The following is a 57,671-nucleotide window of genomic DNA, read 5'->3' on the forward strand; positions in this document are numbered from 1 at the left end:
GGCGGGGCGGGCGGGCAAGTGCGCCCACCGGCACGGCCCGGCCCCCGGCACGGGCACCGTCATGCCCGTGACCATGGGCATGGGCATGGGCTGGGCATGGGCAGGTGAGCACGGGTGGGGGCTCGATCGCTGCGGGGGCCGCCGTCCGCGGGGCTGCCCGGCTACGGCCGGTGCGGCGAGTCGGCCTGCCGACGACATCGGTCAGGATTGAAGAAGCATCGGCCGCCGCGGACACCTAGCGTGAAGACATGACCTCCATCGACTTCATCACTCTGGAAGTGGCCGACCCCGCGGCCGCCGAGCGCTTCTACGCGGAGGGCTTCGGCCTGGGCAAAGAGGTACGTCTGCGGGCCTCGGACGAGCCGACCTCCGGCTTTCGCGGGTTCACCGTCTCGCTCGTGGTGTCCCAGCCGTCGATCGTCGACAACCTCTTCGGCACCGCGCTCGACGCCGGCGCCACGGCGCTGAAGCCCGCCAAGAAGTCGTTGTGGGGCTACGGCGGCGTCGTCCAGGCCCCGGACGGGACCGTCTGGCAGATCGCGAGCTCCTCGAAGAAGGACTCCGGCCCCGACAGCCGGCAGATCGACGAGATCGTCGTACTGCTGGGAGTGGCGGACATGGCCGCGAGCAAGCAGTTCTACGTCGAGCGCGGCCTCAAGGTGGCGAAGAGCTTCGGCAGCAAGTACGTCGAGTTCGACGCCTCGTCCAGCCCCGTCAAGCTGTCGCTGTACGGGCGCAAGGGCCTGGCCAAGGTCGCCGGCGTGCCGCCGGAGGGAGCGGGATCGTCCCGGCTCGCGATCGGCAGCGACGCCGGGCCGTTCACCGACCCGGACGGATTCGTCTGGGAGCCCGCGGCCTGAGACCGCGAGCCCGAACGCCGCCGGAGTGAGTCCAGGGCCGCCTCCGAGGCCGCCTCCACACTCCGCCGCCCCGAGCCCCCACGTGCGGCACGCTGCGCTGTCCCGCGTCAGCTGAGGCCGAGTGCGGACAGTGCGGTGGTCCAGTCGGTGACGATCGCTTGTTGTGCCTGTGCGAGGGTGATCTTGCCGGCGCAGACCGCGGTGTGCAGCTTCGTCTCGACCGGGTCCTTCTTGTTGTTGACCCCGCTGCCCTTCTTGTGACCGGGGTCTGCGGGTTCGACCCACAGGTTGCGGTAGTCGTTGGGGTCGCCGCCGAGCTGCAGGCTGATCAGGTGGTCGTACTCGGCGTCGGACATGCTGCCGGCATAGCCGTAGGAGGCGGCGTTGAGCTTCTTCTCCTTGCCGGTCACGTACGCGGAGGGGCGCACGCCGGCGGTGTAGCCGCCCTTGCGGCAGATCGTGGACTTCAGATTGGCCTGCGTGACGGCCGGGGAGATCGCGCCCGGCGTGCACTTCGGGTCCTCCAGCGGCTCCCCCTTCTCATACCGGTAGCGGCAGCTGCCCGCCGCGGGCTGCCGCTGCACCGTGTAGTGCTTCTGCGGACCGGCCCCGACCGCGAGCGACCGGCCCCCGCCCGCGGCGCCCGACGCAGACGCATCCGGCGCCGCAGTGCCGGACGACGGCGCGTCCGGCACTCCGAGCGGATCAGACGAACAGCCCGCCAGAAACAGACAGGCGAGCAGGGCAGGCCCAGCGACACGGCTGATGGAGCGCATGACGACCCCTCACGGGCAGGCGATATCCCAGCAGATGCTGCCCTACCGGCAATCTCGCACACCAGGCGGGGTGCCCGGGAGACTCCGGGGAACCGTCTGTAAGCAGCGACGCCGACGCCATCACCATGAGGAATGCCTGTTCCTGATCCTCGTGGGGGTCCGCGAGCGCCCCAAAATCCGTCGACAGGCATGTGCACGATGGAGACAATCCGGGGCCATGGCCTCTGTCATCGAACCCGCGCTTCCGGAGCTCACGGCGCACCGCCCGGGTCTGGCGGCAAGCCGGTGAGGGGCGCTGTGTTCCCCGTGCTGTGGCTCTGCGGTCCGCCGGGAGTCGGTAAGACCACGGTCGCCTGGGAGATGCACTCCCACCTCACGCGGGCCGGGATCGAGAGCGGCTTCGTTGACATCGACCAGTTGGGGATCTGCTACCCCGAGCCTGCGGGTGATCGAGGGCGGCACCGTATGAAGGCACGCAACGTTGACGCGGTAGTGGCCGGATTCCGGGCGGCCGGCGCCCGGTGTCTCATCGTTTCGGGAGTCGTCGATCCCGCCTGCGGGGTGCACGTAGACCTGATTCCGCAGGCCGCGGTGACGGTGTGCCGCTTGCGTGCCGACCGGGAGGTGCTTCGGCAGCGGTTCACCGGTCGCGGAGGTCCCGCCGAGTCAGTCGACGAGGTGCTGCGGGAAGCCGACGCCCTGGACGCAAGCACCTTCGCGGATGCCTGCGTCGACACCAGCGGATTGCCGGTGCACGAGGTGACGCGGCATGTCGGTGAGCTGACCGACGGATGGCCGGCCTCGGCTCCTGGCCGTTCGTCTGACGCGTCCGAGCCGTCGACGGTCATCGCTGCGGGCCAAAGCGTAGCCATGGCGCAAGCGGAGCCTTCCGCTGATGTGCCGGTTCTGTGGCTGTGCGGCGCGACCGGCGTCGGCAAATCAACGGTCGGCTTCGAGGTCTACCGAAGAGTCCTGGGCGCTGGTGTCACCGCCGCGTATCTCGATCTCGACCAGCTCGGCTTCTGCCTCCCGGTTCAGGAGGATCCCGCCAACCACCGGGTCAAGGCCCGCAACCTGGCCGCCGTGTGGCGGACTTACCGTGCGGCCGGGGCCCAGTGCTTGATCATGTCCGGCCCGGTCGAGGACGAGGCCACGGTCAAGGCGTACTCCGACGCGATCCCTGCGACCGAGCTCACGCTGTGCCGACTGCACGCCGGACGGCAGCACCTGACGGAACGCATCATGTCCCGTGGACAAGGCGGCAGTTGGTCGCAACCAGGCGACCCCATGCGAGGGCAGTCCGTCGCAGGCCTGCTCCACGCCGCTGACCAGGCGGTGGCATCGGCCGCCGGCCTGGAAGAAGCCGGGATCGGTCATCTGCGCATCGACACCGACGGACACACCGTCGAACAGGCAGCCGATGCGATCAGCGCCCATGCCGTCTGGTCAGAGCTGTGCCCTTAGCCTGCGCGTTTCACTTGTTGCCGTGTCCGGATCTTGAGCAGAAACACAAGTGCCTGGTGAGCTGGGACGATGAGGCTTGCCTAGGGCTTCTGTCACCACAGCCGGAAGGCACTTTCTGCGTGCACGCTACCCGCGTCCCATGCTCGTCGTCTCGGCCGACGGTCACGGAGCGGTCAGCCACGAGGGATCACGCCTACGTCACCGGTCTGACCGGCTCCTTCGCCAATGCGCTGCACAGATTGCGGCCGTGCGGCGCCTGCTCGCCGACAGCGGCGAGGCAATAGCCGACCTGCCCCTCCTGCGCGACCAGCGCGACCAGCGCGACCAGCGCGACCAGCGCGAGGTATACGGTCCGGTCGCCTCCACCCTCACCGCACGGCGCCGGATCTTCGGCGAACCCTGCGGGCCCGGGCCGCCCGTAGAGCTCCACGAAGCCCTGGACCCGCTGGCGCCCCCACCTGGCCTCCCGGCCGGCCGGGAGGCCATCCTCCTCCAGGGCGCCCGTATCGCTCTCGCCGACGGGCCGTACACGCCTGCCGAACGGGAGACCCTCGCTGCAGTAGGCGCTGCGCTGACGATCTGTGCGGATGATGTGACGCGATTGCTCACGGCGGCGCGGCGCCGTCGTGGGCCCCGGGTGAGCCCGGGCCCCTCGCACCTTCCCGGCGGGGGACTGATTCTGCTGCAGGTCCGTGAGGGCTGGTCGCTCCCCCACTCTCGGCTTCGCTCGAGCGGGGGACCCCCATCGCGGCGGTAGCCGAAGATCGAAACAGCCCCGCGTCCCTCCCGCGGCCGCGTGCCGTCCGCCGCTTACTCCCCAGGGAGTAATCCGCAGCCGCCGTCGCCCCCGGCAGTACGCGTCACCTCGCCCTCCCGCCCGACGAAAGCCGTGGTTCTGACCGGAAGTCTGGGGACCGAAGCAGACGTCACCCGGAGGGAGATCGGTCGATGAGGGCCGGAGAGACAACCACGACGAGGACGGGGCGCTGGCGAGCCGTCCCATGGGCGGTGCTCGGGCTGTGGATTGCGGTGATCGCGCTCGTCGGGCCGTTCGCGGCGAAGCTCGCCGACGTGCAGCACGACAAGGTCACCGACTACCTGCCGGCGAGCGCGGACTCGACGCAAGCGGCGAAGATCGAGGAGAAGTTGCCCGGTGGCGAGACCACCGAGATGGTACTCGTCTACCACCGGGACGGCGGGCTCAGCGCCGCCGACCGGAAGACCGCGGCCGGGCAGGTCGCGGAGATCGCCCGGCAGCACAAGCTGATCGACGGTGTTCCCGACGGAATTCCGTCCAAGGACGGCACGACCCTGATGTACCCGGTCGCCAGCAACGAGCCCGGGGCGGATGAGGAGAAGCAGGACAAGCTCGTCACCGACGTCCGCGAAGTCGCCCAGGGCGAAGGCGGGTTGAGCGTCGATGTGGGCGGCACCGGCGCGCTGGGCACCGACTCCGGCGCGGTCTACGACTCGCTCGGCGGACCGCTGCTCTACACCACCGTCGCCGTCGTCGCCGTACTGCTGATCCTCATCTACCGCAGCCCCGTGCTGTGGCTCGTGCCCCTCGTCGTCGCCGGGATCGCCGACTACATGTCGATGGGCGTCGCCTACGGCCTCAACCAGGCCTTCGGCACGGCCGTCTCGGGGCAGAGCTCAGGTGTGATGACGATCCTCGTGTTCGGGGCGGGCACGGACTACGCGCTGCTGCTCGTCTCGCGCTACCGGGAGGAGCTGCGGCGCATCGAGCGACCGTACCAGGCCATGCTCGCCGCCCTGCGCGGCTGCGGGCCCGCCGTGCTCGCCTCCTCCGGCACCGTCGCCGCCGGACTGCTGTGCCTGCTCGCCGCCGACCTCAACAGCAGCCGGGGCATGGGCCCGCTCGGCACCGTCGGTGTGCTGTGCGCACTGATCGCGATGCTCACCCTGCTCCCCGCCATCCTCGTACTGGTCGGACGGCGGGTGTTCTGGCCGCTCGTGCCCGCCTTCGGGAGCACCCCCAAGCAGCGGCGGAGCCTGTTCTCGGCGATGGGCAGCTCTGCCGGACGCAGGCCGCTGACCGTACTCGCGAGCGGTGCCGTCCTGCTCGGCGCCCTGGCCCTCGGCTCACTCAACCTGCCGGGAGCGCTCAAGCAGGAGGACTCCTTCGTCAAGAAGCCGGAGTCCGTAGTCGCGATGGAGACCGCTGCCAAGGCCTATCCCGGGCAGGGCAGCCAGCCCATCGACGTGATCACCCCACAGGACCGCGCCGACGAGACCCTCGCGACCGTCCGCGGCACACCGGGCGTCGGCAGCGCGGAGAAGGGCCGTACCGGAGACGGCTGGACCGAGATCTCCGTCTTCGCGAAGAGCGCACCCCAGTCGGCGGGGGAGACCGCCACCATCAAGTCCCTGCGGAACGAACTGAAGGGCTCCTACGTCGGCGGGGACAGCGCCCAGCAGATCGACCTGGAGGACACCAACGCACGGGACACGAAGATCGTCGTACCGCTCGTCCTCGTCTCCGTGCTGCTCATCCTGATCGGGCTGCTGCGGAGTCTGGTCGCACCGCTGCTCCTGGTGGTCGCGGTCGTCGCGGTGTGGGGCGCCTCTCTCGGAATCGGCGGACTGGTCTTCGAACCGCTTCTCGGCCTCAAGGGCACCGATCCGGGGCTCGGACTGCTGTCCTTCGTGTTCCTGGTCGCCCTCGGCGTCGACTACGGCATCTTCCTCATGCACCGGATGAGGGAGGAGTCCCTGGCGGGTGCGGAACCGGCCACGGCGGCACTCACCGCATTGCGCACCACTGGCGGCGTCATCGCCTCCGCCGGACTCGTCCTCGCCGCGACCTTCGCCGTGCTGACGAACATGGGCCTGGTGCAGCTGGTCCAGCTCGGCTTCGTGATCGCCGTCGGCGTCCTGCTCGACACCTTCCTCGTACGGACGTATCTGGTGACCAGTGCCAGCGTCGCCCTGGGCCGGAAGGTGTGGTGGCCGGGCGTGCTCTCACGGCAGCCCGGGCCGGCCGAACCGGCCCGGTCGAGCGGAAGGGGCGGACCGACCGAGCCGCCCCGGCAGCCGGAAACCGTCAGTGCACCCTGAGCACGCTGTCCGAAGGCCTCGATCGAACGCTCTGATCGAGCACCCTGATCGTGCACCCTGATCCTGCGGGGCCACCCAGGCGCCTCCCCTTCCGTAGAGGCGCCCGGGTTCCCGTACGAGTACCGGAAGATGGAGCCGTGGAAGATCGGGGAACGACCACAGGGGTACGCGACCGGTCGGCGGCGGAGACGGCGGCCGGTGGCGGCGGGCGGTCCCGGCACGCCGAGCGCATCATGTCCGCCATCCACCGCGAACCGCTGACCGCACCGCACCGCACCCGCAACGACGCGGTCCTCGCCCTGTGCGTCGCCGTGCTCGCCGTGGTCCTCGCCCGTATGGGCGGTGAAGGGACCCGGCCCGACCATCTCAGCTGGACGCTGCTGCTCGCCGGGCACGTGCCCCTCGTATGGCGGCGGCGCCGTCCGGTGGTGGCCCTGCTCGGGATGGCGGCCTGCGTGGCTCCGTACCAGGCCCTCGACTACAACCCCGCCCCACCCATCCCCGCGACCGTCCTGGCGCTCTACACCGTCGCGGCGACGGGCGCCGTACGGCGCACGCTGCTCACCGGTGTCGCCGTCCTCGGCCTGACAGCGATCGGCAACGACCTCGTCAACCCGATGGAGGCGCTGGAGTCCCTGGAGATCTCCGGCTGGATCATCGCGGTCCTGCTCACCGGTATCGCCGTCCGCTACTACCGCTTGTACGTCGCCTCCATCGTCGAGCGGGCCGAACGGGCCGAACACACCCGGGAGGAGGAGGCCAGGCGCCGCGTCGCCGAGGAACGGCTGCGGATCGCCCGTGACCTGCACGACCTGCTCGCCCACAGCATCACGCTCATCGGCGTGCAGACGTCCGTGGCGGCCCACGTCCTCACCGCCGACCCCGAGCGCCTCGACCGCAAGGCCGTCGCCCAGGCACTGGACGACATCGCGGGGACCTGCCGGATCACCCGGGAGGAACTGCGTACGACGCTGGAGGTGCTGCGGGCGCATGACACGGTCGTGGGAGTGGGCGCGGATCCGGGGCCCGGTTCCGTGCCCGGTTCTGTTTCCGGGGCCGAGGACATGCGGGGGCCGCTGCCCGGCATCGACGGACTGGCCGATCTCGCGGAGACCGGCCGGGTGGCCGGGGCCAAGGTCGAACTGTCCGTCCACGCGGACGACATCCCGCCCTCCGTGGGCGCCGCCGCGTACCGGATCGTGCAGGAGGCGCTCACCAACGCCGTACGTCACGGCGGCCGCGAGGACCTCACCGTGCGGGTGGGTCTGTGGACCGCGGACGGCGCACTGCGGGTGAGTGTCAGGGACGACGGGACGGGCGGGGACGACGGCACGGGCGGCGAAGTGGGCCCGTCCGACGGCACGCCGGGGTTCGGGCTCATCGGAATGCGGGAGCGGGCCCGTAGCGTGGGCGGCACACTGGACGCCGGCCCAGGGCCCGCCGAGGGCTTCGAGGTGACCGCCACACTCCCGCTGTCCCGGGAGGACAAGGTTCGATGACCATCCGCGTACTGCCGGCCGACGACCAGAACCTCGTACGGGCCTCCGCTCCGACCGCCTGGCGCCTGCTGGCCGGCATCATTCGGCTGCACTCGCGCGCCTGCGCTCGGCCAGAGCCACCGCCTGGGTCACCTCCCACTCCGAGAAGGAGCAGGCAGCGGCGACCTACAAGCGCGGCTTCGGCTACCCCCTGGGCGATCCGAGAGGGAGGGCAGGCAGTCGAAAGTGTTCGGTCCGCGTTCGTCCCGGCTCACTCAACCTGCGCAAGCGCTGGGCAGTCCTACCGGATGCCGAGATCGGTACAACGGTCTTGCCGATGTGCGGGCGCACGGGCGGAAAACAGGCATCCGAGCGCTTGACCGAGGAGAGGGATGGCGAATCAGAACACCCAGACGACCTGGATTGACGCACGTGAAAGACTGCCGCGGGACGGTGTACCGGTGGCAGCGGCGATCACGGGCCGGTACCCAGCCGACAGCGCTGAGTCCGAGAACGCGGTGGAGGAGGCATTCTGGCTGGTAAGGCCGATGTACTTCACGACTCGGCACTTCAGTGAGGACGGAACGGAACACAGGGACTGCTTCGTCGACTCTGACGGATATGTCCGTCTGCCCTACGGTCTTGCCGACGATGACACGGTGACTCACTGGGCTGAGCTGCCCACCCTGCCGGGCAGGACGACACACCTCGTCCTCGGGGAAGACGTGCAGCCGGCGCTCCAGGATGCGTGGCGTGCTCGCCCTGGCGCCTGACACACGTCCCGTTTCGGGCACTTACTGCGTGGCCAGACGCCGGCCTCGGCTCAGTCCCGCAGCCGGCGGTCTCGGCCGGCACGTCGCGCCAGGCAATGCCGGTCCGCAACACGTACACGATTCCGGCGAGGACTGCTCTGTCCGGAACGCGCAGTCGTCCGGGACAGCGATGGCGTCGTCGGGGAGTGGGTGGCAGCAGCGGCGCCACCCGCTCCCACAGGTCGTCCGGAACAAGATCAGCACGCACCCGGCGACTCAACTCATTCTGAAACGATCAGTCAGGCCCGGCAACGCCGGTGCCGGCACCGCCGCCGTTCGCGCGATGGTCGCCTCGCCTTCGAAGCGGGCGCGGGTGTGCGGGTCCGTGCGCTCGGGCCGGATCACCTTCACGGCGACCGGTTCCCCCGCGACCTCCCCCATCCCGCCCGCAGCGAATCTTCGTCCGCTCGGGCAGCCGTTGGTGATCTTGAGGCTCATGGTTGTTCGCGAGAAACAGCAACAGCATGGCTGGCGGCCTGCGCTTGTGAGGGCGGGGACGTGGCGCTGACACGTGGGGATCAGTCGGTCGTGTCAGCGAGCCGGTGGGGTGAGGGTGGTGCGGTCGAACGGACCGCCATGCGAGGCGGCGTACATGACGGCCTCGTTGACGGCGCTGAGGCCGAACGACCGGACCCGTTCGGTGGCGAGGTCCATGGCGCCCGAGGCGAGGATCCGGATGATGCCGACGTTCGCTGTACGCGGGTACATCCACTGGCCGCGCACGGTGATCGAGTTGCGCATGATCCATGGGTACGGGAGGGCGAGGTCGTCGCCGCCGAGCATGCCGACGCCGCCCATGAGAACGACGCGGCCGTATTCGCGCACGGTCACGGCTGCCGTGCGCGCTGCCGAGGCGGGTGTGCTCGGGGGTAGCAGGTCGATCACCATGTCGATCGGGCCGTCGGCCGCCGCGGACATCGCCGCGCGGTCGCCGGTCTCGTCCCCGGTGAGCGGAACCGGGCGCACGAGCGGACCGAACCGGTCGGTGAGGAGGTCGAGCGCGGCATGGTTGCGGCCTGGGGCGACCACGCGGCCCGCCCCCATGGCAAGCGCCACCGCGACCGCACTGCTGCCGAGGTTGCCCGTGGCCCCGCTGACGAGCAGCGTCTCACCGGCTGCGAGCCCGCCGGCCAGCAGCCCGCCGTAAGGGATGACGTGCACGCCGAGCGCGGCCCAGCGGGCCGGGTCGTCCCCCGCCGCTGCGGGGAGCGGGAAGACGTTCTCCGTCGGGACCCGCATGAGCTCGGCGAACGACCCGTCGTGCAGGTACCGGGCGAGGCGCGCACCGCCCTCGCCGCGGGAACTCCAGCCCTGGAGCGCGATGTCGGGCGTCAGGGCGTCATCCCGCGAGCGCACCGTCGAGTCGCACCACACCAGGTCGCCGGGGCGCAGCCGGGTGGCGTCGGGGCCCACGTGGACGATCCGCCCCACGCCGCCGACCCCAGGCACGACGGGAGGGACCAGAGGGTAGTTCCGCTCGCCGCTGAAGACCTCCACCGCGTAAGGCGCCACGCAGGCGGCGAGGACCTCGACCACCACCTCGCCGCCGCCGACCTCGGGATCGGGGACCTCCCGCACCGTGAGCGGGGCACCGAACTGCGTCAGAACTGCTGCTCGCACGTGATGACCTCCGTGTTCGTCCGTGTTCGTCGGGATCGACACTAGGAACCCGGCGGGCATGCAGGAAGCGACGATCAGGCATCTGTGGTATGCGTAGCTCGCATGGACATCTCCAGCACAGGCCTACGAGTCCTGCGGCAGATCGCCGAGTCCGGCAGCTTCACCGCAGCAGCCACCCGGCTCGGCTACACACAGTCGGCGGTCTCACGCCAGGCCGCCGCCCTCGAACGAAGCGCGGGCACCGCCCTGTTCGAACGCCGCCCTGACGGAGTGCGGCTCACCCCCGCGGGTCTGACTCTGCTGCGCCACGCTCGCACGATCCTGGACTGTCTGACGGCGGCCGAGCGCGACCTCACCGGCACCGTCCCGCGTACCGAACTGGTGCGGCTAGGACTGTTCCTGAGCGCGGGCGCGGCCATCCTGCCTCTCTCACTCACCCGCCTCGCGGCAACCGACCCGCAGATCACGGTGACGACTACCGAGGGCACCACGCCCTCCCTGGTCCGGGCACTGCGCGCGGGCTCGATCGACCTTGCCGTGCTGACGTCCCGCCCGCCCCACCGGCCTCTGGACGGCGAGTCGCCGCGCCTGCACGTCGAGACCGTGATGGACACCGAGCTCGTCGTGGCGGTGCCTTCGACCGGAGAGTTCGCCGACCGCACCGAGGTGCACGTCGACGAATTGATCGACGCCCCGTGGATTGCCGCCCCGACGTCGAACGCCGAGCCACTGCTCGGCGTCTGGCCTGGCCTGCCCGGACGGCCGGACGTCGTCCACTGCGCGCGCGACTGGCTGACGAAGCTTCAGCTGGTCGCCGGTGGCTTCGGGGTGACAACGGTGCCCTCGCGGCTCTCGCCGGTGCTGCCGCCCGGGGTGAGCCTGCTGCACGTCGAAGGCGCGCCTCCCGAGATCCGCCGGGTTCTCGTGGCGCGGCTCCCCGGCCGCCCCACCCCGGCGATCACGGCCGTCACCCGAGCAGTTGCCTCGACCACCTGATACGTGCCGCCGGCCGTCAGATTCGGTGCCGTAGCCGGCCGAGGGCGCGCACCATCACGTGTGCCTCGGCGTTGGAGGATGTCTCAGGTAGGGGTTTCGCGAGCTTCTTGTAGCGGGTGCGGGCGGCTGCGAGGCCGAGAAAGGCGAGGAAGTGAGATCGCTTTCGCTCGTACCGGGCGGTGAGCCGGCGGAAGCCGAACAGCCAGGCGATCGACCGCTCGGTCTTCCAGCGGTGCCGGCCGCCGCTCGCTCGATTCCATCCCGGGACGCGCGATGCGCGGGACGAGCCCTCGCTCACGCAGCCGGGTGAGATGTTCGGCGGAGAAATACGCCTTGTCCGCGCGGAGTTCGACGGGCCGACGCCGTCGCGTTCGTCTCAGGTTCACTCGGTAGGAAGTAGGCATGCGGATAAGCGATGCAACCCGTATGTAGAAGGCTAGTGATAGCAGTCGACGCAGCACCATCGGGGAAAGCGCAGCCCGGCCCATCTCTGTACTTCGGGGCCCAGTTGCGACGGGTCTTGATTCTCGTGTGGGTGTCCAACGGCGATCCGGAGCGTACTCCCGTCGGAGTAACGTCGTACCGCCTGTCTCCCGAGGGATGACGACCGCAGTATGACGAAACAGAACGGAATCGGGCCTAGCGTTGGGGCTATGCCGGAACTTGATAGTCCACTGCGGAGGTTCGGGGGAGCCACCAGGGCGCTGGCGACACCGTTCCCTGTCGCCGCATGCGGGGTCACACGCCGACAACAGTGCGGGGCCCGCCACGGAAGGCCCGAACAGCGCGCACGCGGGCGGTCGTCAGCTCCACCACAGCCGCTGCGCACCGGCGAGCGGTTCCCCGACCTGAGCGCTGCCGCGGTGCGCGAGCAGGACGCGAAGACCCCCTGAAGCATCTCGCAGACGGATGCCGTACGGATACCCCACCACACAAACGCCTGAAGAGAGGGACTGACATGAAGCCCATGGGACGCCGCGGCTTTCTCACCGCCAGCACGGCACTTGGCATTGGCGCCGGCTTGTCCACGCACGCCATTCTCTCGGAAGCAAGCGAGAACGAGACTTCGGACATTTCACGGCGGGACCAGGACCTGCCCTTCATCGGCGCGGAGGAGACCTTTTCGACCCCCACGTTGTTGAAGTTGAACTCCATCAATCAGGATCACATAGCGTTCCTTGAGGAAATTGGTCTTTCGGATCTGGGCCAACGCCGCCTCGGCGATATGGATGCGGGGGGACTCAACGTTCAAATCCTCTCTGCCCATACACCCTCCGTGCAAAATGTCCCTGGGCAGAGGGGCATCGACCTTGCCTATCATCTTAACCGGCAACTTGCAGACGGGCCGATCGGCAAATATCCGGACCGCTTCAAGGCTTTCGCCACTTTGCCCTTACAGAGCCCGGAGGCGGCTGCGGACGAATTGGAACGCTCGGTTCGGGAAGATGGCTTCTTGGGCGCACTGACCAACGGACACATTGCGAAGAAGTATCTCGATCATCCCGATTTCGAGCCTGTGCTGGCACGTGCCGTGGCTCTCGATGTGCCGATCTACCTGCATCCCGGCTATCCAGCTGACGAGGTCTTCAAGATCTACTACAGCACCACACGGTCTAAATACACGGAAGAGTACCAAGACCACATTTTCAGTGGGTCTGGATATGGCTGGCACCAGGAGGTGCTGACCCAATGCATTCGGATGATCACGTACGGGGTTTTCGACAGATACCCCAAACTGAAAATCATCATCGGCCACATGGGCGAAGGTCTTCCCTTCTACTACGAGCGGATCGTCAATGACATGGGCGAGCCGACCAAAGACTCACTCGAGAAGCCCATCGGGCAATACTTCCAGGACAACTTCTGGGTCACAACCAGCGCATTCCCGCAGACCGAACTGCTCGATCTCCTGCTGAAGTACATAAGCGTGGATCGAGTGATGTTCGCAACCGACTACCCGTTCGCGGACATAAAGGAGCAGACCGACTGGTTCCGCGGAGTCGATTTGCCACGCGAAGACAAGGAAAAGATTGCATTCCGAAATGCAGAGAAATTGTTCAGAATGAAAGTGCCCGTGAAGTGATACGCCAGCGTCGGCCGGAGTGAAAGAATGCTTTAGCCTACGCGTCAAGCTTGTCGTGTCGGCCGACGGCCGCGGGGTGGTCAGCCATGTTGGGTCCCGCTTGCTGGCCGATCTCGCCGACAGCATCCGCCTGACCGGAGCGTTCACGAACGGGCTGCGCAGGCTGCGACCGCGCGATACCGGGCACGACCCCGGGCGGATCGCGGTCGATCTGGCGGCGATGCTCGCCGACGGTGGCGAAGCAATAGCGGACTTGGCCCTGCTGCCTCCACTGCGACCGCCTGGCGCCTACTCGCGGACATCGGTCCGGCCGCACTCACTCGCCTGCGCTCGGCGAGAGCCGTCGCCCGGGAGATCGCCTGGCTCCACGCCGCCGAGACCACCGGCGGCATACCCGCAGCCCGCGCCGGTGGCCGCGACCTGCCGAGCCTGGTCGCGGACCTCGACGCCACCCTCGTCACCTGCCACTCGGAGAAGGAGCAGGCAGCGGCAACCTACAAGCGCGGCTTCGGCTATCACCGCTGCCGTGCTTCCTGGACAACACCGGCGAAGCCCTGGCCGGGGTACTGCGGCCGGGCAATGCCGGCGCCAACACCGCCGCCGACCACATCGCAGTCCTGGACGCTGCCTTGGCCCAGATCCCCGACGCCCACCGCCACGGCACCGACATCCTCATCCGCACCGACAGCGCCGGAGGCGCGAAAGTCTTCCTCGCCCACGTCCGAGCACTGCGCGAGCGGGGACTCCATACCTTCTTCTCCGTCGGATACGCCGTCACCGAACCGGTCCGCCGCGCAATCCGTGCCCTGCCCGACCACCTGTGGCACCCCGCGCTGGAGCAGGACGGCACCCTGCGCACCGGCGCCGAAGTGGCAGAACTGACCGGAACGATGGACCTGGCCGACCACTCGGACGGCACCCGGATCATCGTCCGGCGCGAGCGCCCACATCCCGGCGCCCAGTTGTCCTTGTTCGATCTCAACGAGCGCATGCGCCACCAGGTCTTCCTCACCGACACCCCCCACGGCGAAGGCTCCCTGCAGCATCTGGAGGTCCGCCACCGTGTGCACGCCCGCCTCGAGGACCGCATCCGCTGCGGCAAGAACACCGGTCTCGGCCGCTTCCCCCTCCCGCCACTTCGCCATCAACGCTGCCTGGCTGGAGCTGGCTCTGACCGCAGTCGACTTACTCGCCTGGACCCAAGTTCTGCTACTGGATGACGAATTGGCCTCCGCCGAGCCGAAGAAGCTCCGCTACCGGCTGCTGCACGCAGCCGCTCGCATCACCCGCGGCGGCCGCCGCCTTCACCTGGGATCCCCGCTACCTGGCCCTGGCGAGACGAGCTCGTCAGAGCGTTCGCCCGCCTCGCCACCCTGCCACGGCCAGCGACCTGACCGGCGCACCGTCCCCGCCCACCCACGACCCGAGGAACTGGAGCACCCGACCCGAGCGTCGGGCTTCAGCTATGCCCGCCCGACGGCAAGCGGCAAACAACCACGGTTCGCCGCGATCAACCCGGCTGATCACTCCCAACCGAAAAGCGGAGGTCAGCAGTGCTTCGTAAGGCTCCGCCTCCAACTCTGCTGGTGGTGAGGGCTCGACCCCAGGTGGTGCAAGCGCCGGTCGAGCACCTCAGGTCTCTCGCAGGCCGCCCGCGTCAAAGCGGCGGGTGGCCGTTTCTCGGCTTCATGCCGGTTCGAGGGGCCAACCTGAACGCTCGTGCAGGGTTTCGAGTGCGGTAGGGTCCACGGCCGCGACGCGGAGAGTTTCGGTGAGGTAGGAATAGCTGGCCACAATGCGCATCGATGGGTCGATGAAGCTCAGCCAGTGACCGCCCTTTTGCATATCGCGAGAGCCCAGGTAACCGAGCACTGACTCAATGATCCCCAGTTGCCGCTCACGGATACGGCACGTCGCCTGATGCGGAAGCGACTCAACGGCCTGCATGCCGGCGACATTGATCAGGAAGGACGACAGTCTCCGGGATTCGCTGTACCACGTCCCGCCCGGCTCTCTCCGGCCACGGACCCTGGGGTCGGGCCAACCGAAATCGTCCGGGCGCACGCTCAGTTGGGCGGTCCCTCGGTGATACCCGCTGAAGACCAGATGTCCGTCCTCGACGTTCAGGTCCTCTGGACCGCTCACCCAGAAGGTGTGCTGTTGGCTGCTCATGCCCATCAGCTGCGGGTGCCGACCGGCGGCAGCGTAGTAGTCGTGCAAGGCGTCCGGCAGGCTGATGCCCAAGCGATCCACGGCAGTCGTGACTTCGGCGTCAGTGCATCCGTCTTTCGGAGTCCAAGCACCGAACGCGGTCGACATGAGCTCCTGAAGCGACTCTTTGATCATGGCAGGCCCCAAGCCGGTGGGATCATCGCTCACTAGGAGTGAGCGTTCCGTCCGCAATGATCTTAAGTGACCTGCCCACAGCTCTGCTGCGACGACAGATTTTGCAGTAACGACGCGGCCTTGAGTCTGCTGCCGGGCTGATCAGGCACCTGATAGCGCCTGGCAGCGTCAGCCGGCCAGCGGCGGCTTGCTCGGCCAGCTGGTGGTGGCTCCCTTGCGGGCGAGGCGTCGGACCAGGGGGGGGCGGCGGCCCTGGCGATGAGGGATTCGGAGTGCAGTCAGCCTCCCTGGTCCGGGTCAGCGGGGGCCAGCCCCTCATTCGGATCGCGTTCCCTCGTACAGCTTTGCCAGTTCGACTGCGACGGCGGTGAGTTCGGCGTGGGCCTCGGGCGGGTCGTAGACCTCGACGCTGGCGCCGAGGGAGAGCAGCGCGCGTATGTCGGGCAGTTCGCGGAAGGCGAGCTCGGCGTGGGCCCAGTCGTCGTCCACGGGTTGAGGCGGGGCTGCCAGGTGGGAGGAGAAGAGCCGCTGGAAGATCTCCAGCTGGGCGCGGCGCACCCGGCAGCGGACCCGGATGCCGTCCGGCAGGTTTTCGAAGCGTTCGCGCAGCAGAGTCCAGACGGTGGCGAGGTCCTGGCCGGGGCGGCGGCGGACGGGCTCGTCGGTGACCTCGGCGGACTGGATGCGGTCGGTGCGGAACAGCCGGGGTTCCTGCTCCCGGTCGGCTACCAAGTACCAGATGCCGGCCTTGCTGACCAGCCCAGCCCGTACGGGTCGACGGTGTGACTGCGCGGGGTGCGGGCGTTGCCGCTGCGCTAGATCAGCGTCAGCCGCCGGTCGGCGAAGACGGCGTGCTGCAGCTGGGCGAGGTCCGTGTCGAGGGCCGTCTCGGTGCCGTGCATCCAGCGGGCCGGGTCGACGAGGATGCGCTGGCTGGTGCGCTCGGCGTCGTCGCGATGCGGGGCGGGCAGCGCGGCCATCACCTTGCGCAGGGCGGAGCCGATCGCCTCGCCCAGCCCCAGGGCGTCGTGGGTGCCCTCTGCCGCGAGCACGAACAGGGCGCGTGCCTCGTCATGGGTCAGACCGGTGACGTCGGTGCGGTAGTCGGGCAGGAGCCGCACCCCGCCGCTGCGTCCGCGCTCCGTCCACACCGGGACGCCGGCCGCGGAGAGCGCCTCGACGTCGCGGTGGACGGTGCGGACGGAGACCCCCAGCAGCTCGGCGAGCTCGACGTGGGAGACGCGCCCCCGGGTCTGCAGGAGCAGCAGGTCGGTGCCGTGGTCGTCTCGGTGGACTACCGGCTCGCCCCGGAACACCCCTTTCCGGCCGGGCTGGAGGACTCCTACGCCGTACTGGTGTGGACGGCCGCGCATGCGGCGGAGCTGGGCATCGACCCGGCCCGTCTCGCCGTCGGCGGGGACAGCGCGGGCGCCGGGCTCGCCACGGCCGTCACCTTGCTGGCCCGTGACCGCCGTGGCCCGGCTCTCTGCTTCCAGTACCTCGGCGTCCCCAAGCTGGACGACCGGCTGGCGACGCCCTCGATGCGGGCCTTCACCGACACCCCGGTGTGAAGCCGTCCCATCGCGGAGATCTGCTGGAATCACTGCCTCGGCGGCGAGGAGCACCGCGGCGGCCGCGACGTCTCGCCGTACGCGGCCCCGGCTCGCGCAGGGGACGTCTCCGGGCTGCCCCGGGCGTTCGTCTAAGTCTGCGAGTTCGATCCCCTGCGCGACGAAGGGCTGCACTACGCGCAGCGGCTGACGCAGGCCGGAGTCCCGACCGAGCTGCACCTCTACCCGGGGACGTTCCACGGCTCCACGGGGTTCACCATGACAGCCATCGGCCGAAAGACGGTCGGGGACGTTCTGGACGGACTTCGGCGAGGGCTGGCGCGCCGGGAACAGTGAGGCCCGCACCCGCCGTCCTCGACACCGTGCGGTGAGGACCGTGATGCCGGACCGGCCGGCGGGCGAGCGAGCGAGCGGGGGCAGGGCACTCTCCGGGCAGGAACAGTGGTTCCTGTGTGGCGAGTTCACCGAGGCCGATGACTCGTTGTGGCCGGAGCCGAGGAAGAGGCTTGCGCCGAGCCCGACTGCCGTGGGCGTACGAACTCGCACGGCCGAGCGACTTTGCGCGGTAAGGCGTGGCATGTGCGACCCGGGGGTGAAGCCGGTCGGTCTCGGGTCTGAGACGGGCCTGCGGTGAGATACGGATCGCGGCGGATGGCCCGGGCGGGGACGGGCGCGAGGATGGGTCTGCCCGATCAACGGGCCCTCATCACCAGGAGACCGCGATGACTTCCCTGCCCCGCCCCAGGACGTCAGCCCTCCCCGCCGTACTCACCACCGTACTCGCCGCCCTCCTCGTCGGCCTGCCCCTGAGCTCCGCCCCCGTCGCCTCCTCCGAGCAGCGTGCGGACAAGACCGCGTACGCGAGCGTCACGGGGCGCGCAGAGTTCGTCCTTCCCTACTACCAGGACCACGACGTCCGCACGTTCAGCTTCGACGCGCACGCGGCCCCGTACAGCCGGCCTCTGCCCGGGATCCCCACGGGGCTTCCGACCGATGCCCGGGGCACAGTCACGGTGTCCCACTACTCTGCCGAGCGCAACACGACGTACACGTCCGAAGCCGTCGTGGACTGCCTGGTCACCGGCCCCCGCACAGCGACGCTGACAGCGGTCGTCACCAAGGTGGGCCCGGGCGGCCCGGACGAACTCGGCAAGCGGGTCGGGTTCAGCGTCTACGACGGCGGAGGGGACAAGGGCCGCTCCGACGACCGCGTGGGCTTCTCCTGGAACGGTGCGAACCTGCTGCCGGGCGGCGACACCGAACCTGCGGAAGCCCCTGTCGGCACCTGTATGGCCCCCGCGCCGTACGCCCCGGTGACCAAGGGCGGCTACACGGTCACGCACGCCGAACTGCCTCCCATGCCGAAGCGCTGACACCCCCTGCCGGACGCTTCTCCGACCTTGCGGATCTCCGTGCGCGGCGGTGCAGGCGGTTGTCACAATCATGGGCCCGGCGGTGTCTTCATGCCTGACAAGCCAACGTCCAAGGAGGACACCATGGCACTGCGCGTTCCGAAAGCCGAGCTCCCCACCGAGCTCAGCGAAAACATGATCAAGCAGCTAGGTGCTGTTGCCGAGCCCGTCGAAGTGGTGTGGCACAGCCCCAAGGTCGCCACGTCCAACCTGGAGTTCTCAGCCAAGCTGGCCGAGTGGCACGAGGCCGACGCGAGCCTCAAGTCGTTCGCGCACATGGCGGTCGCGGCGCAGGTCGGCTGCAGCTGGTGCCTCGACGTCGGCTACTTCCAGGCGCAGAACCAGAACCTCGACCTGGCCAAGGCGAGCCAGGTGCCGAGGTGGCGGGAGTCAGAGGCGTTCACCCCGCTGGAGCGGGACGTCCTCGAGTACGCCGAGGCCATGACGCACACGCCGCCGACCGTCACCGACGAAATGTACGCGAGCCTGCTCGACCGGCTCGGCCCGGCGGCGATGGTCGAGCTCACTGCCTACGTCGCCTTCGTCAACATGGCGACCAGGAACAACAACGCGAACGGGATCAGCTCGCAGGGCTTCTCCGACGCGTGCGAGATTCCGCTGGCCACGCGTCCCGAGACCCGCGTGGCGTCGTCGGCATGACCGAGAACGCCTTCGTCGCCCATCGCAGCCTGCTGTTCACGGTCGCCTACGAGATGCTCGGGTCGGCGGCCGACGCGGAGGACGTGGTGCAGGAGTCCTGGCTGCGGTGGGTCGACGCCGACCACTCGCAGGTGCGTGACCCACGGGCGTACCTTGTTCGGGTCGTCACACGGCAAGCGCTCAACCGCCTGCGTTCGTTGTCGCGCAGCCGCGAGGAATACGTTGGCGAGTGGCTGCCGGAGCCTGTGCTGACCAGCCCTGATGTCGCCGAGGACGTCGAACTCGCGGAGAGCGTCTCGATCGCGATGCTCACCGTGCTGGAAACGCTCGGACCGACGGAGCGGGCGGTGTTCGTGCTCCGCGAGGTCTTCGAGATGCCGTACGGCGAGATCGCCGGGGCCGTCGGGAAGTCCGCGACCGCGGTCCGGCAGATCGCGCGGCGGGCCCGCGAGCACGTGGCGGCTCGGCGGCCGCGGGTGCAGGTGAGCCGGTCGGAGCAACAGGTCGTGGTGGATGCCCGAAGGTGCCCGACACCTGGATGGCCACCGTCGCCTCGGGAAGGTCGATCGAGAAGTTCGCGACCTTCGACACGACCAGCACGCTGATCTCGCCCTCCCGGAAGGCGTCGAAGAGCTTCTCGCGCTGCGCGTTCGACGTCTCGCCCTTGATCACCGGCGCGTTCAGGTGCTCGCCGAGCTCGTCGAGCTGGTCGATGTACTGCCCGATGACGAGGATCTGCTGCCCGGCGAACCGCCGCACCAGCGCCTCCGTCACCTTCCGCTTCGTCGCCGTCGTCGCGCAGAAGCGGTACTTCTCCTCCGCCTCGGCGGTCGCGTACGCGAGGCGCTCCGAGTCGGTGAGATTGACCCGGACCTCCACACAGTCGGCGGGCGCGATGTAGCCCTGCGCCTCGATCTCCTTCCACGGCGCGTCGAACCGCTTCGGCCCGATGAGCGAGAACACGTCCGACTCGCGGCCGTCCTCGCGGACCAGCGTCGCCGTCAGACCGAGCCGCCGCCGCGCCTGGAGGTCGGCGGTGAACTTGAAGACCGGCGCCGGCAGCAGATGCACCTCGTCGTAGACGATCAGACCCCAGTCACGGGAGTCGAACAGCTCCAGGTGCGGGTAGACGCCCTTCCGCCGGGTCGTCAGCACCTGGTAGGTGGCGATGGTGACCGGGCGGATCTCCTTGCGCGTCCCGCTGTACTCGCCGATCTCGTCCTCGGTCAGCGAGGTCCGCTTCACCAGCTCGTGCTTCCACTGCCGCGCCGAAACCGTGTTCGTGACGAGGATCAGCGTCGTGGACTTCGCCTGCGCCATCGACCCGGCCCCGACCAGCGTCTTGCCCGCACCGCAGGGCAGCACCACGACGCCGCTGCCGCCGTGCCAGAAGTTCTCCACCGCCTGCTTCTGGTACGGGCGCAACGCCCACCCGTCCTCGGCGAGCTCGATGGGATGCGCCTCGCCGTCGACGTACCCGGCGAGGTCCTCGGCCGGCCAGCCCAGCTTCAGCAGCGTCTGCTTGATCTGCCCGCGCTCGGAGGGGTGCACGACGACGGTGTCCGGATCGAGCCGGGCCCCGACCAGCGGCGCGACCCGCTTCGAGCGCAGGATCTCCTCCAGCACCGGCCGGTCGGTGGTGGTCAGCACCAGCCCGTGCGCCGGATGCTTGCTCAGCGTCAGCCGCCCGTAGCGGTCCATCGTCTCCGCGACGTCGACGAGCAGCGCGTGCGGCACGGGGTAACGGCTGTACTGCACGAGCGCGTCCACGACCTGCTCGGCGTCGTGCCCTGCCGCTCGCGCGTTCCACAGGCCCAGCGGCGTCACCCGGTAGGTGTGGATGTGCTCCGGCGCCCGCTCCAGCTCGGCGAAGGGCGCGATGGCGCGACGGCAGTCGTCCGCCTGCTCGTGGTCGACCTCCAGGAGCAGAGTCTTGTCCGACTGGACGATCAGCGGTCCGTTCACGTACGCCATCCCTTCCGCACCGGCCAAACCTCCAGTGTGCCGTACGACGTGCCGGGACGGCGGTCCGCTGCGTGGGCGGACTCCGGTCCGCCTCGGGGCAGCGGGCAACCCTGGGCGTCCTCCGTGGGTCTGACCGGGCGAGCAGGCGCGATGGGCGCGACGCGGTGAGGAGCATCACGGTATGTCGGTCCTGTCGTTCCGCAGAGGGGCGGTCGGCGTCGGAGCCGCGGCGGTGCTGGCCGCCACCGGCACCTGGGTGATGTGGCCCGCCGAGGTCGACGAGGCGCTGTGGGCCGAGGTGCGGCCGGTGATCGAGGCCCGCGTCGCGGCGGACTCGCGGGGGAGCGACGACGGCGAGATCGCGCCCGCGTGGAAGGCGCGCTGGTTCTGCCATGCGGAGGCCCTGGTGCTGGAGGAACACGCGGGGGAGATACGAGCGGGCGTCAACACGCTGTGCGTCGAGTACGGGGTGCACGACCAGAGCCTCGTGGAGTGCGCCGCCGGACAGTACCCGCAGGTCGTACGGCTCCAGCGGGACGCCGCGGCCGACGGCGGCTATCGGGTCGTCTCCCGCGAGGAGCCGCCGGACGGCGAGGGGTACGGCCGGTGGACGAGGGCCCACTTCGGAGTCCTCGTCCGGTCCTCACTCCGCGAGCCGATGCCGTCGGCCGCCCTGGAGTCCGCGGCCCGCGCGCACTTCGGCCTCCCGGCGGACGCCTCCGTCGGGGGCTGCTGAGCCGCCAGAGCCACCGACGCCGACGCGCCGCCGACGACACGACGGCGGCCGACGCCGTCGCGCCGCCACCGACGCCGACGTGCCTCGGCCGACGCCGTCGCGCCTCCACCGGCGCCGACGTGCCTCGGACGACGCCGTCGCGCCTCCACCGGCGCCGACGTGACGGCGGGGGACGCTGACGCGCTGCCACCGACGCCGTCGGCTCAGTCGTCCGCCAGTTCCGCCACTCCGGTGATCCGGTGCAGCGGGTACGTGCGGACCTCGTCCGCCGTGTGGTCGTACCCCGTCACGAAGCCGCCCTCCACCCGCACCGGCGCGATGACGCGCTGACTGGCCGAGCCCTCCGCGTTGACGTAGCCGATCCACAGCGCCCCGCCCGTGAGGACGGCGGCCTGCATGGTGGCCAGCGTCTCGGCGGAACTGGTGCGGGGCAGCTCGCCCGGGGCGAGCCGGGCGGCGTCCTCCGTCGCCCTGAGCGGTGCCGTCGCGGCCGCGTCACCCGCCCTGACGGCGCGGATCGCCGCGGTGAGCAGCGTGCCGTCGGGAACCGGCGGCCCGTCCGGCACCGGCTCGGGGGCCGTACGCGGCGGCGTGCGGTGGGCGAGCGCGCGGGTGATCAGGACGTCCCCCTCGGCGGACTCGGCGGCGGGCGCGAAGCCCATCCCCCGCAGGCCGTCCAGCAGCGCCGCCGGGTCGGCCTGCGCCGCGAGCACCGTCGGAGCCAGACGGCGCAGCCGCAGTCCGGCGGCCCGCTTGTCGGCGAGGATCTCGTTGAGGATCGTCTCGTCGTCGCAGCGGACGTACGCGGAGGCCGCGCCCACCCGCAGATGCCCGTGCCGGCGCGCCACGTCGTCGATCAGATAGGTCAGCGGCTGCGGCACCGGCGTACGGGAGTGCTCGGCGAGGAAGGCGTGCAGGTCGGAGGCGCTGCGCCCGGCGTCCAGGGCGCGCCGCACGGAACCGGGGGTGAACCGGTAGACGGTCGCGCCGCCCTTGGACTCGACGTCCGCGAGGACGCTCAGCACGTCGGCCAGCGGCCGCCGCAGCGGACCCGGGGCGACCGCGGTCAGGTCCGCCTGGAGCAGCACGTGGTCCAGCGGCTCCGGCAGCAGCGGTGCGAGCAGCCGTGCGGCGGCCGCGACGGCGGCGGCCTGCTCGGGGGGCGAAAGGGGGGCCGCGACGGCGGTGGCGGCCCGGTGGTGGGCGGGCAGTTTGTCGCCCGGGCCGGCCGGAGCGGCGGCCGCGGCGGCCCGCGCGGCCCGGGCGGCGGGAGGCACGCCGAGCAGCGCGCGACCGTGCGCCGACAGCGCGCCCCGGCCGGTCACGCCCAGCAGTTCGGCCTCCGTCAGAGTCCAGCGCGCGAGCCGGGAGCGGAGGTCCTCGTCCCCCTGCGCGGCGGTCTGCGCGGTCCCGGAATGCCCTGGCGCGCCGTGCGCTCCCGGTGTACCGGGGCCCGCCGCCTGCGTGCCGTGCGCCCCCGGCGCTCCCGGCGCGCCGCCCTGGGCGCCGCGCAGCGGACGCTCCCAGCGCAGCCGGGCCAGCACCGCCTGCGGGTCCGGCGCGCCGCCCTCGGGCAGGCCCGCCAGCAGCGTCAGCACCCGATGGCGCACCTCGGGCGCGGCCGAGCGGTCAAGGCCGGGGCCGAGCGCGGACAGCGCCCGCTCCTTGAGGTCGCGGCCGCCGACCACCCCCGAGGTCCGGGTCGCCGCCAGCCACGCCTCGGCGAGCTGCGCCCACCGCTCGGCCGGCGGCCGCTCCAGCCACTCGTCGTACTCGGGGGTCGCCGCGTACCGTTCGTCGGCCTCGCCGTCCGAGGCGAGCAGCCCCGCCGCGTACGCCAGCTCCACCCAGAAGGCGGCCACCGGCTCGGCCACGTCCAGGGCGACGGCCGTCCGCTTGAGGTCGCGGACGCTGATCCCGCCGGCCCGCAGCACCGCGGGGCCGCCCTCGTCCCAGTCCTTCAGCAGCTCCTCGACGGTCGCCAGCGCCGTGTACGCCTGGCCGGCCGCCGTCGCGTCCACCACCTGGGGCGCGTGCGCCGCGAGCGGCTCCACGGCCGGCGGGGCCGGTTCGGGTGCGCGGTGCGCGCGGCCCTTGCGCAGATGGAGGGCGACCTCGCGGGGCAGTACGACGGTGCCGGGCGCCGTCGGCAGCAGCAGGGCGCGGTCGAGCAGCCAGCGCAGCCGCGCCGCCGGATCGGCCGTGACCTGACCGTACGGCGGTCCCCACACCAGGCGCTCCAGCACCTCGAGGGACTCGGCGGGGGCTCCCGCCAGCAGTGCGGCCATCTTCCGGCGATGGGTGAACAGAGCGGTGAGCGCGCCCACGGCCGAGACCGAGTCGTGCGTCGAGGGCAGCCCCACCGTCGCCACGATCTCCTGGATCCGGCCCGGCGACATGCCCGCCGTGGTCTCCCGCACGCTCGGTCCGAGCCCCGTGGGCGACGGGTGCTGCGGGGACGGCGCCAGCAGCTCGCGGGCGGTGCGCACCAACCGGAGGCGGTCGTCCGCGCCCCACACGAGCGCCTGCTCGCGCAAGGCGGCGAGCGCGCCCGGGAGGGCCGCGACCACGGCCTGGTCGCGGGCGTCCCCCGCCATCAGGCCGAACAGCTCCTCGCGGGTCGCCGGATCGCCGGCCACGGCCAGCGCCTCCGCCGTCTGCAGCACGAACCGGTCGAGCCGCTCCAGCGCGCGGACGACGGAGGCACGGGTGCCGGCGCGGGTGGCGAGCTGCGTGAGGTCGGTGGGGACCGGGGTGATGAGGTCGGGGCGGGCGCGCAGCAGTGCGGCCAGGGAAGCGTCGTCCCGGGCGCGGAGCGCTTCCGCGAGGGACCGGGGGGCCGACTGGTCCTCTGGGCTCATTCTGCCCACGGTAGCCGGTTGACGTCTCCGGGGGCCGTCGTCCCGGGACCCGCGGGCCCCGATGCACTAGCGTCTTCGGCGTGGGGATCGAGAGCGACCAAGTCGTCTACGAGTATCTGAGCCGCGTCGGCGACGTCGCCCAGCAGCGGCAGTTGTCGTCGGCCACCCGGATGCGGCTCGTCTCCGAGCTGCGCAACGAGATCGAGCGGCGCCGGGCGAAGTCGCCCGTCGACTCGCCCGCCGCCGTCCGCCGCATCATCGACCGCCTCGGCAGCCCCGACGACCTCGTGGCGGCCGCGGCCGAGGGCGGCGGCACGCCGTCGACGCCGACGCCCTCCGTGCCCGTCCAGCGGGACCGCGACGCGCAGCCGAAACCACCGAGGCAACAGAGGCAGCCGAGGCTGCAGAAACAGCCGAAGCAAGAGAAACAGCCGGAAACGACGGGACACCCGGAGCAGCCCAAGCAGACGCGCCGGCCGGAACCGCCGGAACCGCAGGAGCGGACCGAGCGGCCGAAGGGGATCCGGCGGCTCGTGCCGCGCCCGCGCACCGGCGCGTCGCCGCCCGCCGGCATCCCCTCCGACGCGGCGTCCCCGCCGCACCGCGCGCCCGCGCACGAACTGGGCGACGGGGGAGCCGCTCCCGACTGGTGGCTGCACGAGCCGACCCCGTTCGGCCCCGGCGAGGACATTCCAGGGTTCGTCGGCGGGGTCGAGATCCCCGACCTGCTCAAGCCGCCGCCGAGCCGAAAGCCCGAGGGAGCCGACGACGACGCCGACGGCGAGTCCGATGCCGTCGAGGAGAGCGCCGCACCGGACGACGGCGTTCCCGCCGCCCCCGCCCGCCGCCGTCGGCTGCGTCTCCCGCGGGCCGCCGGCGCACCGGCCCGCCGCTGGACCAACCCCCTCCTCCTGATCGCCGCGGGCTGCCTGGTCGCGGGCGCGGCGCTCGGGAACTGGCTCGTCCTGATCCTGGGGTGGCTCATCGCCTACGCCTCGCGCCGGCTGTCCGAGCGGGAGACCAAGGCGGCGGTCTTCTGGCTGCCCGGCCTCGCGCTCACCGCCGGCCTGGTCTGGCTGTGGGGCCGCTCCGAGGGCCGCTGGGGCGCTCCGGTCGCGGAGGGCCACATGAGCGACGCGATCGCCGACACCTGGCCCTGGGTCATCAGGGGCGCCGCCGTCGCCTCCGCCCTGTTCCTGGCCTGGCGCTCACAGCGGCAGCGATAGCGACAGCGGGCGAGGGCGTGGGCGCGGGGGAGGCCGGAGAGGCGCGGCGGCCGGGGGCACGCGACGGCCGGGCGGTCCGGGCCCCCGGGCAGAATGGCCGCCATGACCGTCTCTCCCGTCCTCACCGTCGGCTTCGACCTCGACATGACCCTGATCGACTCCCGGCCGGGCATCCGGGCCGCCTATCTGGCGCTCGCCGAGCGGACGGGGACGTACATCGACGCGGACCTGGTCGTCACCCGCCTCGGGCCGCCGCCCGAGACCGAGCTGGCCCACTGGTATCCCGCGGACCGGGTGGCCGCGATGGCCGACCTGTACCGCTCGCTGTATCCCGAGCACGGCGTCCCCGGCGCGAGCGCGCTGCCGGGCGCCCGGGAGGCCATCGCCGCCGTGCGGGCGGCCGGCGGGCGGGCGATCGTCGTCACCGCGAAGCACGAGCCCAACGCCCGGCTCCAGGTCGACCACCTGGGCCTGCGGCCGGACGCGGTGGTCGGCGACCTGTGGGCGGAGCAGAAGGCGCGGGCGCTGCGCGAGCACGGGGCGAGCGTCTACGTCGGCGACCACATCGGGGACGTCCTCGGCGCGCGGGCGGCGGGGGCCCTGTCCGTGACCGTGCCGACGGGCCCGATCAGCGCGGAGGACCTGCGGACGGCCGGCGCGGACGTCGTGCTCACCGACCTCACCGAGTTCCCCGCGTGGCTGACCGGGCACCTCGAGAAGGCGGACTCCTAACGGGCCGCGGCCCGTGCCTGACGCCGGCCCGCGGCGACGGACCGCAGAACGCCCGCGCCCGCGATCAGGAATCCGACGCCCATGAGCATGCTCAGTCCGAACATGTACGTCGGAAAAGGCGTCGAGCCGAGGAACAGGGGGGCGACCGTGACCAGTGTGGCCACGGCGCCGACGAAGAAGACGACGGCCCCGGCACGGATCAGTCGGTCACCGGGGGCGGCGGAATTCGCTTGGGTTTCGTCACGCACCCGACCAGGGTAGTTCCGCCCGGCCACCGGCCGCTTCGTGCCCCTGCGCGCAGGCGGCCCTCGGCTCCGGACGCGCACGGACATGGACTAGACTGCCGAAAAGGTAATTATCGGCCCATCTGGACAGTGTGATCGCGGTGCCGAGTCGTCCGCCGATGAGCACCGGAAGTGTTGAGCGCCGGGAGGTGCGGACCATCGGCGCCCGCCGACATGCGGCCGGCTGTGCGGAGCCGAGGGGAGACGGCTGGATGACCGTCGTGACCTCGCAGAATGCGAGTCTGCCCGCACCTCTCACCTCCTTCGTGGGCAGAGGGCGCGAACTGGTGAGGATCCGCCGCCTGCTGGGAGAGGTGCGTCTGGTGACGCTCACCGGAACCGGCGGCGTGGGCAAGACCCGGCTCGCGCTGGAAGCGGCCGCCGCGTCGGTGAGAGCTTTCCCGGGCGGGGTGTGGCTGGTGGATCTGGCCCCGGTGCGGGAGCCCGCGGCGGCCCCCGGAGCGGTGGCAGCCGCGCTGGGGGCGCCGGACCGGGGCAGCCTGTCGGTTCCGGTGCAGCTCGCGGGCCGTCTGGCCGGGCGCCGGGGGCTGATCGTGCTGGACAACTGCGAGCACCTGGTGCACGCCTGCGCCGAGCTGGCAGGGACACTGCTGTCCGTGGTTCCGGAGCTGCACATCCTGGCGACCAGCCGGGAGACGCTGGGCGTCACCGGCGAGCACATCTTCGACGTCGCCCCCCTGCCGCCGCAGGACGCGATCGAGCTGTTGCGGGAGCGGGCCGTCGCGGTGCGCTCGGACTTCCAGGTCACCGACGCCAACCGGGCCGCGGTCAGCCGGCTGTGCGCCGACCTGGACGGGGTTCCGCTGGCGATCGAACTGGCCGCGTCCCGGCTGCGGACCCTCACCGTCGGACAGGTGACGGGCCGGCTCGAGGACCGCTTCGCCCTGCTCACCGGGGGCTGCCGGGCCGCCCGCCCGCACCAGCGCACGCTGCGCGCGGCGATCGACTGGAGCTGGGACCTGTGCACCGAGACCGAGCGGCTGTTGTGGAGCCGGCTGTCGGTCTTCGCCGGCGGCTTCACTCTGGAGGCCGCCGAAGGCGTGTGCACGGGCGACGACATCGCCCCCGGCGAGGTACTGGACCTGCTGCACCGGCTCATCACCCAGTCCGTCGTCCTGATCACCGACACGGAGGGCCTGCCGCGCTATCGGCTGCTGGAGACCATCCGGCAGTACGGGTGGGAGCGGCTCACGGCGTCCGGCGACGAGGGACGGCTGGTGCTGCGCCACCGTGACTTCTGCCTCGCCCTCGCGCAGGACGTCAACGACCGCTGGTTCGGCCCGGGCCAGGCGGAGGCCCTGGCCAGGCTGCGCAACGACCACGCCAACCTGCTGGCGGCCCTGGACCGCGAGAGCGATCCCCGGACGAGGCTCACGCTGGCCTTGGAGCTCCGCTACCACTGGTGTGCGGGCGGCTTCCTCGGCGAGGGCCGCCGCCAGTTCGACCGGGCGCTGGCCGCGGCGCCGGAGCGCACCCCGGTGCGTGCCTGGGCGTTGACCTCCGCCGCATGGGTGGCGCAGGCGCAGGGCGATCCGACGACGGCCGCACGGTGGCTGGACGAGGCCGACGCACTGGGCGAGCAGTTGGACGAGCCGGCGGTGCGTGCCTGGGTGCTGGGCCTTCGCGGCCTGACGGCGCAGTACCAAGGGCGGATCGAGGAGGCCGTGTCCGGTTACGAGGGGGCCGTGGCCGCTTTCACGGCGCTGGGCGGCGAGGGCGAAGCGGGTTCCTGGCTGTCCGCGGTGGCCCAGGCCGAGGCCTATGCCGGACACGCCCGCGCGGTGGAGACGGGCCGCAAGGCCGTCGCCGTCGCGGAGGTGCACGGGGAGCGCTGGGGCCGCGCGCACGTGCTCAGGGCGCTGGGCTACCGGGCCTGGGTCTGCGGTGATGTGCAAACGGCCGCTGCGCTGACCCGGGACGCGCTGGAGTGCATGCGGGGCTTCGACGACTACGCGGCGCTCGGGCTGACGCTGGAGCATCTCGCCTGGGTGAGCGCCTCCGCCGGTGAACACCTGCGTGCGGGACGGCTGCTGGGCGCGGCGGGAACTCTGTGGCGGCACATCGGCACCTCCGTGTCCGCCTTCTTCCCTCAGGTGATCGGCCATCACCAGCGGTGTGAGGAGACGGTCGTCGGCGCCGTGGGCCGGGCGGCGTACGCCAGGGCGCTCGCCGAAGGCGGCCGCCACGCCACTCCGGCCCAGGCGCTCGACCTCGCCTTGAGCGTCGCCGGTGAACCGGCGACCCCGGCCGCGCCCTCCGGCCGGCTGACCGGGCGGGAGAGGGAGGTCGCCGAGTTGGTGGCCAAGGGCCTGAGCAACAAGCAGATCGCCGCGACCTTCGGCCGGTCCCCGCGCACGGTCGACAACCACGTGCAGAACATCCTGGCCAAGCTCGGCTTCGCCGGCCGCTCCCAGATCGCCACCTGGTGGACGGCGAACCAGCCCCCGACGAGCGGCACGGAGTAGGTCCCCACGGTCGATCGAGCCTCTGCCTTCACCGGTAGGGGCTCAGTCTCGTTTACAGGCGTGATTAAGCCCGTGTTGTGCTGGGGAGAGCCCCGGTAGGCTGTCTCAACGGCAGTTCAAAGGGGTCCGGTGTCAGTCCGGCGGCTATCGAGGGAGCGTGTGCTTTGCCGACTGGCAAGGTCAAGTGGTTCAACAGTGAGAAGGGCTTCGGCTTTCTCTCCCGCGACGACGGCGGCGACGTCTTCGTGCATTCCTCGGTCCTCCCCGCCGGTGTCGAGGCACTGAAGCCGGGCCAGCGTGTGGAGTTCGGCGTCGTCGCAGGTCAGCGTGGCGACCAGGCGCTTTCCGTCGTCATCCTCGATCCGACCCCCTCGGTCGCCGCGGCGCAGCGCAAGAAGCCCGACGAACTGGCCTCCATCGTCCAGGACCTGACGACCCTCCTCGAGAACATCACCCCGATGCTCGAGAAGGGCCGCTATCCGGAGAAGACCTCCGGCAAGAAGATCGCCGGTCTGCTGCGCGCCGTCGCCGACCAGTTGGACGTCTGAGCAGGCAACCGCCGCTCCCTCAGGGGAAGTCGAGCGCGCCCGGGCCGAGGGGCGGCAGCAGTCCCTCGGCCGCCGCGCGGGTCAGCAGTCCGCGTACCGCCGCGTAGCCGTCCTCGCCCAGCTCGGCCGTGAACTCGTTGACGTACAGACCGATGTGCTGGTCGGCGACGGACGGATCCATTTCCTGGGCGTGCTCCATGACGTACGGCCGGGAGACCTCCGGGTCGTCCCAGGCGGCGCGCACGGAGGCGCGGATCGCGCCGGCGAGCCGGTCGAGGGTCTGTGCGCCCAGGGACCGCTTGGCGATGATCGCGCCCAGTGGGATCGGCAGACCGGTCGCGGCCTCCCAGTGCTCGCCCATGTCCGCGAGCTTGTGCAGCCCGTAGTCCCGGTACGTGAAGCGGGCCTCGTGGATCACCAGGCCCGCATCGACCTTCCCGTCGCGCACGGCCGGCATGATCTCGTGGAACGGCATGACGACGATCTCGCCGACGCCTCCCGGGACCTGCTCCGCCGCCCACAGCCGGAACAGCAGATACGCCGTCGACCGCTCGCTGGGCACGGCGACCGTGCGGCCGCTGAGTCCGGCGCCGGCCAAGGGCCGCACGGCGTCCCCCGCCCCCGTGCCGGCCTCCTCGCGGGTCAGCACCAGCGGCCCGCAGCCCCGGCCCAGCGCGCCCCCGCACGGCAGCAGCGCATAGGCGTCGAGGACGTACGGCAGCACCGCGTACGACACCTTCAGCACGTCCGACTCGCCGCGCTCGGCCATGCCGTTGGTGACGTCGATGTCGGCGAAGGTCACGTCGAGCGCGGGCGCGTCCGGGACCCGGCCGTGCGCCAGGGCGTCGAAGACGAAGGTGTCGTTGGGGCAGGGGGAGTACGCGATCCGCAGGGGCCGCTCACTGGTCGTCATGCCGGTTCCAACTCTCGAGGACGGGCGCCAGCTTCCCGAACGCCGTGGTCAGCGCGGTCAGCGCGGCGCCGATGCGCCAGGCGTCCCGGTCACGGGGGCCGACGGCGTTGGACACCGCGCGGATCTCCGCGACGGCGACGCCGTGCGCGGCGGCCGCCTCGGCGACCCCGAAGCCCTCCATGGCCTCGGCCAGGGCGTGGGGGTGGCGGGCGCGCAGCGCCGCGGCGCGGGCGGCGGTGCCGGTGACCGTGGAGACGGTCAGGATCGTGCCGACGCCGGCCCCGGTGGCGTGCGCGGCCGCCCGGACGAGTGACGGGGGCGGCACGTGGGTGACCCTGCCGAAGCCGAGCTCGGTGACCGGCAGGAAGCCGTCCGCGGTCTCCGCGCCCAGGTCGGCGGCGGTGATGCGGTCCGCGACGACGAGGGACGAGACGGGCGCCGCGGGCAGGAAGCCGCCCGCGATGCCGGCCGAGACGACCAGGCCGTACGGGGCGCCCTCGTAGCGGGCGGCGGTCAGCGCGGCGGAGACGGACGCGGCGGCGAGCGCGGGGCCCACCCCGGCGGCGAGCAGGTCACAGGTCCCGCCCGGACCGTGCAGCCGGTGCAGGAGTATGCCGGGCAGGTCCACCTCCCGGCCGGGCTCGGGGAACGCCCGGGCCACCGCGTCCCGCTCGGCGGGGACCGCGGTGGCCACGAGGACGCGTGCCGGGGGCGTGACTAGTCGTCCTTCTTGAGCTTGAAGGACCACAGTCCGGTCGCCGCCTGGCTCTGCTTCTTGCCGTCGCCCGCCTTGATGGTGACCAGCGTGGAGTCGCCCTGGGCGCCGTACTGGGCGTTGAAGAACACGCTGCCCGGGATCGTGCGGTAGGTCTTGTCGCTGTCCTCGGTGAGCGGCTGACCGTTCATCAGGATCGTCCAGCGCTTGTCGGCCACGTCGGGGTCGACGCCGAAGCGGACGGTCTCGTCCGGGTCGACGCTGATGGACTTGATGTCCTTGTCCGCGAGGCACTTGGCCAGATCGGCGGCCTTGAGGGCCTTGCCCTCCCCTCCGCAGGTGGCCTCGGAGCTGACCGAGTCACGGCCGACGGTGATCGTGGACAGCGGCGTCGGCTTGTCGCAGGCCGACAGGACGAGCAGTCCGGCACAAACGGCGCCGGCGGCGGCGACGACGCGGCGGCGTCGCACAGCGCCAGGTACATCAGCGGCTCCGCCGCGGGTCATCGTGGTCATGGCGGAAGGCTATCGGGCGGGCCCGGCGGTCCCTTTACGTGGGGTGCGGCGTGGCTGTGTGTCACGCCGCGCGGTTACGCCACGCGGGGTTTGACGCCGCCGCCGTGCCGCGCCGAGGACAGCAGGCCGCGGACGGTGGTCGCCCAGCCCAGCGCAAGGACCGCGGCGGCCACCGACAGGCCCAGCGCGCCGTTCAGCGGCATGACGATGCCGACCGCGCCGCCGAACACCCAGCACACCTGCAGCATCGTCTCGGAGCGGGCGAACGCCGAGGTGCGCACCAGCTCCGGGACGTCCCGCTGGATCAGCGCGTCCAGGGACAGCTTGGCGAGGGCCTGGGAGAAGCCGGCGACCGCCGCCAGACAGGCCACCAGGAACGCGCCGAAGAACGCGGCCGCCGTGATCGTCGCGCCGAGCACGACGGCGACGACGGCGACGATGATCACTTCCGGCGCCCTGGACCGCAGCCACGCCCCGACGGCCGTGCCGAGCGCGTTGCCGAGGCCGGCCGAGACGGCCACCATGCCCAGCGACACGGCCGCGCTCTGCCCGGTCAGCGGGTGCTCGCGCAGCAGGAACGCCAGGAAGAAGGTCAGGAACCCGGACAGCCACCGCAGGGCCGCGTTGGCGCCGAGGGCGTGCGTGACGGCGATGCCGACGGTCCGCAGGCCGGGCCGCTTCTGCTGCTGCCGGTGGGGGCCGTGCAGGTGCTGCTCGTCGGCGGCGAGCAGGGCCACGTCCTCGCCCTTCGCGGAGTCGACCTTGCGCGGCAGCGAGAAGGACAGGAAGGTCCCCGCCACGAAGATCAGGAACGCGCCGTAGAGCGGGTAGCGCGGGCCGAGCGCCTGCAGCCCCGCTCCGACGGGCGCGGCGACGCCGGTGGCGAGGAGACCGCCGAGAGTGACCCGCGAATTGGCTTTGACCAGGGAGAACCCAGGGGGCAGCAGCCGGGGCACGACGGCGCTGCGGACGACTCCGTACGCCTTGGAGGAGACCAGCACGCCGAGCGCGGCCGGGTACATCTCGATGCTGCCGGTGGCGACGGCGCCGGACAGGACGAGCGCGAGGAGCGCCCGGGCCAGCATCGCCCCGGCCATGGCGGCGCGCCGCCCGTGCGGGAGCCGGTCCAGCAGCGGGCCGATCACCGGGGCGAGGACCGTGAAGGGGGCCATGGTGATGGCGAGGTAGAGGGCGACGCGGCCGCGCGCCTCGTCGGTGGGCACGGAGAAGAACACGGTGGAGGCGAGCGCGACGGTGATCATGACGTCGCCGGCGCCGTTCACCCCGTGCAGTTCGATCAGCTTGCCGAGGCCGGACTCGCCGGCGCCGTGCGCGTGGGTCGCCTTCCTGATCCCGCGGGCGGCGCCGGTGAACGGGAAGTGCAGGGCACGGCCGATCGCGCGGACGGACCCGCTCCTTCGGCCCGAACCGCTCACTCTGCTCCTCCCCTTGGTCCCCTTCGTCGCACCGATCCCGGTGGCGCCCTGGGGTGTTCTCGCGGCTGCCACCCCGTCATAGTGCCCCGAGAAAGCCGTGCATAGTGCGGTTACCGCGCGTATGGCCGTGTGGCCGTCGGCGCGCCGGGCCGTCCGGGAGGCGCTCCGGGCCCTGTCGGCCCGCCCCGGAAATCGTCTCCGGCAAGGCTTTCGGAAGGGCCCGGGGGCGCCTGGGAGGGGCCCGGGGGGCGCCTGGGGAGGGTTCGGGGAGCGCTTCGGGGGCGCTTCAGGGGCTTCCGGTGGGTGGGAAACGTCCCGTCGGTGTAGGCCGAGCGTCCGCGAGAAGGTAGCGTGCGTAGCGCGCCGTGGCGATTGTTCTCGGCCGCGCGCCTCCCGGCCATCCCGCAGAATGGATGACAGCAGGCGCGCCCGAGCGCGATCGGGCGCGGACGTCGACGCGGCGCTCCCCCAGTGCCTCAGGCCTGGGAGGTACCCCCAGCCGCTCCGTCCGCACCCGCCGCCTTGAGGGGCGCACCGAGAGACGGCGTAGGAGAGAAGCGATACCTGTGAGCGCAGCGACCACGCGAAGCCGCACCCCCGACCGCCTGTGCGCCGAGGCCGTCGACCTCGCCCGCGCCGCAGCCGAGGAGGCAGCGGCGCCCGGCGTGGTCGGCGAACACGCGGGAGTCGTCTCGGAGGGCGACCGCGTGGTCACCCACTACTTCGAGTGCAAGGAGCCGGGCTACCGGGGCTGGCGCTGGGCGGCGACGGTGGCGCGGGCGTCCCGCGCCAAGATCGTCACCCTGGACGAGGTCGTGCTCCTGCCCGGTCCCGACGCGGTCCTGGCGCCCGAGTGGGTGCCGTGGAGCGAGCGGCTGCGTCCCGGCGACATGGGGCCCGGCGACCTGCTGCCCACGGACGCCGAGGATCTGCGTCTGGAGCCGGGCTACAGCGGGGAGGACGAGCCGCCGCCGAACTCGCCCGTCTCCGAGGAGATGGCGCAGCTGGCCGAGGCGGAGGACGCGGACGTGACGCCGGCCGCGCCGGCGAAGCTGTCGACGATCCCGGTGCGGGGCACGATCGCCGCGGTGGCCGAGGAGCTGGGCCTGCGGCGGGCCAGGGTGCTGTCCCGCTACGGCCTGCACACCGCCGCCGACCGCTGGGAGGACGGCTTCGGCCCGAAGACGCCCATGGCGCAGGCCGCCCCCGCGTCCTGTGTGAGCTGCGGTTTCCTCGCCCGCATCGGCGGCTCGCTGGGGCAGGCCTTCGGCGTCTGCGCCAACGAGTTCTCCCCGGCCGACGGCCGGGTGGTCTCCCTGGCGTACGGCTGCGGCGGCCACTCGGAGGCGGCGGTGATGCCCACGCCGCCCCGGCCCGCCCCGCCGGTGATCGACGAGAACCGCGTCGACCCGTTCCCGCTGCGCCCGGCCGCCGACTCGGGCTCGGTCCCGACCGCCGCCGACGAGGACGCGGCGGAACTCGGCCACTCGTAGCGCCCGGGGGCCCGGGCCCGCCCTCGTCGTCCTCGCTCGGGCGGGCAGCGCCGGAGCGGGGGACGCGGTCGCTTCCGTGAGCGGTACCTTCGTCCTCACGCCGAGGAGAAGAGTGAACGTGAGCAAGTTCGTGCGGCCGGCGCCCGAGGGCGCGGATCCGTTCGGCACGGCACGCCTGCGCCGTGGTGTGCTGGACGCCTGGGCCACCAGTCCCGCCCGCTTCCGGGAGGACGCCAACGCCGAGGAGGATCTCGTCCTCGGCGGGTACCGGGACCGGCTCGTGGTGGAGCTGGCGCAGAACGCCGCCGACGCGGCGGCCCGGGGCGGGGTGCCGGGGCGGCTGCGCCTCACCCTGCGGGACGGCGTTCTCGTCGCGGCCAACACCGGCGCGCCCCTGGACGCCGCCGGTGTGGAGTCCCTCGCCACGCTGCGCGCCTCCGCCAAGCGGGAGGAGCGGCAGTCCGCCGTCGCCGTCGGACGGTTCGGCGTCGGTTTCGCCGCCGTCCTCGCGGTCACCGACGAGCCGGCCGTGGTGGGCCGGCACGGCGGTGTCCGCTGGGACCTGGGCGAGGCCCGCTCGCTCGCCTCCGAGACCGCGCGGCACAGTCCGGGCCTCGGTGACGAGGTGCGGCGGCGCGACGGACACGTGCCGCTGCTGAGGCTGCCCTTCGCCGCTCAGGGCACGGCCCCCGACCCGTACGACACGGCCGTCATCCTCCCGCTGCGCGACGCCGCGGCGGCCGATCTCGCCGAGCGTCTGCTCGCCGCGGTCGACGACGCCCTTCTGCTGGCCCTGCCGGGGCTGGAGGAGGTCGTCGTCGAGATCGGGGACGGCGCCGAGCGCACGCTGCGCCGATCCGCCGACGGCGACCTCACCGTCGTCACCGACACCGAGCGGGGCGTCACCCGGTGGCGGACCGCCGCCGCGCACGGCCCCCTCGGCCCCGAGCTGCTGGCCGACCGGCCGGTGGAAGAGCGGCTGCGGCCCCACTGGTCGGTCACCTGGGCGGTGCCCGTCGACGACGAGGGCGCGCCGGTCGCGCCCCGGACCACGCCGGTCGTCCACGCGCCGACTCCCAGCGACGAGCCGTTGGGGCTGCCCGCCCTGCTCATCGCGTCGTTCCCGCTCGACACCACCCGCCGGCACGCGGCCCCCGGTCCGCTGACCGACCATCTGGTGCGGCGGGCGGCCCAGGCGTACGCCGAACTCCTCGCCGGCTGGCGGCCGGTGGGCCCGGGGATCATCGACCTCGTGCCCGGTCCGCTGGGCAAGGGCGCGTTGGACGGGGCGTTGCGCCAGGCCGTCCTGGAGCTGCTGCCGCGCACCGCGTTCCTGCCGCCCGCCTTCGTGCCCGTACCGCAGGACGGCGTGGACGAGGGCGAGGACGCGGTCGGGCTGCCCGAGGCCCTGCGCCCCCGGGACGCCGAGGTCGTCGAGGGCGCCGGCGCCGACACCGTGCGGGTGCTGGCCGAGGTGCTGCCGACGCTGCTGCCCGCGGGCCTGGAGCGGCGCGTGGAGCTGCGCACGCTCGGCGTCGCCCGGCTCCCGCTCGCTGACGTCGTCGACCGGCTGGCCGGCCTGGACAAGGAGCCGGGCTGGTGGCGCCGGCTCTACGACAGCCTGGCCGGCGTCGACCCGGACCGGCTCACCGGGCTCCCGGTGCCGCTCGCCGGAGGAGGCGCAGAGGGCTTCGGCGCCGGCGGGGGGCGACGGACCGCCATCGGCCCGCGCCAGGTGCTGCTGCCCACCCCGGACTCGGCCGGCCTCGACGCGGACGTCCTCGGCCGGCTCGGTCTCAAGGTCGCCCACGAGGACGCCGCGCACCCGCTGCTGGAGAAGCTGGGCGCCCTGCCCGCCACCCCGCGCGCCGTCCTCACCACCCCGCAGGTGCGGGCCGCCGTCGCCGCGTCCCTGGACGACGACGGCGGCGCCTGGGACGACGAGGGCGCCCCGGACGCGGAGGAGCTCGCCGACGCGGTCCTCGCGCTCGTGCGGGACGCGGGTCTGGAGCCCGGCGACGAGCCGTGGCTCGGTGCGCTCGCCCTGCCCGACGAGGAGGGCGAACTGGCGCCCGCCGGTGAGCTCGTGCTGCCCGGCAGCGCGTTCGCCTCCGTCATCCGTGAGGGCGAAGTCGCCTTCGTGGACGCGGAGTTGGCAGAGAAGTGGGGTGAGCAGCCGCTCGCGGCCTGTGGCGTCCTCGCCGACTTCGCGCTCGTCCGCGCCACCGACGTCGTCCTCGACCCGGACGAACTGGAGCCCCGGGACGGCGACTTCGCCGAGCCGGACGACGCGGGCCTGCTGGACGCCGTCGACGTGTGGTGCGAGGACGTCCTCGACCGCTTCCCCGACAGCCCGGTGCCCCCGGTCGCCACCGAGCTGGTCGCCGTGCGGGATCTCGACCTCGTCGACGAGGACCGCTGGCCGCAGGCGCTCGCCCTGCTCGCGCAGCCGCCGCTGCGGGACGCCCTCGTGCAGCCGCTGCGCGTCCTGCTGCCCGACGGCACCCATGAGACGGTACGGCCGTACACGGCCTGGTGGCTGCGCGGGAACCCGGTCCTCGACGGCCGCCGCCCGGCCGGACTGCTGGCCTCCGGCGGCGACCCGCTGCTGCGCGGCCTGTACGACGAGGCCGACGCCACGGGCTTCGACGACGAACAGGTGCTGCGGGCGCTGGGCGTGCGCACCTCGGTGGCCGCCCTCCTCGACGAGCCCGGCGGCGCCGCCGAGCTCCTGGACCGTCTCTGCGACCCCGAACGTTCCGTCACCGCCGCCCAGCTGCACGGTCTGTACGGGGCGTTGGCGGAGCTGGATCCCGCGCAGGTCACTCTGCCGGACGAGCTGAGGGCCGTGGTGGACGGCCGGGTCGAGGTGGTGGACGCGGCCGACGCCGTGGTCGTCGACTCACCCGACCTGCTCCCCTTCACCGAGGGCGTCCCGCTGCTGCCCGTGCGGCCGTCGCGGGCGGCCGAACTGGCCGAGCTGTTCCAGGTGCGGCGGCTGAGCGAGTCCGTCACCGGCGAGGTCGACTCCGAGGGCGTCGAGCACGACGTGCCGGAGCCGGTGCGGGTGCTCCTCGGTCCGCGCACGCCCGCTGTCTACGTCGAGCACGAGGAACTGGTCGTCGACGGCGTCGAGATCGACTGGCGGCTGACGGACGGCGGCGTCCTGCACGCCGCCACCCTGGAGGGCGTCGCCGCCGGCCTCGCCTGGGCGGCCGGGCAGTGGCCGCGCCGGTTCGAGGTGGCGGCCCTGCTGGAGGACCCGACACGCACTCAGGAACTGGCCCGCGACCGCTGGTTCGACTGACGTCCGCACGGACACGACGGCGAGCGCCTCCGCGGACGTCTGCGGGGGCGCTCACATTTCCCCCGCGATTTCTCCATCGAACGTGCAACCGTCGGACTGGGGTGCGAGTCTTCTCGGGTGGGCGATGTTCTCAACGGGGGGAAGACACATGGGCATCCGGGCCACCGCGGCGGTCACGGCCGCCGGTGACTTCGCCGACGTCGAGTGAGCACGGCCGCCGCCCGCGGCGACGCACACCGCGACGGCCGGCGACCGTACAACCATTCGCCGGTTTCAGGTATCTGATCAAGCGAGCCGAGCAGGCTCGCCGACCGTTCCGGGCTCACCGGAGGCACCCGCCCGCAGAGCCCCTCGATCCTCTTGGGACATACATGCGCATACGCGCCACCGTGGTCGCCGTCACCGGCGCCGTGGCCCTCTCCGCCTTCGTCGTGCCGGCCGCACAGGCCGTCGGCGGCGACGCGCACCACTCCGTCGACACCCTGAAGGCGCTGCACGCCGCCGCCTCCGGCCGGAGCACGTTCACCGGTGCGACCGGCGAGTCGGGCACGCCGTACGCCCTGGACGCCAAGTTCACCGGCGTCAGCGTCAACAACGGCAAGCCGATCGTGGCGGGAACGTCCGGCAGGGTCAGCGTCCCCGTCGTCTTCAAGGTGACGCACGGCGCGGGCGTCGACGTCACCGCGGGCGACACCGAGCTCGACGTGATGCTCTACCGCGGTCCGTACAGCGAGCCGGTCAACTTCCTCATCGGCGACGACTACCCGACCTGCACCAACACCTCGGCCACGGTCGCCGCCTGCAGGGGCACGATCGACATCCTGCCGGGCGAGGAGCTGGAGAACGCCGACGCCACCGGCTGGAAGGCCGCCGGCTTCATCGTCGACTGGAACGACGTCGACCCCTTCGCGGACGACGTCGACTTCAGCAAGGTCGGTTTCACCGAGAACTCGGCCCTGACGACCGCCAAGCTCCAGCGTCTGTCGAAGCTGACCGTCAACGCCGCGCCGGAGCCGGTGAAGAAGGGCAAGACCCTCACCGTCACCGGCAAGCTGTCCCGCGCCAACTGGGACTCCGGCACGTACGCGGGCTACTCCACCCAGCCCGTGAAGCTGCAGTTCCGCAAGAAGGGCAGCAGCGCCTACACCACCGTCAAGACCATCAAGACCAGCACCACGGGCAGCCTGAAGACCACGGTCAAGGCGACCGTGGACGGCTACTACCGCTACGTCTTCGCGGGCACCTCGACGACCCCGGCGGCCACCGCCGCAGGCGACTTCGTCGACGTGAAGTGACACCGGGCGCGTGACGGCGACCGGCTCCGGATCTCCGGGGCTCGGCCGCCGTCCGGCGCGCTCCCGTCCCTCACGCTCACGCCCCTCCCACCCACTGTTCACTCCGCCATCTGGAGAACACCCATGCGCGTACGCGCCCTCGTGGTCGCCGCCTCCGGCGCCCTCGCCCTGTCCGCCCTCGCCGTCCCGGCCGCGCAGGCCGCTCCGGTCGGTCCCGCCGTCACCTTCTCCCAGCTGAAGGTCAACGGCGGCAAGGCCATCGTGGTCGGACCGACCACGAAGGTCACGGTCGCGGCCAGCTACACCGTCACCAAGCCCGCCGGCCTGAACGCGAACTCCTTCATCACCTTCCCGGTCCTCTACCGGGGCGGCGTCCTCACCGAGTCCACGCCCGACAAGGACGTCTGGGGCGGCGACGAGCCCGGCGCCTGCACGGTCTCCTCCGCGACCGTCCTGAAGTGCACCGCCAAGATCCAGTTCCGTCCGCTGGGGAACACCGACTTCGGCGACCTGAACAACACCCTCGCGGGCGCGTGGAAGCTCGGCGCCGCCGCCGTCAACGGCAGCGGGCTCACCACGGGCAGCAACCTCGGCACCGCGAAGCTGCAGCGCGCGGCCACCCTCACCACCGACGCCGCGCCGGAGCCGGTGAAGAAGGGCAAGACCCTCACCGTCACGGGCAAGCTGGCCCGCGCCAACTGGGACACCGGCAAGTGGGCCGGTTACTCCGCCCAGGCGGTGAAGCTGCAGTTCCGCAAGAAGGGCAGCAGCGCCTACACCACGGTGAAGACCGTCAAGACGAGCTCCACCGGCACCCTCAAGACGACGGTCACGGCGTCCGTGGACGGCTACTACCGCTACGTCTTCGCGGGCACCTCGACGACCCCGGCGGCCACCGCCGCGGGCGACTTCGTCGACGTGAAGTAGGCCCTGCTGCATCTTGCGCGGTGAATGACGACGCTGGTCCCGGAAGCCTTTCGGGACCAGCGTCTGACGTTTCCTCAACTGTGGGGGAAGTGTGGAAAGTTTGAGGTGGACCTGAGCTTTTCGATCTTCTTCTGGTGCTTGGATGAAGTGCACACGACAGGTGATCAGGCACAGCACCATCATTCGAAGAGGCCTCGTGGCCGCGCTCGCTGCGGTTGCGATCGGTGCGGGATCCGTCACGGCGTCCGCCGCCACGACTGCGGAGCGCTCGGGGAAGACCGCTTCGCCCAGCATCTACATCAAGTACCTCAGCACTCAGATCAACCTGGCCATCGGTAGGGGCCAAGACACCACCGTGGAGCGGGCGGGACTGGGCGCCTTCAAGGCGCTCACCCCGGAGAACCAGGAGAAGTACCTGGATTACCTGAACGAGTCCTCTGTGATGGACGCTCTCCTCGCTGAAGCTGCGGAACCGGGGGGAGGCAGCACGAGAACCACGTTCACGTCGATGAACGGAGGGGACGTCGTGATCGAAACCGTCGAGGAGGCGTCCTTCACCCCGGATCCCGCCGACGGAGGCATTGAGCCGCTGGCGACGAGGCTCAGGAAGGGGACATGGGAGACTACGTACACCGTCAAGCAGAAGGTCCTCGGGGTCACCGTCACGAAGCTTTCGCTGTGGGTGGACTACTACACGAACGGAAGCAAGGTCACGCAGTCACTGAACGCCGGTGCCGGAAAGAGGAATATCAACCCCGGAGTCTCCATATCCAACAGCCCCCCGAAGCATTGGCTGTCTGGCGGAGTTTCTACCGCTGAGACCGTGTGGGAAGGGTCGATCATCTTTAAGGGATTCGGAGTGAGCATCGACAAGCGGCACCGCGTATCCGCCAACGAGAACGGTTTCAAGAGCGGATCCGTGAAGAACATCTGATCGAGTCGACCAGGAGGCAGAGATGGCCGTGACTGTAAGAGGGGTCATCACGATCCTTGCTGTTGTGCTGGGCGTACTTCTTGCGATAGCGGTCGCGGGGCTCGCGTTCTTCGCGACGGCTAACGAAGAAGGGCACGGCTCCGATCGCCAGGTGTCCGGTGCCGCAATGGTGTCCACGGGGAGGGGATCGCTGTGATTCGTGCGACGCGGCGGGAGAAGATCACGTTAAGCGTGCTGGCCGCGCTGATTGTTCTCATCGTCTACGGGATGCTGCAGAACATCGTGCTTTAGCTTAGCTACTTGCCCCTGAAGAAGTCTGGGCTGCTGCCAAGGTGAGCTGGGTGAGGTACTGGTGTGAGCCGCCCTGCGGCCGTCACAGTGGGGGTGGGTCTTGGCGGCCGGGGGTGGTGGCTATGTCGCGTGTGTCTGGGCCGCAGGAGGCGTGGTGGGAGATGCTTCCGGAGCAGGCGCGACAGCTGCCCGCCGAGTTGGCCGAGATCGATGCGTACCTGGATGACGAGCGGTTCGTCGCCCCGTGGCGGGCGGTGTTCGCCGAGCGGCTGGGGCGGCCGTCGGTCCCGGTCGAGACGCTGCTGCGGCTGCTGTACCTCAAGCACCGGTACCAGCTCGGATACGAGACGCTCTGCCGTGAGGTGGCGGACTCGCTGAGCTGGCGGCGGTTCTGCCGGATCCCGCTGACCTCCCCGGTGCCGCACCCGACCACGCTGGTCAAACTCGTGCGCCGCAGCGGCCCCCGGACCATCGAGCAGCTCAACTCCGCACTGCTGGGCAAGCTGGTGGAGGATAAGCTGCTGCGGTGCCGCAAGCTGCGTATCGACACCACCGTGATCGAAGCGGACATCGACCATCCCACGGACGCCGACCTGCTGGAGCACGGGGTGCGCAAGCTGGGGCGGCTGGTGCACCGGATCAAGGCCGCCGGGGCCGCCGGGCGCACTCCCTTCCGGGACCGCAGCCGGTCGGCAGGCCGCCGCTTGAAGCAGATTTCCCGCACTCTGCGGCGGCGCACCGGTCAGGCGCTGGGCGAGATCGACCGGCTCACCGGCGAGGTCGCCGCCATCGCCCGTGCGACGCTGCGGGACGTGGCCGCCGTGGAGCGCAACGCACGGCGCGCGCAGCGCGGGCGGCCTTCGGGACGACTGGCGCATCTGGTCGGTGAGCTGGCCGGGACGGTGGCGGGCACCCGACGCCTGCTGGAGCAGACCGCGTTACGGCTGGCGGGGATCCGCACGATCCCCGACCGGCTGGTGTCGCTGGCCGACCCGGACGCCCGTCCGATCCGCAAGGGCAAGCCCCAGCACCCCACCCAGTTCGGCTACACCGCACTGGTGGCCGAGGACGAACACGGCTTCGTCGTCGACCACCAGGTCCACCGCGGGAACCCGGCTGATGCCCCGCAGTTGGTGCCTGCGGTCGAGCGGGTGACCACGCTGACCGGCCGGGTGCCGGCCACCGTGGTCGCCGACCGCGGCTTCGGCACCGCGGGCAACGACCGGGCCCTGTCCGAACTCGGGGTCCGGCGGATCGGCCTCCAGCGCACCGGCACCCCGGGGAAGGCTCGCCAGGAGTACGAACGCAGCCGCCCGTTCCGACGGATGCGCAACTGGAGAGTCGGCATCGAGGCCCGTATCAGCCACCTCAAGCGCAGCTTCGGATTCCGCCGCACCCGCCTCCGCCGCCTGGCCGGCGCCCAGACCTGGGCCGGACTCGGGATCTTCGCCTACAACCTCCACCGGATGACCGTCCTCAGCCGGTAGCGGAGGCCACCGGCAGACCGACGGCATGCCGGTGGCCTCCACATCAGCCCCGCTACCAGGCCGCACCCTTTTTCAGGGGCAAGTAGCTAGGCCGTCACGTAACCGTAGCCGCAGTCGGTGTCGGCGCCACCGGCCCCGTTGCGTCGGCACACTTCGATCATGAGGAGGTCTCCGGAGGAGTACCCGCCCGACGCCGTCGCCGTGCCGGGAACGCCGTTGTCGCCGTTGGCGTCCTGGCCGGACACCACCTCGACATAGCCCAGGTCCGTGTTCCAGACCGTCGCCACGACCCTTCGGCTGTCCGTCTTGGTGTCGTTGACAGTCAGCCGTCCCGTCGAGGTGTTGAAGGTGGCGTTCCCGTAGTAGCTGGGGCTGGTCTTCCCTGTGCCGGTGGCAGCCTGCGCGGATCCCTGCGCCATCATGCCGAGGGCGATTGCAAGTCCGCCGACCGCCAGCGCCGACCGCTTGACATTCAGTGCCATTCCTACTCCCGTGAGTCTTCGTGGTCCCCGTGGTGATCACCAAGGGGAGAGCCGGAGGCCGGATGACCTCGGTATGGACCGACTCTGGGCGGCCTGCCTTGAACGAATCTTGCAAGACCTTGAATCGACAGGTTGAAGCGGTTTCCCGCTGGCTAGGATTCCGGCAGGAGGTGGGGAATGGCGGTGCGCTTCTGCTTGCTCGGCAGCATCGAGGCATCCGTCGACGGCGAACCGGTGGATCTCGGGCCTGTTCGGCAGCGGTCCGTCCTAGCCGCGCTCCTCGCGGACGCGAACCGGAGTGTGTCGGCCGACCAGCTGATCGAACGGGTGTGGGGGACACGCGCTCCGCAACGGGCTCCGGGGACGCTCTACAGCTACATCTCCCGCCTGCGCCGCGCTCTGGCCGACGCGGGCGACGCCGTGCGTCTGTCGCGGCAGTCCGGAGCGTACGTCCTCGCCGTCGAGGAAACAGCCGTCGACCTGTTTCTCTTCCGCCGGTTACTCGCACGCGCGCGGCGTGAGGATGACGACGGCCGCGCCGCGGAGGTGTTCGAGCAGGCACTCGGTCTGTGGCGGGGAGAAGCCTTCGCAACCGCGGACACGCCGTGGTTCAACACGCTGCGTGAGTCCTCGCACCGGGAGAAGCGCACCGCCGAATGGGATCTGACCGATGTGCAGTTACGGCTCGGTCGGCACACCGAACTGCTGGCCGGACTGTTCGACCGCGTTCGGGCGCACCCCCTGGACGAGCGCCTAGCCAGCCAGCTCATGCTGGCCCTGTACCGCAGTGGACGAGCCGCGGACGCCCTGGCCCACTACGAGGACGTGCGGCACGGCCTGGCGGAAGAGCTGGGGATCGACCCGGGCCCGGCGCTGCGGCGTGTGCACGAGCAGATCCTCACGGAGGACGTTGCCCTGGCTGTCCGTGTCCCCCCGCCGGCAGTCGACCCGGCCGACCAGCACGTCCCGATCCCACGGCAGTTACCCGCGTCGCCGGCGATCTTCAGTGGCCGGGACGCTCAGGTGGAGGTCTTGTGCGAGGCCCTGGTCCGTGCGGACCGACACACTCCGGTGGCCGCCGTCGACGGGGTCGCCGGGGTGGGGAAGTCCGCCCTGGCGGTCCATGTAGGGCATCGGGTGGAGGAACACTTTCCCGATGGGCAGCTGTACGTGAACCTGAGGGGTGCGGCAGCCGGGGCAACCTCTCTGACAGCCCATCAGGTTCTGGTGCGGTGGCTGCCTCAGCTCGGTGTGCCCGGCGCCGAGGTTCCGGCGGACGCCGAAACGGCGAGCGCCTTGTGGCGCTCGGTGCTCACCGGGAGACGTCTGCTGCTGGTGTTCGACGACGCCGTATCGGCGGCGCAGATCCGTCCGTTGCTGCCCGCCGGGCGCGGATGCGCGGTGCTGGTGACCAGCCGCACCGTGCTGTCGACGCTCGACGGCGCCGAACACGTCCACCTGGAACCGCTGACCGAGTCCGAGGCGGTCGCGTTGCTGGCCCGCATGGTCGGCGCCGACCGTGTCGCGGGAGACCCGGTGGCTGCTACGGACGTCGTCGGGTTCTGCGAACGCCTTCCGCTGCTGCTGCGCATCGTCGCGGCGAGGCTGGCGGCCCGCCCGGCCTGGCCGGTCCGTGCCATCGCCGACCGTCTCGCGCGGGAGCATCAGCGTCTGAACGAGTTACAGGCCGGCGAGCTGAGCGTGCGGGCAAGTCTGGCGGTGAGCCTGCGGGAGGCGGGCGAGGGCGGCGAACGCGTCTTTCCGCTCCTGGCGGTGGTCGGGGCGGCTGAACTCGATCTGCCGTTGGCGGCCTCACTGGCGGACCTGCCGTGGGCAGAAGCGGAAAGGCTCCTGGAGCAACTCGTCGACGCACGACTGGTCGACTCGCCTGCGCCCGGGTACTACCAGTTGCACGACGTGGTCCGTCTGTACGCCCGTGAACAGGCACACCAGCAGGCCGGTACCGCCGATCCGGATGCCGCCCCGCGTCGGGCGTTGCACCACTACTTGGCCCTCGCCGGAGAGGCCAGCCGCCTGCTGGACCCGGAGGAGTGGACGAACCTCGGGATGGGGGCGCCCATCGCGCACCCGGCGGGATGCACACTCGCCGACCGCCCGGAGGCCAGTTCCTGGATCGACTTCGCCGCTCCGCACCTGCCCTCGGTGATGGCCGAACTGACCGGCCGTCCAGAACTTCATGCCGACATCACCCGGTGCGTGCTGGCCGTCTACCCGGCGTTGGCGGTTCGCGACCGCTGGCAGGAACTGATCAAGCTCAACACGATCGCCGTCCGGACGGCCCGGGACAGCGACCAGCGGGCACTTGAGGCAAGGTCTCACAACCTCCTCGGCATGGCCTACGGCCAGACCGGCAGAATGGACGAAAGCCTTGCCGAGTTCCGCTGCGCGTCAGAGCTGTGGGAAGCGCTGGACGACCGGCATCAGCTCGCCAGGGCCTCCAACAACCTGGGCATCCTCGCACGCCTTCGCGGTGATCTGCTTGAGGCGGTGCGCTGCCACGAACGCGGCATCCGCCTGTTCCAGGAAGCAGGAGACGACAACGGACGGGCCAGGGCCCTGACCAATTTGGGAGTCGTCCATCAACGTCTCGGCAATCACGCCGAGGCGATCAGCGCGCACGAGTGCGCGATCGAGATCTTCCGCGCCCAGAACGACCAGTACCGCCTGGGGCAGACCATGGGCGATCTGGCCAAGGCCGCCCGGCTCGCCGGCCGCTACGGGGAGTCGATCGAGCGCTACGAGGAAAGCCTGCGAGTCGTCCGCCGGATCGGCAGCCGTCTGAACGAGGCCGAGCAACTGTGGGGGCTGGCCCACTCGCTGTACGACCTCGGGGAACGGGACGCCGCCCGCACGCGCTGGCGCGCGGCTCTGGACATCCTGCGCGACTGCGGTGAACTCACGGACGCCGAAGCGCAAAGGCTGCTCGCCGATCCCGTTCCGGAACCACCGGCAGCCATACGCCGAAACCAGTGAGCGGTGTGCAGGCTGAAGTTGCTGGTCACGTGGCTGGTGCGCCTGGGCACCAGTATGGCCGTGCTGGTCGCTGGCAGGTGACTTTGGTGAAGATAGCTGGCCATCGGGCGACTTCGCGGTTCGTGAGGACCAGCAAGGCCCGGACCAGGGCGGTCGCCCACCGATACCGGAGCCACAGCCCCGGCTCCGGCCCGGGCCTGCTCGACCAGGCGGTTCAACACCCGCTCCGCGACCGCCAGTTCTCGACAACTCCTCCGCGAGAGCGTCCAGTTCGCGCTGGCGAGCGGTGATTCACTGCCGCTCCTGCATCCCCCGCGCCCTCCCGCCTTCTCACGGCGTGCCGACTTTGTTGACGGATCGTAGGCGGGGGCCGGTCGCGGGCGCAGCCGAACACGGCATCCCGCCGGAGCCCGGACCTGCCCGATGATCTACGCCATGGTCATCGTCCGCCGACCGGCACGAGTGCCCAAATCGCCATTCACGCCAGACCCGTGACCTGCGACTCCACGATGCACACCGCTCACTGAGTGTAGAGAACTCCATGATCATCCCGGCTCGTTCCTGTTCTACGCCCGGGGCACCCGATCGATCACCCAGCACGCCCTAGGCGGGGAAGCGGCGGTCGACCCATTTCCAGCACACCTCGAGGGCCGCCGACGCGGCCACCGCCACGCCCACCGCGATCCACGGCATGGTCGCCCCGACCAGCCTTAGCGCGAAGAAGTCCTGCAGCCAGGGGACGACCAGCACGAGCAGGAACGCCGCGCCCATCGAGGCCACCAGCAGCACCCGCCACCAGGTGTACGGCCGGGCGATGATCGCCAGCACCCACATCGAGACCAGGAACAGTGTGAGGGTCGCCGCGCTCGTCTCGGCCTCCAACGAGCCCGCGCCGGTGTAGTGGTGACGGGCGATCAGATACGTGACGAAGGTGGCGACCCCGGCGATCACACCGCCCGGGACGGAGTACCGCATCACCCGCCGGACGAAGTGCGGTCGGGCCCGCTCACGGTTGGGGGCGAGCGCGAGGAAGAACGCCGGAACGCCGATGGTGAGCGTGGACAGCAGGGTCAGGTGCCGCGGCAGGAACGGGTACTCCACCTGCCAGCACACCACCAGCAGGGCCAGCAGCACCGAGTAGACCGTCTTCACCAGGAACAGCGTCGCCACCCGGGTGATGTTGCCGATGACCCGGCGCCCCTCAGCCACCACCGACGGCAGGGTCGCGAAGCTGTTGTCCAGCAGCACGATCTGCGCGACCGCGCGGGTGGCCTCGGAGCCCGATCCCATCGCCACGCCGATGTCCGCGTCCTTCAGGGCGAGGACGTCGTTGACGCCGTCCCCGGTCATCGCGACGGTGTGCCCGCGGGACTGCAGCGCGCCGACCATGTCCCGCTTCTGCTGCGGGGTGACCCGGCCGAACACCGTGCCCTCCTCCAGGGCCCGCGCCATGCCGGGCGGGTCCGACGGCAGCCGTCGGGCGTCCACCGCGCTGCCGTCCAGCCCGAGCTTCGCCGCCACCGCCCCCACCGACACCGCGTTGTCCCCGGAGACGACCTTGGCGCGGACGTCCTGCTCGGCGAAGTAGCGCAGCGTGTCGGCGGCGTCCGGCCGCAGCCGCTGTTCGAGCACCACCAGGGCGGCGGCCCGGGCCCCGCGTGCGGGCTCGGGATCGTCCAGGTCACGGGCGGCACGGACCAGCAGCAGCACGCGCAGCCCCTCCCGGTTGAGCCGTTCCGTCTCGGCGAGCGCCGGGTCGCCGTCGGACAGCAGCACGTCGGGCGCCCCCAGCAGCCAGGTGCTGCTCTCCCCGTCGCCCTCGTTGAAGCTGGCGCCGCTGTACTTGCGCGCGGAGGAAAAGGGCAGCGACTCGGTGCAGCGCCACTCCTCGGCGTCCGGGTAGGCGTCGATGATCGCCTTCAGGGAGGCGTTCGGCCGCGGGTCGGACTCGCCGAGGGCCCCGAGGACCCGTCGTACGTACGCCTCGTCACCGCCGTCGAGGGTGCGCAGCTCGGTGACGTCCATGCCGCCCTCGGTGAGGGTGCCCGTCTTGTCCAGGCAGACGGTGTCGACGCGGGCGAGGCCCTCGATGGCCGGGAGCTCCTGCACCAGGCACTGCCGGCGGCCGAGCCGGATGACGCCGATCGCGAAGGCGACCGAGGTGAGCAGCACGAGCCCTTCCGGGACCATCGGGACGATGCCGCCGACGGTACGGGCGACGGACTCCTTGAGGTCGTGGTTCTTGACGACCAGCTGGGTGACGACCAGGCCGATCGCGGCCGGGACCATCATCCACGTCACGTACTTGAGGATCGTGGAGATGCCGGTGCGCAGTTCGGAGTGGACGAGCGTGAAGCGCGACGCCTCCTCGGCGAGCTGGGCGGCGTAGGCCTCCCGGCCGACCTTGGTGGCCCGGAAGGCGCCGACGCCCGCCACCACGAAGCTGCCCGACATGACCGCGTCGCCGGGCCGCTTCACGACGGGGTCGGCCTCGCCGGTGAGCAGCGACTCGTCGATCTCCAGGCCTTCCGCCTCGACGCACACCCCGTCCACGGCGGCCTTGTCGCCGGGGCCGACCTCGATGACGTCGTCCAGGACGAGCTCGGAGGTGGAGACCTCGACGGCCGTCCCGCCGCGGCGGACGGTGGGACGGGCCTCGCCGACGACGGCGAGGGAGTCCAGGGTCTGCTTGGCCCGCCACTCCTGGATGATGCCGATGCCGGTGTTGGCGAGGATCACGAACCCGAACAGGCCGTCCTGGATGGGGGCGACGACGAGCATGACCAGCCACAGGACGCCGATGATCGCGTTGAACCGGGTGAAGACGTTCGCCCTGACGATCTCGCCGACGGAGCGGCTGCTGCGGACCGGCACGTCGTTGACCTGACCGCGGGCGACGCGGTCCGCGACCTCCGCGGCGGTCAGGCCGGTAGCCGTCGGCGCGGAGGCGGGGGCGTCGGTGTGGGCCATGGAACCGACGGTACGTGCGGATTTGGGGGTTCACCCCCCGAGAGCCCCGAAGATCCGACCTGGGGAGGACGGGAGTAGTGCCGTGGTTGTAGCGACCCCCCGACCCGTCCCCGACCCGTCCCCGACACGGGGGCGAGCCCGCGGACGCGCACGAAACGGGTCGTGCGCCGCCGCCGTGCGCCGTCGCGCACCGGCGTCACACGGCCGAGGCGCCCGCCTGCCGTGCCGCCGCGTCCCGTTTGATCGCCGCGTCGCGCCTGCGGACGTACCAGATGCCGATGAGTCCCAGGCCGGCGCCGGCGAGGCAGGTCCACACCCACCACAGGCGGTCGTGGTCCTCGAACCAGCCGTAGAAGGGGAGCTGGACGAGGAAGAGGACGAACCAGAGGATCGTGCCGCCGGTGATGGTGGCGACCACGGGGCCCTCCAGGGGCTCCGGCGCCTCGTGCTTGGGGGTCCACTTCGCCATGGGGGACAGCTTACGAGGCCATCACATCTACGCGCGGAGATGGCCGACCGCGACCTCATATGTTCATACTGAAACCGTTTACCCATGACCACTTCTCTTCGTAGGAAACAACAAACGATGCCCACGCCGGCACCCGCCAAGGTCCCCGCCCCTGAACAGCCGGGAGCCGGGTCCACCCACGGCGCTCTCGACCGCCACTTCCGGATCTCCGAACGGGGCAGCACCCTGTCCCGCGAGATCCGGGGCGGCTTCGCCACCTTCTTCGCGATGGCGTACATCATCGTGCTGAACCCGATCATCCTCAGCAGCGCCAAGGACATGTACGGGCACCAGCTCGACAACGGCCAGCTGGTCACCGCCACCTGTGTGACGGCCGCCTTCACCACGCTCCTGATGGGCGTGATCGGCAACGTGCCCATCGCGCTGGCCGCCGGCCTCGGCGTGAACTCGGTGGTCGCGCTCCAGCTCGCGCCCCGGATGTCCTGGCCGGACGCGATGGGCATGGTCGTGCTCGCCGGGTTCGTGGTCATGCTCCTGGTCGCCACCGGACTGCGCGAGCGCGTCATGAACGCGGTGCCCTTCGGCCTGCGCAAGGCGATCAGCATCGGCATCGGCCTGTTCATCATGCTGATCGGACTCGTCGACTCCGGCTTCGTCACCCGCATCCCGGACGCCGCCCACACCACCGTCCCGCTGCAGCTCGGCGCCGACGGTCACCTGAACGGCTGGCCGGTCCTCGTCTTCATCCTGGGCGCGCTGCTCACGCTGGCCCTGATCACCCGCAGGGTGCCCGGCGCGATCCTCATCTCGATCGTCGCCATGACCGTCCTCGCGCTGATCCTCAACGCGGTCGCGACCATCCCGTCCTGGGGCCTCACCACGCCCGAGTGGCCCGGCAACCCCGTCGCCACCCCCGACTTCGGGCTGATCGGCGAGGTCAGCCTGTTCGGCGGGTTCGGCAAGGTCGGCGTCCTGACCGGCGTCCTCTTCGTCTTCACGGTCCTGCTGTCGTGCTTCTTCGACGCGATGGGCACGATCATGGGCGTCAGCGACGAGGCCAAGCTGACCAACGCCCAGGGCGAGATGCCCGGCATCAACAAGGTCCTCTTCGTCGACGGCCTCGCGGTCGCCGCCGGCGGCGCCAGCTCCTCCTCCGCCACCACCGCGTTCGTGGAGTCCACGGCGGGCGTCGGCGAAGGGGCCCGCACCGGCTTCGCGAACCTGGTCACCGGCGGCCTCTTCGCCGTCGCGCTGTTCCTCACGCCCGTCGCGACGATGGTGCCGTCCCAGGCCGCCACACCGGCGCTGCTCGCGGTGGGCTACCTGATCCTGGCCGGCTCGGTCAAGGAGATCGACTGGGCCGACCACACGATCGCCGTGCCGGCCTTCATCACCATGGTGATGATGCCGTTCACCTACTCGATCACCAACGGCATCGGCATGGGCTTCATCGCCTTCGTCCTGCTGCGGCTCGCGGCCGGACGCGGCCGCGAGGTCCCGGCGCCGATGTACGCAGTGTCCGCCGTGTTCGTCTTCTACTACCTGATGCCGGCGCTCGGCCTCACCTGAGCCGCGGGATCGGCGGGAGCCGCGGGATCGGCGGGAGCCGCGGGAGCCGCGGGAGCCGCGGGCGAGGCCGTCTGCCGGGCTCAGGTGCGCCCGTAGAACTCTTCCGTCTCGTCGACCGCGGTCTGGAACCGCTCGTCGAAGTCATCGCGAATGAGCGTCCGGACGACATAGTCCTGGACGCTCATTCCCCTTTTCGCGGCATGCTGCCGGAGCCGCTCGAGCAGCTCCCCGTCTATCCGCAGGCTGAGCACACTGGTCCCCATGAGACGAGGGTCGCGGGCATGTACCGCACCTCGGCCTCTTTCCGCTGCCTACTCACTCCTTCGAGTGACGCCGAGGTTTCCGTGGCCAGGGTCACGGGAATCCCCCCGCGCGCCAGCTTGTTTAGCCAGGGTAATGAGTTACGCTAAAGAGATGCCTGACCTCACCCATGGCGACGACGCTGCCGCCGTGAACTCCCTGCGATCGGCCGTGATGCGGCTGTCCCGTCGTCTCAAGCACCAGCGGGTCGACGAGTCGCTGAGCCCCACCGAGATGTCGGTGCTCGGCACCCTCTCCCTCTGCGGCAGCGCCACCCCCGGCGAGCTCGCCCGCAAGGAGCACGTGCAGCCGCCCTCGATGACCCGCATCGTGGCGCTGCTGGAGGCCAAGGGCCTGGTCCGGCTGGAGCCGCACCCCGAGGACCGCCGCCAGAAGGTCGTCACCAAGACCGAGCAGGCCGAAGCCATGCTCGCGGAGAGCCGCGCCAAGCGGAACGCCTTCCTGGCCACCCTGGTCGACGGCCTCGACGAGGACGAGTGGGCGAAACTGCGCGCAGCCGCCCCCGTGCTGGAGAAGCTCGCCCACCTGTAACCACACGCCGAGGAGGCGACCCCTTTGAGTTCGGGACCCGGAGCAGACTCCGCCCCCGCACCGACCGCCCACGAGACCCTTGCCGGGAAACCCACGCCCGCCAAGTCATCCGCGTCGTCCATGTTCAGCTCCCTGAAGGTCAGGAACTACCGCCTGTTCTTCATGGGCCAGGTCGTCTCCAACATCGGCACCTGGATGCAGCGCATCGCCCAGGACTGGCTGGTGCTCAGCCTCACCGGCTCCGCCACCGCCGTCGGCGTCACGACGGCCCTGCAGTTCCTGCCGATGCTGCTCTTCGGCCTCTACGGCGGCGTCCTCGTCGACCGGCTGCCCAAGCGCCGCACGCTGCTGTTCACCCAGTCCGCGATGGCCCTCACCGGCATCGCGCTCGCCGTCCTCAGCCTCTCCGGCCACGTCCAGGTCTGGCACGTCTACGTCGCCGCCTTCGCCGTCGGCCTCGCGACCGTCGTGGACAACCCCGCACGGCAGACCTTCGTCTCCGAGATGGTCGGCCCCGACCAGCTCCAGAACGCGGTCAGCCTCAACTCCGCGAACTTCCAGTCGGCCCGGCTGATCGGACCCGCCGTGGCCGGCGTGATGATCACCGGCGTCGGCACCGGCTGGGCGTTCCTCTTCAACGGCCTGTCCTTCGTCGCCCCGCTGGCCGGCCTGCTGCTGATGCGCTCGCGCGAGCTGCACGCCGTCGAACGCGCCCCGCGCGGCAAGGGCCAGCTGCGGGAGGGCCTGCGCTACGTCGCCGGCCGCCCCGACCTGATCTGGACGATCGTCCTGGTCGGGTTCGTCAGCACCTTCGGGTTCAACTTCCCCGTGTACCTCTCGGCCTTCGCCGACGACGTCTTCCACGCGGGCGCCGGCTCCTACAGCCTCTTCAACACGCTGATGGCGGTCGGCTCCCTCGCGGGCGCCCTGCTCGCCGCCCGGCGCGGCACGGCCCGGATGCGGGTGCTGGTCGCCGGGGCAGCAGCCTTCGGCGCGATGGAGATCGTGGCCGCCGCCGCCCCCTCCCTGTGGCTGTTCGCCCTGCTCATGGCCCCGATCGGGATGTTCGGCATGACCGTCAACGTCACCGCCAACAGCAGCGTCCAGCTGGGCGCCGACCCGGCCATGCGAGGTCGGGTGATGGCCCTCTACATGATGGTGTTCATGGGCGGCGCCCCGGTCGGCGCGCCGATCGCCGGCTGGATCACCGACGCGTACGGCGTCCGGGCGGGCATGGCGGCGGGCGGCGCCGTCTCGGCCGCCGCCGCCGTCACCGTCGGCCTGGTCCTGGCCCGGATGGGCGACCTGCGCCTGTCGGTCGGCTGGCACCACGGCTACCCGAGCGTGCGCTTCGTCCCCCGCGCACAGCGGGAACTCGCCGCCGTCGTCTGACGCGCGGCACGTCACCCGGAGGGCGCGGCCGGCGGTCCCACCCTCCGGGCCAGCACCTGCCCGGGCCACCGGCGCTCCCCGACGGTGTACGTCTGCGTCGGGGTGAAGCCGTTGGCCTCGTAGTAGGCGACGAGCCCGCGGTCGTCGCCCGCGTAGCAGTCCACCCGCAGCAGCCCGACACCCGCCCGCCGGGTCTCCTCGGCGGCATGCTCCAGCAGGACCCCGCCCACGCCGTGACCCTTGAACCGGCGGTCCGACGCCAGCCAGTGGATGTACCGCTCGGGCTCTCCCGGCGGCGGGAGGTGCGCGAGATACGCGCCGGGCGCGTCGGTGAGCGTGAGGACGGCGGCCGGCTCACCGTCGGCCTCGGCGACGTACGCCCAGCCCTCGTCCACGTACCGGGCGACGGACTCGACCGTGCTCGGGTTCTCCGACAGCGGGCTCGTCCCCCACTGGCCCGGCCGCCCCTGCGCGACCAGCCACGCCACGCTGCTGTCGAGCATGGCGAGCATCAACGGGACGTCGTCGGGTCCGCCTTCTCTGATGGTGATCCGCATGCCGCCCATAATGCCGGGCGCGCCGTCGGTCCCGTCGGGAAAATCGGGGGCATGAGACTCTTCGCCGCCGTGCTGCCACCCGACGACATCGCCGACGAACTCGCCGCCGAGGTCGCCCGGTTGCGCCCCCTGCCCGGAGCGGACGGGCTGCGCTGGACGGACCGCGCCGGCTGGCACTTCACCCTCGCCTTCTACGGAGAGGTCGACGACGCCCTCGTCCCGGAGCTGTCGGCCCGGCTGGAGCGGGCCGCGCACCGCGGCGGGCCGTTCCCGCTGGCCGTGCGCGGCGGAGGTCTGTTCGGACACGGGCGGGCCCTGTGGGCGGGCGCGGCCGGGGACGTGCCCGCGCTGCGGCTGCTGGCCGACCGGGCGGAGGCGGCGGGGCGCCGGGCGGGCGTGGACATGGGCGGCCACCGCCGCTACACGCCGCATCTGACCCTGGCCCGCAGCCGGGAAGCGGTGGACGTCCGGCCGCACGTCGAGACGCTGGACGCCTTCGCCGGCCGGACCTGGACGGTGCGGGAGCTGGTCCTGGTCCGCAGCAACCTGCCGAGGTCCGGCGTCCCCGGCGAGCAGCCCCGCTACGAACCGGCCGGACGCTGGCCGCTCGGCGGGGCCGGTTAGGCTCGACGCGTGGACCCGAAGACCCGGAACCGGATCATGGCCGGTGTGCTCGTGCTGTTGTTCGTCGTGGTGGCGGTGGCGGCGGCCGTCGGAAAGTGACCTGAGCGATCTCGGGCCGACTGCCCGACGGCGGCCGCCGTCATCGTGTCCGCCGTGCCGGTGCCGGTGCCGGCGCGGGGCCGCCCGCTACCAGGCGAAGGCCTCCGGGGACGGCCCCGGGCCCGGGAAGATCTCCTCGAGTCCGGACAGCAGCTCCTCGCCCAGCTCCAGTTCGACCGCGCGCAGCGCCGAGTCGAGCTGCTCCGCGGTGCGCGGGCCGACGATCGGTCCCGTCACGCCGGGCCGCGTGAGCAGCCAGGCCAGCGCGGCCTCGCCGGGCTCGACGCCGTGCTTGTCGAGCAGGTCCTCGTAGGCCTGGATCTGCGCGCGCGTCCCGGTGTCGGCGAGGGCGTCGGCGGCCCGCCCGGAGGCGCGGCGGCCGCCCTCGGCCTGCTTCTTGACGATCCCGCCCAGCAGTCCGCCGTGCAGCGGCGACCAGGGGATGACTCCGAGGCCGTACTCCTGCGCGGCCGGGATCACCTCCATCTCGGCGCGCCGCTCGGCCAGGTTGTACAGGCACTGCTCGCTGACGAGCCCGATCGTGCCGCCGCGCCGGCCGGCGGTCTCGTTGGCCTGGGCGATCTTGTAGCCGGGGAAGTTGGACGATCCGGCGTACAGGATCTTGCCCTGCTGCACGAGCACGTCGATCGCCTGCCAGATCTCGTCGAACGGCGTCGACCGGTCGATGTGGTGGAACTGGTAGAGGTCGATGCGGTCGGTCTGCAGCCGCTTGAGGCTGGCGTCCACGGCCCGCCGGATGTTCAGCGCGGAGAGCTTGTCGTGGTTGGGCCAGGCGTCGCCGTCGGCGGCCATGTTCGCGTACACCTTGGTGGCGAGGACGACCTTGTCGCGCCGGTCGCCGCCCTTCGCGAACCAGTTGCCGATGATCGATTCCGTACGGCCCTTGTTCTCGCCCCAGCCGTACACATTCGCGGTGTCGAAGAAGTTGATGCCCGCGCCGAGCGCCGCGTCCATGATGGCGTGGCTGTCGGCTTCGTCGGTCTGCGGGCCGAAGTTCATGGTGCCGAGGACGAGGCGGCTGACCTGGAGTCCGGTACGTCCGAGCTGCGTGTACTTCATGGAACTCAAGCCAACGTCTTGGAGTGCGCTCGATGCAAGGGGGACCGGCCGGGGGGAGGGGGGCGGGTCAGTCGCGCGGGAAGTCGTCGGTCTTGAGGGTGAGGCCGACCACCGTCCCGGTGAGGTCGACGTCGGTTCCGTAGGCGACGCGCAGCTCACTGCGGTAGTCACCGTCCTTGGGCTCGGTGTAGACGGTGCACCTGCCCTTGTAGGGGTCGGCGATGAGGTAGACGGGCACCTCGGCGACCGCGTAGGCGGTCTTCTTGGGGCCGTAGTCGTTCGGCGCCGTCCCCCTCGAGACGACCTCTGCGACGAACTCGATGTCGCCGTACTGCCAGCGGCCTTCCGCGTTCTTCGTCGCGCCGTCGCGGAACTTGGCCACGTCGGGGCAGAAGCCGTTCTGCTGACCGGGGAAGTCGACCCGGACATCGGAGAAGATCCGCGCGTGCCGCCTTCCGAAGCGGTCCTCGAGAGCCCAGAGGAGCTCACGGATGGTCTCCCAGTGAATGTCCCGCTGCGGAGTCATGTAGACGTCGCCCCCGACGATCTCGACCTTGTATCCCTCGGGGACGGGCAGTCGCTCAAGACGCTCGAACCATTCGTCCAAGCGCTCGGTGTTCTCGTCGGCCATGGCGATCTCGATCCTGTCTTCCAGGATGGTCATCTGGCGCTCCTCCCCGGCTGCCCCTCATGTACGGGTGCCGCCGCACAGTACAACGATACGCACGGTGACCAGGTCACGGCGTGGCGCGCATATGCCAGAAGTGGGCGAGGGCGCGATCCTCAGTCCGTGTACTCCCCGCCCAGCTCCCACCCCTGGTGCATCGCCTCCGCGAAGGCCTCCGCCAGACGGTGTTCGCCGCTCGCGTTCGGGTGGGTCCCGTCGTAGGTGTCGGTGTCGATGTCCCACGCCGGGGGGATCGAGGCCAGGAGGACGGGGGAGTTCCGTTCGTCCAGGTCGGCGGCGGTCTTCGCGAGGAGCTCGTTGAAGAGGGTGACCTGCGCGGCGAAGGGCTCGTCGTTCGCGGCGCGGACGTTGGGGATGACCGGCAGCCACACCATGGCGATCCTGGGGTTCGCGGCACGGGCCTCGGCCACGAAGGCGCGCGCGTTCGCCGCCGTCTGCTCGGCGTTCGTGTAGAAGCCCAGGTCGATGAGGCCGAGCGAGACCAGCAGCACGTCCGCCCGCGTCGTGCGCACCGCGTCGTTGATCAGCGGGGCCATCTGCTGCCAGCCCTCGCCCCAGCCCGCCAGATGGCCCCGCGGGAAGTCGGGG

At 71.3% G+C, this 57,671-nt stretch carries 47 protein-coding genes and 6 pseudogenes (1 of these 53 running past the window's edge); 30 read left to right on the forward strand and 23 right to left on the reverse strand.

Annotated elements, in window-relative coordinates; genetic code table 11:
- Both ABT300_RS01850 and ABT300_RS01855 read left to right on the forward strand, forming a co-directional pair.
- Positions 1–211: hypothetical protein (locus ABT300_RS01850; RefSeq protein ID WP_351670652.1), on the forward strand; the 211-nt coding region annotated here is incomplete at its 5' end.
- A gap of 37 nt (positions 212–248) precedes the next feature.
- Positions 249–860 carry a glyoxalase gene (locus ABT300_RS01855; RefSeq protein WP_351670655.1) on the forward strand — a complete coding sequence of 204 codons (612 nt, stop codon included), beginning with the start codon at positions 249–251 and terminating at the stop codon, positions 858–860.
- A gap of 107 nt (positions 861–967) precedes the next feature.
- On the opposite strand, the gene ABT300_RS01860 is transcribed toward ABT300_RS01855, so the two are convergent.
- Complete coding sequence (locus tag ABT300_RS01860) at positions 968–1,636, reverse strand: hypothetical protein (RefSeq protein WP_351670658.1); 669 nt, start codon at positions 1,634–1,636, stop codon at positions 968–970.
- 297 nt (positions 1,637–1,933) lie between these two features.
- Here ABT300_RS01860 and ABT300_RS01865 point away from each other — a divergent pair, with 297 nt between their 5' ends.
- Positions 1,934–3,100, forward strand: a complete 1,167-nt coding sequence (locus ABT300_RS01865; protein WP_351670661.1) for an AAA family ATPase — start codon at positions 1,934–1,936, stop codon at positions 3,098–3,100.
- Positions 3,101–3,293: 193 nt separating this feature from the next.
- On the opposite strand, the gene ABT300_RS01870 is transcribed toward ABT300_RS01865, so the two are convergent.
- A complete protein-coding gene (locus ABT300_RS01870; RefSeq protein WP_351671020.1) occupies positions 3,294–3,530 on the reverse strand; it encodes a hypothetical protein in 237 nt (78 codons plus the stop codon).
- Between ABT300_RS01870 and ABT300_RS01875 the strand changes: the two are divergent.
- From ABT300_RS01875 to ABT300_RS01890, 4 genes and pseudogenes are all read left to right on the forward strand, one after another.
- Positions 3,483–3,719: pseudogene (locus tag ABT300_RS01875) on the forward strand (TerB family tellurite resistance protein); the annotation flags it as partial. The gene ABT300_RS01870 and the pseudogene ABT300_RS01875 overlap by 48 nt on opposite strands.
- A 329-nt stretch (positions 3,720–4,048) precedes the next feature.
- Positions 4,049–6,178, forward strand: coding sequence for an MMPL family transporter (locus ABT300_RS01880; RefSeq protein WP_351670664.1), 2,130 nt, complete (start codon positions 4,049–4,051; stop codon positions 6,176–6,178).
- Between the two features lie 137 nt (positions 6,179–6,315).
- A complete protein-coding gene (locus ABT300_RS01885) occupies positions 6,316–7,677 on the forward strand; it encodes a sensor histidine kinase (protein WP_502977859.1) in 1,362 nt (453 codons plus the stop codon).
- A 371-nt stretch (positions 7,678–8,048) separates the two neighbouring features.
- A complete protein-coding gene (locus ABT300_RS01890; protein ID WP_351670667.1) occupies positions 8,049–8,429 on the forward strand; it encodes an AQJ64_40280 family protein in 381 nt (126 codons plus the stop codon).
- Between the two features lie 130 nt (positions 8,430–8,559).
- On the opposite strand, the pseudogene ABT300_RS44405 reads toward ABT300_RS01890, so the two are convergent.
- The 3 genes and pseudogenes from ABT300_RS44405 to ABT300_RS01905 all read right to left on the reverse strand — a co-directional run.
- A pseudogene (locus tag ABT300_RS44405) lies at positions 8,560–8,676 on the reverse strand (IS5/IS1182 family transposase); the annotation flags it as partial.
- Positions 8,677–8,684: 8 nt separating this feature from the next.
- The gene (locus tag ABT300_RS01900) at positions 8,685–8,906 is read right to left on the reverse strand and encodes a hypothetical protein (RefSeq protein ID WP_351670670.1); all 222 of its coding nucleotides are present in this window, start codon (positions 8,904–8,906) and stop codon (positions 8,685–8,687) included.
- A gap of 93 nt (positions 8,907–8,999) precedes the next feature.
- Positions 9,000–10,088, reverse strand: a complete 1,089-nt coding sequence (locus tag ABT300_RS01905) for an alcohol dehydrogenase catalytic domain-containing protein (RefSeq protein ID WP_351670673.1) — start codon at positions 10,086–10,088, stop codon at positions 9,000–9,002.
- A gap of 102 nt (positions 10,089–10,190) precedes the next feature.
- On the opposite strand from ABT300_RS01905, the gene ABT300_RS01910 reads away from it, so the two are divergent.
- A complete protein-coding gene (locus ABT300_RS01910; protein WP_351670676.1) occupies positions 10,191–11,084 on the forward strand; it encodes a LysR family transcriptional regulator in 894 nt (297 codons plus the stop codon).
- 16 nt (positions 11,085–11,100) lie between these two features.
- Here the strand turns inward: ABT300_RS01910 and ABT300_RS44410 are convergent, their stop codons facing one another.
- Positions 11,101–11,382 carry a hypothetical protein gene (locus tag ABT300_RS44410; protein WP_502977860.1) on the reverse strand — a complete coding sequence of 94 codons (282 nt, stop codon included), beginning with the start codon at positions 11,380–11,382 and terminating at the stop codon, positions 11,101–11,103.
- A gap of 660 nt (positions 11,383–12,042) precedes the next feature.
- On the opposite strand from ABT300_RS44410, the gene ABT300_RS01920 reads away from it, so the two are divergent.
- Positions 12,043–13,167, forward strand: coding sequence for an amidohydrolase family protein (locus ABT300_RS01920; RefSeq protein WP_351670679.1), 1,125 nt, complete (start codon positions 12,043–12,045; stop codon positions 13,165–13,167).
- 19 nt (positions 13,168–13,186) lie between these two features.
- Positions 13,187–14,561: pseudogene (locus ABT300_RS01925) on the forward strand (IS1380 family transposase).
- Between the two features lie 292 nt (positions 14,562–14,853).
- Here the strand turns inward: ABT300_RS01925 and ABT300_RS01930 are convergent.
- Together ABT300_RS01930 and ABT300_RS01935 are read right to left on the reverse strand one after the other, a co-directional pair.
- Positions 14,854–15,546 carry a hypothetical protein gene (locus ABT300_RS01930; RefSeq protein ID WP_351670682.1) on the reverse strand — a complete coding sequence of 231 codons (693 nt, stop codon included), beginning with the start codon at positions 15,544–15,546 and terminating at the stop codon, positions 14,854–14,856.
- Between the two features lie 282 nt (positions 15,547–15,828).
- Positions 15,829–16,781 (reverse strand): annotated as a pseudogene (locus ABT300_RS01935) (helix-turn-helix transcriptional regulator).
- A gap of 21 nt (positions 16,782–16,802) precedes the next feature.
- Between ABT300_RS01935 and ABT300_RS01940 the strand changes: the two are divergent.
- The 4 genes and pseudogenes from ABT300_RS01940 to ABT300_RS01955 form a co-directional block, all read left to right on the forward strand.
- Positions 16,803–17,420, forward strand: a pseudogene (locus tag ABT300_RS01940) (alpha/beta hydrolase).
- A 386-nt stretch (positions 17,421–17,806) separates the two neighbouring features.
- Positions 17,807–18,457: a hypothetical protein gene (locus ABT300_RS01945; protein WP_351670685.1), complete on the forward strand. Its 651-nt coding sequence runs from the start codon at positions 17,807–17,809 to the stop codon at positions 18,455–18,457.
- Positions 18,458–18,580: 123 nt separating this feature from the next.
- Positions 18,581–19,156 carry a carboxymuconolactone decarboxylase family protein gene (locus tag ABT300_RS01950; RefSeq protein WP_351670688.1) on the forward strand — a complete coding sequence of 192 codons (576 nt, stop codon included), beginning with the start codon at positions 18,581–18,583 and terminating at the stop codon, positions 19,154–19,156.
- A 53-nt stretch (positions 19,157–19,209) separates the two neighbouring features.
- Positions 19,210–19,554: pseudogene (locus tag ABT300_RS01955) on the forward strand (sigma-70 family RNA polymerase sigma factor); the annotation flags it as partial.
- Here the strand turns inward: ABT300_RS01955 and ABT300_RS01960 are convergent.
- Positions 19,466–21,121 carry a DNA repair helicase XPB gene (locus ABT300_RS01960; protein WP_351670998.1) on the reverse strand — a complete coding sequence of 552 codons (1,656 nt, stop codon included), beginning with the start codon at positions 21,119–21,121 and terminating at the stop codon, positions 19,466–19,468. The pseudogene ABT300_RS01955 and the gene ABT300_RS01960 sit on opposite strands and share 89 nt — an antisense overlap.
- Positions 21,122–21,302: 181 nt before the next feature.
- Between ABT300_RS01960 and ABT300_RS01965 the strand changes: the two genes are divergently transcribed.
- Entirely contained in the window at positions 21,303–21,857 is a 555-nt protein-coding gene (locus ABT300_RS01965) for a hypothetical protein (RefSeq protein WP_351670691.1), read from the forward strand.
- 203 nt (positions 21,858–22,060) lie between these two features.
- Here the strand turns inward: ABT300_RS01965 and ABT300_RS01970 are convergent, their stop codons facing one another.
- A complete protein-coding gene (locus ABT300_RS01970) occupies positions 22,061–24,718 on the reverse strand; it encodes a helicase-associated domain-containing protein (protein ID WP_351670694.1) in 2,658 nt (885 codons plus the stop codon).
- A gap of 80 nt (positions 24,719–24,798) precedes the next feature.
- Here ABT300_RS01970 and ABT300_RS01975 point away from each other — a divergent pair, with 80 nt between their 5' ends.
- Positions 24,799–25,944: a hypothetical protein gene (locus tag ABT300_RS01975; protein WP_351670697.1), complete on the forward strand. Its 1,146-nt coding sequence runs from the start codon at positions 24,799–24,801 to the stop codon at positions 25,942–25,944.
- 93 nt (positions 25,945–26,037) lie between these two features.
- Positions 26,038–26,676, forward strand: coding sequence for an HAD family hydrolase (locus tag ABT300_RS01980; protein ID WP_351670700.1), 639 nt, complete (start codon positions 26,038–26,040; stop codon positions 26,674–26,676).
- Here the strand turns inward: ABT300_RS01980 and ABT300_RS01985 are convergent.
- Positions 26,673–26,924, reverse strand: a complete 252-nt coding sequence (locus ABT300_RS01985) for a hypothetical protein (protein ID WP_351670703.1) — start codon at positions 26,922–26,924, stop codon at positions 26,673–26,675. The genes ABT300_RS01980 and ABT300_RS01985 overlap by 4 nt on opposite strands.
- A 248-nt stretch (positions 26,925–27,172) precedes the next feature.
- Here ABT300_RS01985 and ABT300_RS01990 point away from each other — a divergent pair, with 248 nt between their 5' ends.
- Together ABT300_RS01990 and ABT300_RS01995 are read left to right on the forward strand one after the other, a co-directional pair.
- Positions 27,173–29,446: a LuxR C-terminal-related transcriptional regulator gene (locus tag ABT300_RS01990; protein WP_351670706.1), complete on the forward strand. Its 2,274-nt coding sequence runs from the start codon at positions 27,173–27,175 to the stop codon at positions 29,444–29,446.
- A gap of 164 nt (positions 29,447–29,610) precedes the next feature.
- A complete protein-coding gene (locus tag ABT300_RS01995; protein ID WP_057579095.1) occupies positions 29,611–29,994 on the forward strand; it encodes a cold-shock protein in 384 nt (127 codons plus the stop codon).
- Between the two features lie 19 nt (positions 29,995–30,013).
- On the opposite strand, the gene ABT300_RS02000 is transcribed toward ABT300_RS01995, so the two are convergent.
- From ABT300_RS02000 to ABT300_RS02015, 4 genes are all read right to left on the reverse strand, one after another.
- Positions 30,014–30,907 (reverse strand): 1,4-dihydroxy-6-naphtoate synthase, encoded by an 894-nt coding sequence (locus ABT300_RS02000; protein ID WP_351670709.1) that lies wholly within the window; start codon positions 30,905–30,907, stop codon positions 30,014–30,016.
- Positions 30,894–31,601, reverse strand: coding sequence for a futalosine hydrolase (locus ABT300_RS02005; RefSeq protein ID WP_351670712.1), 708 nt, complete (start codon positions 31,599–31,601; stop codon positions 30,894–30,896). Before ABT300_RS02005 ends, ABT300_RS02000 begins: the two co-directional genes overlap by 14 nt.
- A gap of 23 nt (positions 31,602–31,624) precedes the next feature.
- Positions 31,625–32,137, reverse strand: coding sequence for a DUF2771 domain-containing protein (locus tag ABT300_RS02010; RefSeq protein ID WP_351670715.1), 513 nt, complete (start codon positions 32,135–32,137; stop codon positions 31,625–31,627).
- Positions 32,138–32,211: 74 nt separating this feature from the next.
- The gene (locus ABT300_RS02015; protein WP_351670718.1) at positions 32,212–33,645 is read right to left on the reverse strand and encodes an MFS transporter; all 1,434 of its coding nucleotides are present in this window, start codon (positions 33,643–33,645) and stop codon (positions 32,212–32,214) included.
- Positions 33,646–34,139: 494 nt separating this feature from the next.
- Here ABT300_RS02015 and ABT300_RS02020 point away from each other — a divergent pair, with 494 nt between their 5' ends.
- The 6 genes from ABT300_RS02020 (at position 34,140) to ABT300_RS02045 (ending at position 43,307) form a co-directional block, all read left to right on the forward strand.
- Positions 34,140–35,066: a DUF3027 domain-containing protein gene (locus tag ABT300_RS02020; protein WP_351670721.1), complete on the forward strand. Its 927-nt coding sequence runs from the start codon at positions 34,140–34,142 to the stop codon at positions 35,064–35,066.
- Between the two features lie 118 nt (positions 35,067–35,184).
- Positions 35,185–38,373, forward strand: coding sequence for a sacsin N-terminal ATP-binding-like domain-containing protein (locus ABT300_RS02025; RefSeq protein ID WP_351670724.1), 3,189 nt, complete (start codon positions 35,185–35,187; stop codon positions 38,371–38,373).
- Between the two features lie 371 nt (positions 38,374–38,744).
- A complete protein-coding gene (locus tag ABT300_RS02030) occupies positions 38,745–39,668 on the forward strand; it encodes a hypothetical protein (protein WP_351670727.1) in 924 nt (307 codons plus the stop codon).
- 123 nt (positions 39,669–39,791) lie between these two features.
- A complete protein-coding gene (locus tag ABT300_RS02035) occupies positions 39,792–40,595 on the forward strand; it encodes a hypothetical protein (protein WP_351670730.1) in 804 nt (267 codons plus the stop codon).
- 196 nt (positions 40,596–40,791) lie between these two features.
- Positions 40,792–41,529 carry a hypothetical protein gene (locus ABT300_RS02040; RefSeq protein WP_351670733.1) on the forward strand — a complete coding sequence of 246 codons (738 nt, stop codon included), beginning with the start codon at positions 40,792–40,794 and terminating at the stop codon, positions 41,527–41,529.
- 413 nt (positions 41,530–41,942) lie between these two features.
- Positions 41,943–43,307 carry an ISNCY family transposase gene (locus tag ABT300_RS02045; protein ID WP_351670736.1) on the forward strand — a complete coding sequence of 455 codons (1,365 nt, stop codon included), beginning with the start codon at positions 41,943–41,945 and terminating at the stop codon, positions 43,305–43,307.
- Between the two features lie 86 nt (positions 43,308–43,393).
- On the opposite strand, the gene ABT300_RS02050 is transcribed toward ABT300_RS02045, so the two are convergent.
- Positions 43,394–43,789, reverse strand: coding sequence for a hypothetical protein (locus ABT300_RS02050; RefSeq protein ID WP_351670739.1), 396 nt, complete (start codon positions 43,787–43,789; stop codon positions 43,394–43,396).
- Positions 43,790–43,966: 177 nt separating this feature from the next.
- Here ABT300_RS02050 and ABT300_RS02055 point away from each other — a divergent pair, with 177 nt between their 5' ends.
- Entirely contained in the window at positions 43,967–46,783 is a 2,817-nt protein-coding gene (locus ABT300_RS02055; RefSeq protein ID WP_351670742.1) for an AfsR/SARP family transcriptional regulator, read from the forward strand.
- 603 nt (positions 46,784–47,386) lie between these two features.
- On the opposite strand, the gene ABT300_RS02060 is transcribed toward ABT300_RS02055, so the two are convergent.
- Complete coding sequence (locus tag ABT300_RS02060; RefSeq protein WP_351670745.1) at positions 47,387–49,753, reverse strand: HAD-IC family P-type ATPase; 2,367 nt, start codon at positions 49,751–49,753, stop codon at positions 47,387–47,389.
- A gap of 196 nt (positions 49,754–49,949) precedes the next feature.
- Positions 49,950–50,222: a DUF2530 domain-containing protein gene (locus ABT300_RS02065; protein ID WP_351670748.1), complete on the reverse strand. Its 273-nt coding sequence runs from the start codon at positions 50,220–50,222 to the stop codon at positions 49,950–49,952.
- 117 nt (positions 50,223–50,339) lie between these two features.
- On the opposite strand from ABT300_RS02065, the gene ABT300_RS02070 reads away from it, so the two are divergent.
- Positions 50,340–51,791 carry an NCS2 family permease gene (locus ABT300_RS02070; RefSeq protein WP_351670751.1) on the forward strand — a complete coding sequence of 484 codons (1,452 nt, stop codon included), beginning with the start codon at positions 50,340–50,342 and terminating at the stop codon, positions 51,789–51,791.
- Between the two features lie 80 nt (positions 51,792–51,871).
- Here the strand turns inward: ABT300_RS02070 and ABT300_RS02075 are convergent, their stop codons facing one another.
- Positions 51,872–52,054: a ribbon-helix-helix protein, CopG family gene (locus ABT300_RS02075; protein WP_057579068.1), complete on the reverse strand. Its 183-nt coding sequence runs from the start codon at positions 52,052–52,054 to the stop codon at positions 51,872–51,874.
- 151 nt (positions 52,055–52,205) lie between these two features.
- Between ABT300_RS02075 and ABT300_RS02080 the strand changes: the two genes are divergently transcribed.
- Together ABT300_RS02080 and ABT300_RS02085 are read left to right on the forward strand one after the other, a co-directional pair.
- Positions 52,206–52,643, forward strand: coding sequence for a MarR family winged helix-turn-helix transcriptional regulator (locus ABT300_RS02080; protein WP_057579065.1), 438 nt, complete (start codon positions 52,206–52,208; stop codon positions 52,641–52,643).
- A gap of 120 nt (positions 52,644–52,763) precedes the next feature.
- Positions 52,764–54,035 (forward strand): MFS transporter, encoded by a 1,272-nt coding sequence (locus tag ABT300_RS02085; RefSeq protein ID WP_351670756.1) that lies wholly within the window; start codon positions 52,764–52,766, stop codon positions 54,033–54,035.
- 11 nt (positions 54,036–54,046) lie between these two features.
- Here ABT300_RS02085 and ABT300_RS02090 read toward each other — a convergent pair whose 3' ends face one another.
- A complete protein-coding gene (locus tag ABT300_RS02090) occupies positions 54,047–54,592 on the reverse strand; it encodes a GNAT family N-acetyltransferase (RefSeq protein ID WP_351670759.1) in 546 nt (181 codons plus the stop codon).
- A 51-nt stretch (positions 54,593–54,643) separates the two neighbouring features.
- Here ABT300_RS02090 and thpR point away from each other — a divergent pair, with 51 nt between their 5' ends.
- The gene (gene thpR / locus ABT300_RS02095; RefSeq protein WP_351670762.1) at positions 54,644–55,216 is read left to right on the forward strand and encodes an RNA 2',3'-cyclic phosphodiesterase; all 573 of its coding nucleotides are present in this window, start codon (positions 54,644–54,646) and stop codon (positions 55,214–55,216) included.
- Between the two features lie 186 nt (positions 55,217–55,402).
- Here the strand turns inward: thpR and ABT300_RS02100 are convergent, their stop codons facing one another.
- The 3 genes from ABT300_RS02100 to ABT300_RS02110 all read right to left on the reverse strand — a co-directional run.
- Positions 55,403–56,395, reverse strand: a complete 993-nt coding sequence (locus ABT300_RS02100; protein WP_351670765.1) for an aldo/keto reductase — start codon at positions 56,393–56,395, stop codon at positions 55,403–55,405.
- Between the two features lie 67 nt (positions 56,396–56,462).
- Positions 56,463–57,059, reverse strand: coding sequence for a Uma2 family endonuclease (locus tag ABT300_RS02105; RefSeq protein WP_351670768.1), 597 nt, complete (start codon positions 57,057–57,059; stop codon positions 56,463–56,465).
- Between the two features lie 119 nt (positions 57,060–57,178).
- Positions 57,179–57,671: the 3' portion of an SGNH/GDSL hydrolase family protein gene (locus ABT300_RS02110; RefSeq protein ID WP_351670771.1), read on the reverse strand. It continues 182 nt past the right edge of the window; only the last 493 of its 675 coding nucleotides appear in the window; its start codon lies beyond the right edge, outside the window; the stop codon is at positions 57,179–57,181.

Source organism: Streptomyces sp. NPDC001027 (assembly GCF_040299045.1).
In the GTDB taxonomy this organism is placed as follows: Bacteria; Actinomycetota; Actinomycetes; order Streptomycetales; family Streptomycetaceae; genus Streptomyces.

Coding starts and splice junctions, on each gene's coding strand:
- ABT300_RS02010 (WP_351670715.1), bottom strand. CDS start 32,137: ATGACCACGATGACCCGCGGCGGAGCCGCTGATGTACCTGGCGCTGTG.
- ABT300_RS02055 (WP_351670742.1), top strand. CDS start 43,967: ATGGCGGTGCGCTTCTGCTTGCTCGGCAGCATCGAGGCATCCGTCGAC.
- ABT300_RS02080 (WP_057579065.1), top strand. CDS start 52,206: ATGCCTGACCTCACCCATGGCGACGACGCTGCCGCCGTGAACTCCCTG.
- ABT300_RS02060 (WP_351670745.1), bottom strand. CDS start 49,753: ATGGCCCACACCGACGCCCCCGCCTCCGCGCCGACGGCTACCGGCCTG.
- ABT300_RS02075 (WP_057579068.1), bottom strand. CDS start 52,054: ATGGGGACCAGTGTGCTCAGCCTGCGGATAGACGGGGAGCTGCTCGAG.
- ABT300_RS01910 (WP_351670676.1), top strand. CDS start 10,191: ATGGACATCTCCAGCACAGGCCTACGAGTCCTGCGGCAGATCGCCGAG.
- ABT300_RS02070 (WP_351670751.1), top strand. CDS start 50,340: ATGCCCACGCCGGCACCCGCCAAGGTCCCCGCCCCTGAACAGCCGGGA.
- ABT300_RS01920 (WP_351670679.1), top strand. CDS start 12,043: ATGAAGCCCATGGGACGCCGCGGCTTTCTCACCGCCAGCACGGCACTT.
- ABT300_RS01855 (WP_351670655.1), top strand. CDS start 249: ATGACCTCCATCGACTTCATCACTCTGGAAGTGGCCGACCCCGCGGCC.
- ABT300_RS02030 (WP_351670727.1), top strand. CDS start 38,745: ATGCGCATACGCGCCACCGTGGTCGCCGTCACCGGCGCCGTGGCCCTC.
- ABT300_RS01945 (WP_351670685.1), top strand. CDS start 17,807: ATGACTTCCCTGCCCCGCCCCAGGACGTCAGCCCTCCCCGCCGTACTC.
- ABT300_RS01970 (WP_351670694.1), bottom strand. CDS start 24,718: ATGAGCCCAGAGGACCAGTCGGCCCCCCGGTCCCTCGCGGAAGCGCTC.
- ABT300_RS02045 (WP_351670736.1), top strand. CDS start 41,943: ATGTCGCGTGTGTCTGGGCCGCAGGAGGCGTGGTGGGAGATGCTTCCG.
- ABT300_RS01900 (WP_351670670.1), bottom strand. CDS start 8,906: ATGAGCCTCAAGATCACCAACGGCTGCCCGAGCGGACGAAGATTCGCT.
- ABT300_RS01950 (WP_351670688.1), top strand. CDS start 18,581: ATGGCACTGCGCGTTCCGAAAGCCGAGCTCCCCACCGAGCTCAGCGAA.
- ABT300_RS02100 (WP_351670765.1), bottom strand. CDS start 56,395: ATGAAGTACACGCAGCTCGGACGTACCGGACTCCAGGTCAGCCGCCTC.
- ABT300_RS01965 (WP_351670691.1), top strand. CDS start 21,303: ATGTCGGTCCTGTCGTTCCGCAGAGGGGCGGTCGGCGTCGGAGCCGCG.
- ABT300_RS02065 (WP_351670748.1), bottom strand. CDS start 50,222: ATGGCGAAGTGGACCCCCAAGCACGAGGCGCCGGAGCCCCTGGAGGGC.
- ABT300_RS01860 (WP_351670658.1), bottom strand. CDS start 1,636: ATGCGCTCCATCAGCCGTGTCGCTGGGCCTGCCCTGCTCGCCTGTCTG.
- ABT300_RS01880 (WP_351670664.1), top strand. CDS start 4,049: ATGAGGGCCGGAGAGACAACCACGACGAGGACGGGGCGCTGGCGAGCC.
- ABT300_RS02085 (WP_351670756.1), top strand. CDS start 52,764: ATGTTCAGCTCCCTGAAGGTCAGGAACTACCGCCTGTTCTTCATGGGC.
- ABT300_RS02090 (WP_351670759.1), bottom strand. CDS start 54,592: ATGCGGATCACCATCAGAGAAGGCGGACCCGACGACGTCCCGTTGATG.
- ABT300_RS02050 (WP_351670739.1), bottom strand. CDS start 43,789: ATGGCACTGAATGTCAAGCGGTCGGCGCTGGCGGTCGGCGGACTTGCA.
- ABT300_RS01890 (WP_351670667.1), top strand. CDS start 8,049: ATGGCGAATCAGAACACCCAGACGACCTGGATTGACGCACGTGAAAGA.
- ABT300_RS02035 (WP_351670730.1), top strand. CDS start 39,792: ATGCGCGTACGCGCCCTCGTGGTCGCCGCCTCCGGCGCCCTCGCCCTG.
- thpR (WP_351670762.1), top strand. CDS start 54,644: ATGAGACTCTTCGCCGCCGTGCTGCCACCCGACGACATCGCCGACGAA.
- ABT300_RS02000 (WP_351670709.1), bottom strand. CDS start 30,907: ATGACGACCAGTGAGCGGCCCCTGCGGATCGCGTACTCCCCCTGCCCC.
- ABT300_RS01980 (WP_351670700.1), top strand. CDS start 26,038: ATGGCCGCCATGACCGTCTCTCCCGTCCTCACCGTCGGCTTCGACCTC.
- ABT300_RS01990 (WP_351670706.1), top strand. CDS start 27,173: ATGACCGTCGTGACCTCGCAGAATGCGAGTCTGCCCGCACCTCTCACC.
- ABT300_RS02105 (WP_351670768.1), bottom strand. CDS start 57,059: ATGACCATCCTGGAAGACAGGATCGAGATCGCCATGGCCGACGAGAAC.